Annotated in this window: 54 protein-coding genes and 1 tRNA gene (2 of these 55 cut by a window edge); 51 read left to right on the forward strand and 4 right to left on the reverse strand. The window is 47.6% G+C overall.

Annotation, left to right across the window (positions count from 1 at the left end):
* The 13 genes from G6R27_RS00325 to G6R27_RS00385 all read left to right on the forward strand — a co-directional run.
* Positions 1 to 712, forward strand: the 3' portion of a protein-coding gene (locus G6R27_RS00325; protein ID WP_213819101.1) for an AAA family ATPase. Its footprint begins 404 nt before the window's first position; the window shows 712 of its 1,116 coding nt (coding positions 405-1,116); its start codon lies beyond the left edge, outside the window; it ends in the stop codon at positions 710 to 712.
* A gap of 91 nt (positions 713 to 803) precedes the next feature.
* Positions 804 to 3,242, forward strand: a complete 2,439-nt coding sequence (priA, locus tag G6R27_RS00330) for a primosomal protein N' (protein WP_213819102.1) — start codon at positions 804 to 806, stop codon at positions 3,240 to 3,242.
* Positions 3,243 to 3,350: 108 nt separating this feature from the next.
* Entirely contained in the window at positions 3,351 to 4,331 is a 981-nt protein-coding gene (fmt, locus tag G6R27_RS00335; RefSeq protein ID WP_213819103.1) for a methionyl-tRNA formyltransferase, read from the forward strand.
* Complete coding sequence (gene rsmB, locus G6R27_RS00340) at positions 4,324 to 5,670, forward strand: 16S rRNA (cytosine(967)-C(5))-methyltransferase RsmB (protein ID WP_213819104.1); 1,347 nt, start codon at positions 4,324 to 4,326, stop codon at positions 5,668 to 5,670. The genes fmt and rsmB overlap by 8 nt, the downstream gene beginning before the upstream one ends.
* 5 nt (positions 5,671 to 5,675) lie before the next feature.
* Positions 5,676 to 6,542, forward strand: coding sequence for a PP2C family protein-serine/threonine phosphatase (locus tag G6R27_RS00345; RefSeq protein WP_213819105.1), 867 nt, complete (start codon positions 5,676 to 5,678; stop codon positions 6,540 to 6,542).
* Complete coding sequence (gene pknB / locus G6R27_RS00350; protein ID WP_213819106.1) at positions 6,542 to 8,353, forward strand: Stk1 family PASTA domain-containing Ser/Thr kinase; 1,812 nt, start codon at positions 6,542 to 6,544, stop codon at positions 8,351 to 8,353. The genes G6R27_RS00345 and pknB overlap by 1 nt, the downstream gene beginning before the upstream one ends.
* 91 nt (positions 8,354 to 8,444) lie before the next feature.
* Positions 8,445 to 9,362 carry a ribosome small subunit-dependent GTPase A gene (rsgA, locus tag G6R27_RS00355; RefSeq protein WP_213819107.1) on the forward strand — a complete coding sequence of 306 codons (918 nt, stop codon included), beginning with the start codon at positions 8,445 to 8,447 and terminating at the stop codon, positions 9,360 to 9,362.
* A 32-nt stretch (positions 9,363 to 9,394) separates the two neighbouring features.
* Positions 9,395 to 10,051 carry a ribulose-phosphate 3-epimerase gene (gene rpe, locus G6R27_RS00360; RefSeq protein ID WP_213819108.1) on the forward strand — a complete coding sequence of 219 codons (657 nt, stop codon included), beginning with the start codon at positions 9,395 to 9,397 and terminating at the stop codon, positions 10,049 to 10,051.
* A gap of 62 nt (positions 10,052 to 10,113) precedes the next feature.
* Positions 10,114 to 10,779 (forward strand): thiamine diphosphokinase, encoded by a 666-nt coding sequence (locus tag G6R27_RS00365; RefSeq protein WP_213819109.1) that lies wholly within the window; start codon positions 10,114 to 10,116, stop codon positions 10,777 to 10,779.
* Positions 10,779 to 11,096, forward strand: coding sequence for a thioredoxin (trxA, locus tag G6R27_RS00370; protein WP_213819110.1), 318 nt, complete (start codon positions 10,779 to 10,781; stop codon positions 11,094 to 11,096). Before G6R27_RS00365 ends, trxA begins: the two co-directional genes overlap by 1 nt.
* A gap of 91 nt (positions 11,097 to 11,187) precedes the next feature.
* Positions 11,188 to 11,388, forward strand: coding sequence for a 50S ribosomal protein L28 (rpmB, locus tag G6R27_RS00375; protein ID WP_213808711.1), 201 nt, complete (start codon positions 11,188 to 11,190; stop codon positions 11,386 to 11,388).
* A 150-nt stretch (positions 11,389 to 11,538) separates the two neighbouring features.
* The gene (locus tag G6R27_RS00380; RefSeq protein WP_213819111.1) at positions 11,539 to 11,898 is read left to right on the forward strand and encodes an Asp23/Gls24 family envelope stress response protein; all 360 of its coding nucleotides are present in this window, start codon (positions 11,539 to 11,541) and stop codon (positions 11,896 to 11,898) included.
* A 6-nt stretch (positions 11,899 to 11,904) separates the two neighbouring features.
* Positions 11,905 to 13,611 carry a DAK2 domain-containing protein gene (locus G6R27_RS00385; protein ID WP_213819112.1) on the forward strand — a complete coding sequence of 569 codons (1,707 nt, stop codon included), beginning with the start codon at positions 11,905 to 11,907 and terminating at the stop codon, positions 13,609 to 13,611.
* Positions 13,612 to 13,737: 126 nt separating this feature from the next.
* Here G6R27_RS00385 and G6R27_RS00390 read toward each other — a convergent pair whose 3' ends face one another.
* Entirely contained in the window at positions 13,738 to 13,965 is a 228-nt protein-coding gene (locus G6R27_RS00390; protein WP_213819113.1) for a DUF4044 domain-containing protein, read from the reverse strand.
* 101 nt (positions 13,966 to 14,066) lie between these two features.
* Between G6R27_RS00390 and G6R27_RS00395 the strand changes: the two genes are divergently transcribed.
* From G6R27_RS00395 to cls, 23 genes are all read left to right on the forward strand, one after another.
* On the forward strand, positions 14,067 to 14,417 hold the full coding sequence (locus tag G6R27_RS00395; protein ID WP_213819114.1) for a hypothetical protein: 351 nt from the start codon (positions 14,067 to 14,069) through the stop codon (positions 14,415 to 14,417).
* A 158-nt stretch (positions 14,418 to 14,575) separates the two neighbouring features.
* Positions 14,576 to 15,007 carry a division/cell wall cluster transcriptional repressor MraZ gene (gene mraZ / locus G6R27_RS00400; RefSeq protein WP_213819115.1) on the forward strand — a complete coding sequence of 144 codons (432 nt, stop codon included), beginning with the start codon at positions 14,576 to 14,578 and terminating at the stop codon, positions 15,005 to 15,007.
* A gap of 55 nt (positions 15,008 to 15,062) precedes the next feature.
* Positions 15,063 to 16,007, forward strand: coding sequence for a 16S rRNA (cytosine(1402)-N(4))-methyltransferase RsmH (gene rsmH, locus G6R27_RS00405; protein WP_213819116.1), 945 nt, complete (start codon positions 15,063 to 15,065; stop codon positions 16,005 to 16,007).
* Positions 16,008 to 16,080: 73 nt separating this feature from the next.
* A complete protein-coding gene (locus G6R27_RS00410) occupies positions 16,081 to 16,449 on the forward strand; it encodes a cell division protein FtsL (RefSeq protein WP_213819117.1) in 369 nt (122 codons plus the stop codon).
* 3 nt (positions 16,450 to 16,452) lie between these two features.
* Positions 16,453 to 18,594: a penicillin-binding protein gene (locus G6R27_RS00415; protein ID WP_213819118.1), complete on the forward strand. Its 2,142-nt coding sequence runs from the start codon at positions 16,453 to 16,455 to the stop codon at positions 18,592 to 18,594.
* 3 nt (positions 18,595 to 18,597) lie between these two features.
* A complete protein-coding gene (mraY, locus tag G6R27_RS00420; protein ID WP_213819119.1) occupies positions 18,598 to 19,551 on the forward strand; it encodes a phospho-N-acetylmuramoyl-pentapeptide-transferase in 954 nt (317 codons plus the stop codon).
* Positions 19,552 to 19,614: 63 nt separating this feature from the next.
* Complete coding sequence (murD, locus tag G6R27_RS00425) at positions 19,615 to 20,973, forward strand: UDP-N-acetylmuramoyl-L-alanine--D-glutamate ligase (protein WP_213819120.1); 1,359 nt, start codon at positions 19,615 to 19,617, stop codon at positions 20,971 to 20,973.
* A 2-nt stretch (positions 20,974 to 20,975) separates the two neighbouring features.
* Entirely contained in the window at positions 20,976 to 22,076 is a 1,101-nt protein-coding gene (gene murG / locus G6R27_RS00430) for an undecaprenyldiphospho-muramoylpentapeptide beta-N-acetylglucosaminyltransferase (RefSeq protein ID WP_213819121.1), read from the forward strand.
* Between the two features lie 10 nt (positions 22,077 to 22,086).
* Positions 22,087 to 22,788 carry a cell division protein FtsQ/DivIB gene (locus G6R27_RS00435; RefSeq protein WP_213819122.1) on the forward strand — a complete coding sequence of 234 codons (702 nt, stop codon included), beginning with the start codon at positions 22,087 to 22,089 and terminating at the stop codon, positions 22,786 to 22,788.
* Positions 22,789 to 22,895: 107 nt separating this feature from the next.
* On the forward strand, positions 22,896 to 24,239 hold the full coding sequence (gene ftsA, locus G6R27_RS00440; protein WP_213819123.1) for a cell division protein FtsA: 1,344 nt from the start codon (positions 22,896 to 22,898) through the stop codon (positions 24,237 to 24,239).
* Positions 24,240 to 24,260: 21 nt separating this feature from the next.
* Complete coding sequence (gene ftsZ / locus G6R27_RS00445) at positions 24,261 to 25,538, forward strand: cell division protein FtsZ (RefSeq protein WP_213819124.1); 1,278 nt, start codon at positions 24,261 to 24,263, stop codon at positions 25,536 to 25,538.
* 13 nt (positions 25,539 to 25,551) lie between these two features.
* Entirely contained in the window at positions 25,552 to 25,998 is a 447-nt protein-coding gene (locus tag G6R27_RS00450; RefSeq protein ID WP_213819125.1) for a cell division protein SepF, read from the forward strand.
* A 2-nt stretch (positions 25,999 to 26,000) separates the two neighbouring features.
* Positions 26,001 to 26,270, forward strand: coding sequence for a YggT family protein (locus G6R27_RS00455; protein ID WP_213819126.1), 270 nt, complete (start codon positions 26,001 to 26,003; stop codon positions 26,268 to 26,270).
* Position 26,271: 1 nt separating this feature from the next.
* Complete coding sequence (locus G6R27_RS00460) at positions 26,272 to 27,066, forward strand: YlmH family RNA-binding protein (protein ID WP_213819127.1); 795 nt, start codon at positions 26,272 to 26,274, stop codon at positions 27,064 to 27,066.
* A gap of 27 nt (positions 27,067 to 27,093) precedes the next feature.
* Entirely contained in the window at positions 27,094 to 27,813 is a 720-nt protein-coding gene (locus G6R27_RS00465) for a DivIVA domain-containing protein (protein ID WP_213819128.1), read from the forward strand.
* A 268-nt stretch (positions 27,814 to 28,081) separates the two neighbouring features.
* Positions 28,082 to 30,880, forward strand: a complete 2,799-nt coding sequence (gene ileS, locus G6R27_RS00470) for an isoleucine--tRNA ligase (protein WP_213819129.1) — start codon at positions 28,082 to 28,084, stop codon at positions 30,878 to 30,880.
* A 121-nt stretch (positions 30,881 to 31,001) separates the two neighbouring features.
* Entirely contained in the window at positions 31,002 to 31,448 is a 447-nt protein-coding gene (gene rpsP / locus G6R27_RS00475) for a 30S ribosomal protein S16 (protein WP_213819130.1), read from the forward strand.
* Between the two features lie 116 nt (positions 31,449 to 31,564).
* A complete protein-coding gene (gene rimM, locus G6R27_RS00480) occupies positions 31,565 to 32,083 on the forward strand; it encodes a ribosome maturation factor RimM (RefSeq protein WP_213819131.1) in 519 nt (172 codons plus the stop codon).
* On the forward strand, positions 32,083 to 32,826 hold the full coding sequence (trmD, locus tag G6R27_RS00485) for a tRNA (guanosine(37)-N1)-methyltransferase TrmD (protein WP_213819132.1): 744 nt from the start codon (positions 32,083 to 32,085) through the stop codon (positions 32,824 to 32,826). The genes rimM and trmD overlap by 1 nt, the downstream gene beginning before the upstream one ends.
* Before the next feature lie 25 nt (positions 32,827 to 32,851).
* Entirely contained in the window at positions 32,852 to 33,802 is a 951-nt protein-coding gene (gene rnz / locus G6R27_RS00490) for a ribonuclease Z (protein ID WP_213819133.1), read from the forward strand.
* Positions 33,795 to 35,822, forward strand: coding sequence for a single-stranded-DNA-specific exonuclease RecJ (gene recJ, locus G6R27_RS00495; RefSeq protein WP_213819134.1), 2,028 nt, complete (start codon positions 33,795 to 33,797; stop codon positions 35,820 to 35,822). The genes rnz and recJ overlap by 8 nt, the downstream gene beginning before the upstream one ends.
* A gap of 18 nt (positions 35,823 to 35,840) precedes the next feature.
* Positions 35,841 to 36,374 (forward strand): adenine phosphoribosyltransferase, encoded by a 534-nt coding sequence (locus tag G6R27_RS00500; RefSeq protein WP_213819135.1) that lies wholly within the window; start codon positions 35,841 to 35,843, stop codon positions 36,372 to 36,374.
* Between the two features lie 25 nt (positions 36,375 to 36,399).
* Positions 36,400 to 37,851: a cardiolipin synthase gene (cls, locus tag G6R27_RS00505; RefSeq protein WP_213819136.1), complete on the forward strand. Its 1,452-nt coding sequence runs from the start codon at positions 36,400 to 36,402 to the stop codon at positions 37,849 to 37,851.
* A 55-nt stretch (positions 37,852 to 37,906) separates the two neighbouring features.
* On the opposite strand, the gene G6R27_RS00510 is transcribed toward cls, so the two are convergent.
* Complete coding sequence (locus G6R27_RS00510) at positions 37,907 to 38,659, reverse strand: SAM-dependent methyltransferase (protein WP_213819137.1); 753 nt, start codon at positions 38,657 to 38,659, stop codon at positions 37,907 to 37,909.
* Between the two features lie 75 nt (positions 38,660 to 38,734).
* On the opposite strand from G6R27_RS00510, the gene G6R27_RS00515 reads away from it, so the two are divergent.
* The 7 genes from G6R27_RS00515 (at position 38,735) to asp3 (ending at position 47,179) form a co-directional block, all read left to right on the forward strand.
* A complete protein-coding gene (locus G6R27_RS00515; protein WP_213819701.1) occupies positions 38,735 to 39,394 on the forward strand; it encodes a uracil-DNA glycosylase in 660 nt (219 codons plus the stop codon).
* 62 nt (positions 39,395 to 39,456) lie between these two features.
* Positions 39,457 to 40,446 (forward strand): phosphate acetyltransferase, encoded by a 990-nt coding sequence (gene pta / locus G6R27_RS00520; RefSeq protein WP_213819138.1) that lies wholly within the window; start codon positions 39,457 to 39,459, stop codon positions 40,444 to 40,446.
* 64 nt (positions 40,447 to 40,510) lie between these two features.
* Positions 40,511 to 41,992 carry a glycosyltransferase gene (locus G6R27_RS00525; RefSeq protein ID WP_213819139.1) on the forward strand — a complete coding sequence of 494 codons (1,482 nt, stop codon included), beginning with the start codon at positions 40,511 to 40,513 and terminating at the stop codon, positions 41,990 to 41,992.
* Positions 41,982 to 42,815 carry a hypothetical protein gene (locus G6R27_RS00530; protein WP_213819140.1) on the forward strand — a complete coding sequence of 278 codons (834 nt, stop codon included), beginning with the start codon at positions 41,982 to 41,984 and terminating at the stop codon, positions 42,813 to 42,815. Before G6R27_RS00525 ends, G6R27_RS00530 begins: the two co-directional genes overlap by 11 nt.
* Before the next feature lie 47 nt (positions 42,816 to 42,862).
* Positions 42,863 to 44,311, forward strand: a complete 1,449-nt coding sequence (gene asp1 / locus G6R27_RS00535; protein WP_213819141.1) for an accessory Sec system glycosyltransferase Asp1 — start codon at positions 42,863 to 42,865, stop codon at positions 44,309 to 44,311.
* Between the two features lie 25 nt (positions 44,312 to 44,336).
* Positions 44,337 to 45,875, forward strand: coding sequence for an accessory Sec system protein Asp2 (gene asp2, locus G6R27_RS00540; RefSeq protein ID WP_213819142.1), 1,539 nt, complete (start codon positions 44,337 to 44,339; stop codon positions 45,873 to 45,875).
* Entirely contained in the window at positions 45,875 to 47,179 is a 1,305-nt protein-coding gene (asp3, locus tag G6R27_RS00545; protein WP_213819143.1) for an accessory Sec system protein Asp3, read from the forward strand. The genes asp2 and asp3 overlap by 1 nt, the downstream gene beginning before the upstream one ends.
* A gap of 51 nt (positions 47,180 to 47,230) precedes the next feature.
* Here the strand turns inward: asp3 and G6R27_RS00550 are convergent, their stop codons facing one another.
* Entirely contained in the window at positions 47,231 to 48,025 is a 795-nt protein-coding gene (locus tag G6R27_RS00550; protein ID WP_213819144.1) for a sulfite exporter TauE/SafE family protein, read from the reverse strand.
* 192 nt (positions 48,026 to 48,217) lie between these two features.
* Between G6R27_RS00550 and G6R27_RS00555 the strand changes: the two genes are divergently transcribed.
* The 3 genes from G6R27_RS00555 to G6R27_RS00565 all read left to right on the forward strand — a co-directional run bounded on the left by G6R27_RS00555 (position 48,218) and on the right by G6R27_RS00565 (position 50,250).
* Positions 48,218 to 48,301 (forward strand) — tRNA-Leu (locus G6R27_RS00555).
* Between the two features lie 148 nt (positions 48,302 to 48,449).
* Positions 48,450 to 49,370 carry a phosphatase PAP2 family protein gene (locus tag G6R27_RS00560; RefSeq protein WP_213819145.1) on the forward strand — a complete coding sequence of 307 codons (921 nt, stop codon included), beginning with the start codon at positions 48,450 to 48,452 and terminating at the stop codon, positions 49,368 to 49,370.
* Between the two features lie 157 nt (positions 49,371 to 49,527).
* A complete protein-coding gene (locus G6R27_RS00565; RefSeq protein WP_213819146.1) occupies positions 49,528 to 50,250 on the forward strand; it encodes a YebC/PmpR family DNA-binding transcriptional regulator in 723 nt (240 codons plus the stop codon).
* A gap of 38 nt (positions 50,251 to 50,288) precedes the next feature.
* Here G6R27_RS00565 and G6R27_RS00570 read toward each other — a convergent pair whose 3' ends face one another.
* The gene (locus G6R27_RS00570; protein WP_213819147.1) at positions 50,289 to 50,750 is read right to left on the reverse strand and encodes a flavodoxin domain-containing protein; all 462 of its coding nucleotides are present in this window, start codon (positions 50,748 to 50,750) and stop codon (positions 50,289 to 50,291) included.
* A 638-nt stretch (positions 50,751 to 51,388) separates the two neighbouring features.
* Here G6R27_RS00570 and thrS point away from each other — a divergent pair.
* The 5 genes from thrS to G6R27_RS00595 form a co-directional block, all read left to right on the forward strand.
* Positions 51,389 to 53,350: a threonine--tRNA ligase gene (thrS, locus tag G6R27_RS00575; protein WP_213819148.1), complete on the forward strand. Its 1,962-nt coding sequence runs from the start codon at positions 51,389 to 51,391 to the stop codon at positions 53,348 to 53,350.
* A 68-nt stretch (positions 53,351 to 53,418) separates the two neighbouring features.
* Positions 53,419 to 54,801 (forward strand): amino acid permease, encoded by a 1,383-nt coding sequence (locus tag G6R27_RS00580; RefSeq protein WP_213819149.1) that lies wholly within the window; start codon positions 53,419 to 53,421, stop codon positions 54,799 to 54,801.
* A gap of 76 nt (positions 54,802 to 54,877) precedes the next feature.
* Positions 54,878 to 55,531, forward strand: a complete 654-nt coding sequence (locus G6R27_RS00585; protein ID WP_213819150.1) for a VTT domain-containing protein — start codon at positions 54,878 to 54,880, stop codon at positions 55,529 to 55,531.
* Positions 55,532 to 55,723: 192 nt separating this feature from the next.
* Complete coding sequence (locus G6R27_RS00590) at positions 55,724 to 57,136, forward strand: nicotinate phosphoribosyltransferase (protein WP_213819151.1); 1,413 nt, start codon at positions 55,724 to 55,726, stop codon at positions 57,134 to 57,136.
* Between the two features lie 210 nt (positions 57,137 to 57,346).
* Positions 57,347 to 57,671, forward strand: partial view of a fructosamine kinase family protein gene (locus G6R27_RS00595; RefSeq protein WP_213819152.1) — the start only. 539 nt of this gene lie beyond the right edge of the window; only the first 325 of its 864 coding nucleotides appear in the window; its start codon is at positions 57,347 to 57,349; its stop codon lies beyond the right edge, outside the window.

A 57,671-nucleotide genomic window follows, 5' to 3' on the forward strand; every position in this document is an offset into this window, starting at 1 on the left:
ACTTCCAGACGACGGTCATTGGTCAGTATCGTTGATGGATCGTACGATTTTGAAGGTTTCGGCGACGGCGGTTCGTAAGGATCCGTTAGGTAATTGGGATTATATTAACCGTGTCTTTCGTCGACATTTTGCCAAGAAAATTTTGGTTGTTGGCGCGCCAAAGACAGGTAAATCGACATTGACTCGCCGTTTAGCGCGAACGTCAAACTCGCCATTTTCTGTCGAATTTTCAAGAACCTATCAGGAAAAGTCAAACGTCTTTGATTCTGAGTTGCTCTTAAAAGATTACTCCCGTATTATTCAGGGACAATACGATGCCAATTCAGCCGAAATTAATTCGCCAGCCAATAACGGACTGACTTTTTTTGACACCGATGCCATGGTGACAATGGCTGAAACGCGTTTGTGGTTGGACCAAGAAGAAGCAAACAAGCTGAAGGCCCTTTTTGATACCACAATTGCGGAAGAGGAGCTCGATTTGATCCTCGTCATTCCGCCAATGGTAGCCGTACAAAACGGGGCAGACAAACGGCGCTCGTTGGCCTTTGATCAGAATTTGTGGCAAGTTTTGAAAGAGTATGGCTTTTTGGATAAGACGGTTTTGCTCGACCGAAAAGGTGATAAAGATGATCCCTTCGGCTATTATGCGCGCTATTTACAGGCGCTTGAAATTATTGAAAAACGGGTTGGGGTTAACCTAACCAAAGTCTAAGGAAAGGACTTGCCCTTGGGCAGGTCCTTTTGTCAGAGTAATCAAAAAGAAAAGACAGAAATTGTCGAATAAACCCAGAAAGGAGCAAGCCATGGCACAGTCCTACGCCCAAATCGTGGTTGATGTACCGACCCAACAAACTAATCGACCTTACACGTATGATGTGCCAGACGAACTGGCCGCTCAGGTGCAACCGGGCGTTCGCGTGCTGGTGGCTTTTGGCCACCGTTCTGTTCTGGGTTACGTGGTCGGGTTGACTGAGGCCTTGCCGGAGGATTTGACCGAGGCGCAGGTCAAAGACGTGTTGACGGTCCTAGACGAACGGCCCGTGTTATCATCCGAGTTGCTTGAGCTGGCCCATGATTTGGCCAAGAAGAACTTCTCTTTTTGGGTCGCCTTTTTGGCTTTGATGTTGCCAACGGCGCTGAAGGCTTCTTATCGCAAGGAACTAACGGCCAAGGCTGGCTTGTCCGATTCGGACCGGGTCGCTTATTTGGATGGTCAAAAACAAGTGTTGGTGAAAATGAAAGCTTTTTCCGCTAAGGGCTGGCGAGCCATCCGTAACCTGCAGAAAAACGGGCTGTTGGACGTTCGAACCGTAGTCGAAAACCAAGGAAAAGTCAAAACTGAACTGGCTTATAAAACAAATGCTGATTTGGAAGTCTTACAAAAGATCGACAATGAACTTTCTAAGGGCGCTAAGCAGCAACGGCGCCTTTTGAACTTTGCCATGGCTCACCCTGGGCAAACTTTTTCTAAAAAAGACTGGCAAGCGCAACTCGATTGTTCACTTGCCAGTTTAAATACGGCTGTTAACAAAGGCATCCTGGAAAAGGTGCAAGTCGAAGTCAAACGTCGACCGGCTATCATGGGGGCTAAGGCTCTTTCAGGATCATTGCAGGGTCAAAAAAAGGTTCTAAATGATGAACAGCAAGCTGCTTACGACCGAGTGACCTCGGCCATCGAAAAGGGGCAAAACAAAGTCTTTTTGTTGGAAGGAATCACGGGATCTGGCAAAACCGAAGTTTACCTCCAGGCTGCTCAAAAAGCCATTGACCGGGGGGAACAGGTTCTCTTTTTAGTGCCAGAAATCGCACTAACCCCACAAATGCAGCGACGCGTCGAGGAACGCTTTGGCGATAAGACGGCGTTGCTCCATTCCGGTCTATCTTCTGGCGAGCGCTATGATGAATGGCGGCGGATCCATGACGGTCAGGTGCAGGTGGTTGTCGGTGCTCGTTCGGCGGTCTTTGCACCACTTGATCGGCTCGGCTTGATTATCGTCGACGAGGAGCATGAAAGTTCGTACAGTCAGAGTGAAAATCCTCATTATTCGGCTCGGGATGTTGCCCTTTTTCGGGCCAACTATCATCAGGCACCGGTTGTATTGGGTTCAGCAACGCCCTCTTTAGAAAGTCGAGCGCGGGCGCAAAAAGGCGTTTACGAATTGTTGACACTAACGAAGCGGGCCAATCCGGAAGCTAGCTTGCCCCAGGTCGACATTGTCGACATGCGCCAGGTGCAACTTGATCGGGGCGACACGAACTTCTCACAGGAATTGTTAGATAAGCTAAAGGCCCATTTAAAACGTGGCGAGCAAGCCGTTTTGATGCTCAATCGACGCGGCTTTTCTTCCTTTGTGATGTGCCGTGACTGTGGTTATGTGCCCCGGGATCCGAACTGTAACCTGGCGATGACACTGCACATGGATAGTCGAACATTGAAGTGTCACTATTGTGACTATCAAGAACCGATTCCACGAATTTGTCCGGCTTGTGGTTCAAACCGCATCCGCTATTATGGGACAGGAACGGAAAAGGTGGAAACTGAGTTGCAAGCCTTGTTGCCAGATTATCCTGTGATTCGTCTTGATCAGGACACCACCCGTAGAAAAGGGGCGATGGGGAAAGCCTTATCCGATTTTGGTGAAAAAAAGGCGCAGATTTTATTGGGCACACAAATGGTGGCCAAGGGGCTGGATTTCCCAGACGTTACCCTGGTCGGCGTGTTAAATGCTGACACTGGATTAGGATTGCCGGATTTTCGGGCGTCTGAAAAGACTTTTCAGCTACTGACTCAAGTTGCCGGTCGAGCCGGTCGGGCGAAGGCCCAGGGCGAAGTGGTGATTCAAACTTTTAATCCAGAACACTACGCCTTGAAGTATGCTGAAAAGCATGATTACGAAGGATTTTACCGGCAGGAAATGGCGATTCGTCACGCGGCCGAATTTCCGCCGTATTACTACACCATTCAGATTCAATGTTCTTCACCCGATGAAAACCGCGTCTCTTTGCAGACAGCAAAGATTGCTGCCTGGTTGAAGAAACGCTTACCAAAGGACGTTTTGCTCCTGGGACCGTCCCCCCGATCGATTGCTAAGATGAAGGGGCGTTTCTTTTTCCAGATGATTTTGAAAATGAAGAAGCAAAACGAGGCGGACGAGCTTCTTCGCGACCTGGTTGATCGCTCGCAAAAAGCTGATCAAGACTTCCGATTGGAAGTTCGTCGTGATCCCGTTTCCTTTATGTAAAAGACCCAAAAGATTCCGATAAATAGGGACGTTTTGGGTCTTTTTTGTCTTTTTTGATATACTATAAGTAACATTCCCTTTTTAGAAAGTGCAGTGAGGTAGAAAAACATGGCATTATCAATTGTCTTTATGGGTACCCCGCAATTTGCCGTGCCAACGTTAGAGGCATTAGCTGAAGATGACCGCTTCGACGTGAAAGCTGTGGTCACACAGCCTGACCGTCCTTTTGGACGTAAACGTCAACTGAAGGCAAGCCCAGTAAAAAAAACAGCTGAAAAATTGGGGCTACGCATCATGCAGCCCGAAAAGATCTCTGGTTCTGATGAAATGGCAGCGATTATCAATATGGCCCCCGACTTCATTGTGACGGCGGCTTTTGGTCAATTTTTGCCAACTAAGTTATTGGAAGCAACCAAGTATGGCGCTGTCAATGCGCACGCCTCACTTTTACCAAAGTACCGTGGCGGTGCACCGGTTCACTACGCCATCATGAACGGCGATGACAAGACGGGCGTGTCTTTGATGTATATGGTCAAGAAAATGGATGCCGGGGATGTCTTAGACGTCGTCGAGGTGCCAATCGAAGCGACCGACAATGTCGGGACGATGTTTGAGAAATTGGGCCAAGCAGCGGTGCGATTGGTGACCGAAAATCTGGAAAAGATCGTCTCGGGTGAACGTCAAGGAACCCCACAAGATCCAGAACAAGTCACTTTTTCACCAAATATCACCCGTGAACAACAGCGCGTGCATTTTGATCAAGAAACCGCCCAGCAATTGGATTGGCACATTCGTGGCCTCTACCCAACGCATCCCGCTCACGCGACAACAGCCGGGGACAAGGGCCAGTCAATCAAGTTCGTTCAGGTCACGCCTTTGGACGAAAAGACTGACGCCAAGCCGGGTGTGATTACCTTTAAAAGCAAGAAGGCCCTGCACGTGGCAGCGGCCGATGGCAGCCAGCTTTCAGTCGACAAGCTGCAACCAGCCGGCAAGGGCGTCATGGACATCACGGCCTTCTTGAACGGGGCTGGCCAACATTTGGCGGTCGGGGATGCCTGGATCGCAGTAGGAGAGGCGAATGCCTAAAAAGATTACTCATTCGGATAACCCACGTCTACTCGCGGTTCTGACCTTATCAAAGGTCAAAAACGGGGCCTATTCGAACCTGCAACTAAATCAAATTATTAAACAAAATCCATTAAAAGATACTGATAAAGGCCTCTTGACTACCTTGGTTTACGGAACAATCCAGTACCGAATGTTACTGGAATTCTGGCTGGCCCCCTTTGTGAAGGGCAAGAAACTGGAAAATTGGGTGAGGGAACTGCTCTTGACCGCTCTTTTCCAATGGCAGGAACTGGATCGAATTCCAAAGCACGCCCTCTTCAATGAAACAATTGAGATCGCTAAAACGATGGGCAACGTTGGGACGGCCGAGTTCGTGACCGCCGTTTTGCACAGTATGGATCGAAAGGGCTTGCCGGATCCGAAAAAGATTGAAGATTTGACAAAACGCCTGTCGGTGACCTACTCAGTGCCAGAGTGGTTGGTCAAGGAATTGACCGCACAGCTCGGAGCGGATAAGACCGATCGGATTTTGCAGTCCTTGAACCATGCCCCTGAACAATCCGCCCGGGTGAACACGGCCAAGGCTGATAAGCAAACGGTTCGTGCATCGCTGGAAGAAGAAGGCTACACCGTCAAAGACGGCCAACTGGCAGCCGATGCCTTGCTCATCTCCGGTGGCCACGTGGCTTCGTCAACAGCTTACAAGAAAGGCTTGTTGACGGTCCAAGACGAGTCCGCTATGCTGCCGGTCGAAGCCATGCAGATCGATGATTCGGTCCAGCGCGTTTTGGACGCGGCGGCGGCACCGGGTGGTAAGACCACCCAAATCGCCCAGTACCTGCAGGGCGACGCCCGCGTGACGGCTTTGGACATTCACGACCACAAGGTCAAGCTGATTGCCCAAAATGCCGCTCGCCTTGGACTGGCCGACCGGGTCGACGCCATGGCGCTCGATGCCCGCAAGATTCCGGACAGCTTCGAGGAAGGTTTCGACCGCATTCTGGTCGACGCCCCTTGTTCCGGTCTCGGCCTGTTGCGTCGTAAGCCAGAAATTCGCTACGACAAGACGATGGCTGACGTGGCGCATTTGGCAGCCCTGCAACTGGCCATTTTGGAAGCGGCCGCTTCCAAGCTGAAGAAGGGCGGCCAGCTGGTTTATTCGACTTGTACGATTCTAGACCAGGAAAACGACCAAGTGGTGCAACAGTTTTTAAAAAAGCGACCAGACTTTGTTCAGAAAAAGACCGTAACAAAAAAGTTGATTCAGGCTGACCGTACTGACTTAGCGTTGAAAATTTATCCGGATGATTATCAAACTGATGGCTTTTACATTGCCACCTTTCAAAGAAAGGATTAACAGTTATGGCTATTGCCTACCAAAGTGACAAAGGACCGGCTCGGTCCGATAACCAAGATGCCGTTGGCGCTTTTTACAATCGTGCCGGCAACCCTTTAGTATTGGTTGCAGACGGGGTGGCTTCTCAAGAAGGTTCAAAGAAAGCGGCTCAAATGGTTGTATCGACTTTGGGGCATGCCTGGGAGCAGGTCGCCTATGACGAAGAGGAAAAAGTCAAAGCTTGGTTGATTCATCAGGCTGACTTGGCGAACCAGGCCATCCTTTTAGTCGGTGAACATGACCAAGAAATTAGTCAGATGGCCACAACGTTGGTTCTAGCGGTCTCCTTATCACAAAAAGTTCTTGTCGCTAACGCCGGCGATTCCAGGGCTTACCGGTTTCGTAACCGAAAAGCGCAGCTGTTGACTTTTGATCATACGGTCAAAAATGAGCTGGCCCGTCAGTCCGGGGAGCAGGTGGACGCTGCACTGCCAGAAGCTAATTCTTTAACCCGTTATCTTGGCGTGAATAAAGAACTGAATCTCGAGTGGACGACTTTTGTGCCAGAAAAAGACGATTGGCTGTATTTGACATCGGATGGCATGGCTAAAGTGCTTTCCATAGAGGCACAGCTGAGTATCATCCAGCCAGGTATCAGACGGCCGGCCAATAATCCGATTATGGGGTCGGTTTTGGATATTTCAGAACGCCTGTCTGCTTTGGTCAAAGCAGCCATTGCTAAAAACGTGTCGGATAATGTCACGGTCCTGATTATGACCGACATGACTGGGCAACGTGACAGCACGGGGCAGCAACTGACGATTCAAACCGATCGGCCGGTCAAAGCAGAAGAAGTGATTGATGAAAACGGATTGAAAGGAAGATTAGACTAATGGAACAAGGAACGATGATTGATAACCGTTACCAAATCGTGCGTCCCTTGGGTGACGGGGGGATGGCCAACGTTTTCCAAGCTTATGATACGTATCTGAAGCGAGACGTTACCTTAAAGATGATCCGTTTTGACATTAAGGATCAGCCGGAGGCCTTGGCCCGCTTCCAAAAGGAAGCTAAGGCGGCCACGACGTTGGTCAACGACCACATTGTTCAGCTCTATGACGCTGGCGAAGCAGAGGGTAACCCTTATCTGGTGATGGAATACGTGGCGGGGATGGACCTGAAGAGCTACATCAAGGCCCACTTCCCCATTCCTTATCAAGAAGTAGTCGACATTATGGAGCAGGTGCTTGAGGCGGTTTCTGCTGCGCACAAAGCTGGTATCATTCACCGCGATTTGAAGCCGCAAAACATTTTGATCAACGAACAGGGTCAGGTCAAAATTACCGATTTTGGCATCGCTTTGGCCCAAAACAAGTTCGGCTTGCCGGCAACAAAGGAACCAATCATTGGCTCCATTCACTATCTGGCGCCGGAAGTGACCCGCGGGCAACAGGCTTCTGAAAAGTCTGATATTTATGCCTTGGGTGTCATTTTGTATGAAATGTTGACCAACCAGGTGCCCTATCAGGGGGATACGGCCGACCGGATTGCCTATCAGCATGCCGAAGTGCCAATGCCTTATGTGAAGGATTTTGATCCAGAAATTCCGCAACCGCTTGAAAACGTCATTTTACGTGCAACGGCAAAAGACGGAAAGGATCGCTATTTTACAACGGAAGACATGGCAGAAGACTTGCAGACTTCTTTGTCTAAACGTCGTTCTGGCGAAGGGCGTTTTGTTCCAGAAGCTTCCGATGAAACGAAGTTAGTGACCCCCGACTGGAACAGCCACCCCTTTGTCGAAGACGATCCAGAAGAAAGCGCCACAGAAGAAAAAAACGATGTGGAAAGTCGGATCATTGACTACGGCCAAAAGGGTTATGCCGTCAAAGAAATCGCCGAACAGGTTGACCGTACACCAAAATTTGTTCGTGAGGTACTGGATAAGAATGGCATTAAGTACCGGTCAAAGAAGAAGTGGTTTGTCTTGGCCTTCTTCCTCTTGGTGATTGCCGGAGCCACTGCCAGCTTCACCATCGCTAAAAATTCTTACACGGCCGTTCCGGACGTAACGAACCTGTCCGAGTCGGCTGCTAAGAGTAAATTGTCGGACGCCGGCTTGTCAGTTGGCACAACGGCGATGGCCAGTTCCAAGTCAGTCAGCAAGGGGGATGTCATCAAGGTGGTTCCTGGTGTTGGCCGCTCCGTTAAGAAGAGTTCATCCGTCAAATTAGTCATCTCTTCAGGAACCGATACGGTTTCGATCTCGGATTACTCCGGTTGGGACTACTCGAAGGCCGCTAATCAATTGACTAACAAGGGGATCACAGTCAAAAAGAAGACCGAAAACTCAACGAGTGTGCCTTCTGGTCAAGTCATGAGCCAATCGATTGCGGCTGGTTCTGACGTCGATCCATCGGATACGACGATCACATTGACGGTTTCGGATGGGGCTAAGTCGTTGACCTTGCCTGATCTAACTGGGAAGTCTCAGTCGGATGCCGTTAACTGGGCGAACCAGAACCAGGTTTCCTTGGCCTTTACCATCACAGACTCCAACAAGCCAAGTGGGACAGTGATTGCCCAAGATCCTGCGGCTGGTTCCAAGTTTACCTTGGACAAGACGCTGACCCTGCAAGTTTCGTCTGGGGCCAGCGCTGCGTCAAGTAGCAGCCAGAGCGACAATGGAAATAAGAACAATTGATGATTGAAACAAAAGAACACCGTGTTGGTGTTCTTTTGTTTCTTTTTACTTTTCAAGGCGGCTCCGTGCGCACTCATGCTATAATATTCCTATGAAAACAGGACGGATTATCCGGTCATTGGCCGGCTATTATGATTTAATGCTTGAAGACGGGACGGTTGAACGGACCCGTGCTCGTGGCCAATTCCGCAAGCGTGGCCAAAAGCCTTTGGTGGGCGACTGGGCCGACTTTGAGTCGGAGAATGGCGAAGGCTTGATCTGGGCTTTGCACGAGCGTGAGAACAGTCTGGTGCGCCCGCCAATGGCCAATGTGGATTTGGCGATTGTGGTGACCTCGGTTGTTGAGCCAGCCTTCTCGCAAAACCTACTGGACCGACAATTGGTCGCACTGGAAGCCGAGAAGGTCCATCCAGTGCTCTACTTTTCCAAGTTGGATTTGCTCGATGAGGCTGAACAGCAAGCCTTTCGTAAAAAGGTGGCGCTCTACCAGAAGATTGGCTATCCAGTCATCTTTTCGACGGATGACGTGAAGCAAAGCTTTGCCCCTTTGTTAAAGGACCAAGTCGTGGTCGCCATGGGGCAGACGGGAGCCGGGAAGTCGACTTTGCTAAACGAATTGGCGCCTGAGCTGCAGTTAACGGTGGGCGAAGTATCGCAGGCCCTCTCCCGTGGTAAACACACGACCCGGCAGGTTTCGTTGATTCCAGTGCCGGCCTACGAGACGCTAATTGCGGACACGCCGGGCTTTTCGTCTTATGAAGTCTTTGACTTCCCAGTCGAAGAGTTGGGAAATTATTTCCCAGAAATCCGTGAAGTGGCGGTCGGCTGTCGTTTCCGGACCTGCTCACATCTAAATGAGCCGGGCTGTGCGGTCAAAGAGGCGGTCGAACTTGGCAGCATTAGTGCTGAGCGGTATAATAGCTATGAATTGTTCTACCAAATTATTAAGGGAAAACGGCCGGTTTATCAAAAAAACTCGACCAAGTGGAAGCAAGATCGCTTGAACTAATCCCTTTGAATGAATATAGAAAGAGGAAAGACATGGCAGGAATTATTGCCCCATCCATTTTGAGCGCTGACGTTACAAAGTTAGGCGAAGACGTGAAGTTGGTTGAAAAGGCCGGTGCCAAGTATTTGCACATTGATTTGATGGACGGTTCATTCGTCCCATCAATGGCCTACGGACCCGCTTGGGTTAAGCAATTGCGTCCAATGACGGACCTCTTCTTGGACGTCCACTTGATGGCCGTTCACCCAGAAAAGCACGTCGACGAATTGGCAAAAGCCGGTGCGGATCTGATCGGTGTTCACGTTGAAGCAACGCCACACATTCACCGCGTCTTGCAAATGATCAAGAAGGCCGGCGTGAAGGCGGAAGTCGTCATCAACCCAGGTACGCCAGTGTCTGCCATCGTTCCTGTTTTGGGCATGGTCGACCAGGTCTTGGTTATGACGGTTAACCCTGGTTTTGGTGGCCAGGCCTTCTTGCCTGAGATGACCGAAAAGATTAAGGAATTGGTTGTCTACAAGCAAGAACTTGGCTTGGATTTTGACATCGAAGTCGACGGTGGTATCAACAACGAAACGGCCAAGTTGACGGCGGCTGCCGGGGCCAACGTTTTCGTTGCCGGTTCATACGTTTATGACAAAAAGGATCCAGCAGCCAAGGTACAGACCTTGTTGGATGTGACGAAGTAAAACTGGCCGAAAGGCTTTGGCGGGCTGATCGATTCAGCCCGCTTTTCTTTTAGGAGTGCGTGATGAGAATCAATATTTTAGCCGGTGGCCCAAAGGAAAACTGGCCAGCTGATCTCTTTAAAAAACCTGGTGACTGGGTTGGTGCAGACCGAGGGGCGCTTTTTTTGATGGAAGCGGGGATTGAGCCGCTCTTTGCCGTTGGTGATTTTGATTCGGTGTCTGATGACGAGCGCCAGCGCTTGATCGCCTACCAAAAGGAACGTGAGATGACGATCTATCCGGCCCACAAGGATTACACGGATACGGCCTTAGCCGTCCGTTACGCCATGGCGGCCGGGGCGGATGACATTGTTTTGTACGGGGCAACCGGTGGTCGCTTGGATCATGAGTTGTCGAATTTGACGATTCCACTCTTGGATAGTTTTCTTCCTCAGGACGGTTTTTCCTCTTTGGTTGGCCGCTTTAGCATTGTGGATTGCCGAAACACCATCAGTTATTTGGATGCCGAACACAACGTTGTGGAGAAACTTCCTGGCCACCATTATTTGGGCTTTATGCCATTAGGTATAGTCGATAATTTCTCGATTCTGGATGCCGAGTATCCATTGACAATTAAGGAAAATAGCGGTATCATGTATTCATCAAATGAATTTATTGGGGAATTGGTACATGTTTCTATTGATCGTGGCATTGTACTGGTCACTCAGTCGACGGATAGGAGGAGCTAATGGCAGTTGAAGCATTAACAGACGCAAATTTCGAGGAAAAGACCAAGACAGGTGTTTCCATTACCGACTTTTGGGCAGCTTGGTGTGGCCCATGTAAGATGCAATCGCCCGTCCTCGATGCCTTAGCAGAAGATCCAAATTTTGCTAACATTAACTTTTTCAAGGTGGATGTGGATGAAAATAAGCAGGTACCGGGTGATTTTGGTATCCGAGCAATCCCAACTTTGGTTGTTGTGAAAGATGGTCAGGCGGTTGAGCGCTTGACTGGATTCCATAATAAAGAACAATTGAGCGAAATTTTGCATAAATATGCCTAATATCTTGCCAAAGTCTAAACCCTCTGGTAAAATATTGTATTGTTGATAAGAAGAGCAGGCACGTCGTGCGGCTCGGATAGGAGGGTCAGACATGGCAAAAGATGCAATTAACGGTGCACGCACCCGCTTTGGTAACCAACGTTCCCACGCCTTGAATTCAAGTCGTCGTAGCTGGAAGCCAAACTTGCAAAAGGTAACGGTTAAGATTAACGGTTCCGCACCTAAGAAAGTTTACTTGACTGCGCGTAGTTTGAAGGCCGGATTGAAGAACGGCTCAATCGAACGTGTATAAAAACCACTCCACTGGGTGGTTTTTTTATTTTATGACGACCTTGAAAAGAATTTCTCTAAGTTGGGGCTTTTCGTCAGGTCATGGTAAAATAGAGAGTAAGTAATTTGAAAGGATAAGTGGAGCGTGCTTCATGCTTCATGGGCTTATGTGATGGCAATTAAAATTCGAACAAAAAACGGTGATGTCACGGTTGAAAATGATGTGATTGCATCCGTTGTCGGTGGCGCAACCATTGCCAACCCCGGAGTGGTTGGCATGGCATCGCGCTCTGCTTTAAAAGATGGGGTAAACCAGATCCTAAACCGTGAAAACTACGGTCGTGGGGTTGTGGTTTCACAGCAAGAAAAAGGCTTGACCATCGATGTGTATGTTGTGATTCAGCACGGCATGAAGTTGGCGGATATCACCACTTCTGTGCAAGCACGCGTGAAGTATTACCTAAACGCCTACTTAGGCTTACAAGTACCCGAAGTGAACGTCATTGTTCAAGGGATCGAAACTGAGGATTAAGAGAGAATGACTGCAGAAAAAATCACCACCATTGATCCACTTGTCTACGGAAAAATGGTGAACGCGGCCGCAGCCAAGTTGTCTGCCAACGCGGAAAACATTAATAAGTTAAACGTTTTTCCTGTTCCAGATGGTGACACGGGAACCAACATGGCCTTGTCCATGGCTTCCGGTGCCGAATACGAACGGGAATCACAAGAAAAGACGGTTGGTCTGTTGTCGAAGGCAACGGCCAAGGGCCTGTTGATGGGGGCTCGCGGGAACTCGGGGGTTATTTTATCTCAGATCTTCCGCGGCATGGCGAATTCGATGGCTGATAAGGACAACCTGTCAGCCCGTGACATGGCCGATGCCTTGATGGAAGCGGCTAAAGTCGCTTATAAGTCAGTGATGAAGCCGACTGAAGGAACGATTTTAACGGTCATTCGTGAAGCAGCTGCTGAAGCGGATCGTTCTGCTTTGGCTTCAGACGATTTGCCAACTTTGATGGAGAAGGTTAAGGCCGCTGCCCAAGAGGCCTTGGATAAGACGCCTGAACTCTTGCCTGTTTTGAAGGAAGTTGGCGTTGTCGATTCCGGTGGACAAGGATTAGTCATGGTGTTGTCCGCCTTTGCTGAAGTGGTTTTGGGAACCTTCGACGAAGATAATTTGAAGGCCCCAGATAACGCGGAATTGGATCAGATGGTCTCTAAGCTGCACGCCGGTGCGCAAGCTGACGAATCGTTGAACCCAGAAGACATTAAATTTGGGTACTGTACCGAAATTATGGTCGATTTGGCAACGGGGACGACTTGGGACCAGCCGTTTGACTATGACAAGTTCTATGACTATATCGCTGACAAGGGGGATTCTCTCTTGGTGATCAACGATGACGATGTGGTCAAAGTTCACGTTCACACGGAAGACCCCGGCTCGATCATTCACTGGGGAACGGAGTTTGGTTCTTTGCGGAAGGTCAAGGTTGACAACATGCGTGACCAACAACAAGCCGTGATTGATAAGCAAGAAGAAGAGAATTCAACCGATCAAAAGCAGCAAAAAGCACCGGCTGAAGCACCTGAAATGGCGGTTTTTGCCGTTGCTTCTGGAGACGGTGTGGCTAAACTTTTCGATTCACTTGGTGTGTTTAAAGTGATCACGGGTGGTCAAACGATGAATCCATCAACCAAAGATTTCGTCGACGCTATAAAACAATCGGGTGCTAAGCAAGCTATCATCTTGCCAAACAACTCAAACATTTTCTTGGCCGCTGATCAAGCTAAGGAAATGGCTGAAGTACCGGTTTCTGTCGTGAAGTCCCGTTCAATCCAACAAGGGTTGACGGCAATGTTGGGTTACAACCCGGAGGCTTCTTTGGAGGAAAATGAATCCGCCATGACAGAAGAACTGGCGACGGTCGTTTCCGGTTCGGTGACTCAGGCTGTGCGCGAAACGACTTTGAATGGTCAAGAAATCAAGAAGGGCGATTGGCTTGGCATGAAGGACGGTAAGATTGTTACCGTTGGCAAGCAGTTGGTCCAAACAGCAAAGGCGTTGCTAGAAGAAATGTGTGATGATGATTCTGAAATCGTGACGATCATTTCTGGTAAGGGCGCTAAGTCAAAGGATGAAAAAGCTTTGGAAGAAGCGATTGCTGAAATTGACGAGGATTTGGAAGTCGAAGTGCACGATGGTGGACAAGACCTCTACCCATTCTTGTTGTCAGTTGAATAAGCTTAAAATAAAAGAACGCACTCTTAAGAGTGCGTTCTTTTTGTGTGTGGATAAAAGACGGTTGAAAACAATTGTATAAAAAGAAAAAGCCCAAAGCAGCGAGGCTGTCCTTTCGGCTTCCGTTGTTTAGTGAATGGCTGAGATGGCAGCGTAAATCACGGACCCTGCCATGACGATCACCATGAAAAGAGACATGAAGAGGGTCCACTTTTGATAGCGGGTCTTCTTTTTCTTTTCAAAAGTAGGCATCGGTTTTTTAGCGAGTTGGCGGTTAACTTCATCTTCCAACGCCTTATCGACTGTTGGGGCGACCGGGCGTGATTCTTCGGCTTTTACTTGCTTTTTTTTAAACATCTTTCATGTTCTCCTGAATGTACTAGGCATATCTTACCATAGGCCGCATTAAAATTGAAATTTTACCCCCATCTTGATACAGTTAGGAAGAGGTGAATGCGATGGTTTGGTATTTTTGGGCTGGCCTGTGGCTAGTTGTTCTACTTTTGATCATGATTTGGCGCTTTTTGTATCGAATGCTGCCGGGACTTTCTTTTATTGATTTGACGACGCTGCCTAACTGGCTTTTCTTTTATCTAATTGAAGGGACAGCGTTTTATCGTTCGGACTTGCTCTTTTTTGTGGCGCTATCGTTTTTGATCGGGGCGATCGTTGCTTTTTTGATTCTCGGGCGGAAAAATCTTGGAATTGCTCGATTTAGTCACTATTTTTGGCGGGCTATGGGATTATTAGGTGCTTTTTTGTCACTTATCACCATTTTGCTTGCGCTAGTTAGCCAATTTTTGTCATAAAATGGGATTTTTCCCCACAGAGCCAAACTCTTGATATATCAAGGGTTTGGCTCTTTTTTATTGGTCTTTTTAACATTTTTTTAAAGAAAAGTGGTGAAAAGTGGGGGAATGTGGTAAATTGTATTTAAGTAATCCACAGAAGGGAGGAGTGGGCCATCATGTTCATGGGCGAATCATCACACAATCTCGACCCCAAAGGCCGGCTCACAATTCCCGCTAAGTTTCGTAACCAATTAGGTGAAACTTTTGTCATTGCCAAGTGGATGGAACATTCCTTACGGGCCATGCCCATGGACGTTTGGAATCAGCTCGAAGAGCATTTAAATAACTTACCAATCGGGAAAAAAGACGCCCGGGCTTTTAAGCGTTTCGTCATGGCCGGTTCCATGCAAGCGGAGTTTGATAAGCAGGGACGAGTGATTATCGCTTCGAACCTGAAAGATCACGCCGAATTGGAAAAAGAAGTCGTGGTTACTGGCGTTGGCGATTCTTTTGAAATCTGGTCAGCAGATAACTGGCAGGCATACACGGAGCAGACTGCTGAAAACTTTGACGAGATTGCAGAAGGCTTAGTGGACTTTGATTTCTAAATGGCCTCGTCATTCCTTGGTTGCTTGACGTTTTGAAGAAAGAAAGGAGTTCGACATGACATTTGAACACGTAACGGTGCTTTCGAAAGAAGCGGTTGATCTCTTAAACGTTAAGCCAGACGGCATCTACGTCGATGCGACTTTGGGTGGTGGTGGCCACACCGGGGGGGTTTTGTCTAAGCTGACGACCGGTCGACTTTATTCATTTGATCAAGACGAAACGGCGATTGCCTATAACCAGGAGCAATACAAAGCGGAAATTGCGGCTGAAAAATTAGTCTTGGTTTTTGATAATTTCCGGACGCTGAAGGCTTCTTTGGCAGCGGCTGGAATCGACCATGTCGATGGTGTGCTATATGACCTTGGGGTCTCTTCTGTTCAATTTGACCAAGGCGACCGTGGTTTTTCTTATAACCACGATGCCCCTTTGGACATGCGGATGGATCAGCGCCAAGAATTGACGGCGAAGACGATCGTTAATGACTGGCCATTTAATGATTTAGTTCGCGTTTTGACCCGTTACGGAGAAGATCGTTTTGGAAAAGCAATTGCTCGAAAGATCGAACAAGCCCGTGAAGTGAAGCCAATTGAGACAACCTTTGATTTGGTGGAAATTATCAAAGAAGCCATTCCGGCACCGGCTCGCCGGCATGGTGGCCACCCGGCCAAACGTTCGTTTCAAGCTTTGCGCGTGGCCGTTAACGATGAGCTTGGTGCCTTGGAAGATTCTTTGGAACAGGCTTTGGACATGCTTTCCGTTGGGGGGCGTATCTCAGCGATTTCCTTCCAGTCCCAAGAGGATCGCTTGATTAAGCAAATGTTTAAAGAAAAGTCGAAAGCTCCTGAGTTACCACGCGGTTTGCCTGTCATGCCAGAAGAAATGGCGCCCGACTACCGGCTCTTGACTCGCAAGGCGATTAAGCCAAGTCAAGAAGAGCAAGAAAAAAACCACCGGTCGGCTTCCGCGCAATTACGCGGTATCGAACGGGTGAAAGCCTAAAGCAGAGCGTGTCAAAGCGGGCATCTGTCAAAGCAAAAAGATTGCATGAATAAGAAGTAAAGGAGAGAATCGGATGGCACAAAACGCGTACCAATATGAAAACGCAGCCAGGGCACTGCCTGGGCAACCGGCTAAGAAGAAAGTTAAAGTAAAAAAACGCTATCAACCAGCTGTTTGGACAAAGCAGGAACGTTCGCTTGTCATCGTAATGGCTGTCACGGTTCTCTTCATGATGTTAGCGACCGTGATGACCACGGTTTCCATGCAACGTGTTGATGCTAAAAACCAAGCAGTTAGCGAAAAGATCGACAAGGTTAAGGAAGAAAACGACTCCTACCGGGGTGATATTCAGACGAAAACCAACAAGGATAACTTGGAGAAAGTTGCGAAATCGGCTAACATGGAACAAAGTGTTAATAACGTTCGCAATGTCAATCAATAAATTATGAAACAAAACAAAAGACGACAACTCGGGAAGAAAATCACTGGTAACGCAAAGATGTTTGGTCTGCTTTTAGGCCTCTTTGCTCTTATTATCATTGTGATTATGGGTGGTCGTCTTTTTCAGATCGCCGGAATCAAACATGTCAACAATCACGATTTGTCCGCCGCGACGCGTTTGACTTTTATGCAAAAGTCAACGGTGCCAGCAACCCGCGGGCAAATTTTGTCGTCTAATGGGTCGATCCTGGCGGACAACTCGACGGTTTATGACATGTATGCGGTGCTGGATAAAAAACAAAAGGTGAATGGTAAACCGGATTACGTGACGGATGCCAAAAAAACGGCCGAAACAATAGCGCCGATTTTAAATGCTGATGAAAATGATCTTTATCAACAACTATCGTCTAAAAAGTTACAAGTCGAACTCGGTACAAAGGCCAAGAACTTGTCGGTTGATCAGTACAATCAAATCAAGAAACTGAACTTGCCAGGGATTAAATTTACCGCTCAGCCAGCCCGGTACTATCCAAATAACCGAATGGCTTCCCATATCATTGGCCTGACGAATTCGATCGCCAATAAGGTGGGACAAAAGACATTAAACGGTGTCCTTGGCATTGAGGCCTTTAAGAACAAGGCCTTACGTGGTCAAGATGGTCTGACAACAACGCTTGGGTCGGAAGTCCAAGATTCGAAAAAAAACCAGGTAAAAAATGGCGATAACGTGACTTTAACCATCGATGAAAAGTTGCAGGCTACTTTGGAAAACCGCATGGACGTGCTTTATGCCGGGACGAAGGCAAAATCGGCAGCGGCTTTTGTCATGGAAGCCAAAACTGGAAAGATTGTGGCGGCTACGCAGCGGCCAAATTTTGATCCAAACACACAAGATGGGCTATCGGATGCTTGGGAAAACATGCTGAACCAGGCTGCTTTCGAACCAGGGTCGACGATGAAGACCATGACGCTGGCTGCTGCCATTCAAGAAAAGAAGTGGCAGCCAAACAGTACCTACCAATCCGGAACTTTGGACATCAACGGTCAAAAAGTGACTGACTCCTTCGGTAATAACGAGGGAATCTTGACTTACAAGCAGGCTTTTGAACGTTCTTCTAACGTTGGGTTTGCCAAGATCGAGCAGTCGCTTGGAGCCAAAACCTGGAAAAAATACTTGAACCGGTTCCATTTCTTGAAAAAAACGGGAATGGAATTACCAAATGAACAGGCGGGTTCGATGTCTTTTGATCAACCAATTGACCAGGCCAATACGTCCTATGGCCAGGCCATTCGGACAACGCCGGCTCAAATGTTACAGGCATACTCCGCCTTTGCGAATAAAGGAACGATGGTCAAACCTTATTTGGTGGAAAAGACCACTGATCCACTGACGGGTAAAACAACTTCTTCAGCTAAGACCCAAAAGGTTGGCACACCGGTTTCCTCATCGACAGCAAAGGAAGTCTTGTCCAATATGGAAGGGGTTGTCAACGCCGACGATGGAACGGCTAAGCAGTATTCACTTTCGGATGCCGGTTATCAGGTTGCTGCCAAGACGGGTACTGCCCAGGTAGCAGAAAACGGAAAATATCTGGACGGATTGACCAACGCCATTCACTCTGTGATGGCCTTGGTACCAAGTGATAATCCACGCTACATCATGTATGTTGTGGTTCGCCAACCTAAAAATTTCCCGGATGCTAATATTCAAATTACCTTGAATAATGTTTTCCGCCCAGTCATGCTGCAAGCCCTAAACGATAAGGACGCTACGGTAAAGTCAGCCACGAAGGCAGAACCCTTACCGGATGTTCGTGGTCAAAACATTGAAAACGCCAAAAAGACGTTAACCGACATGGGAATGCGGGTAGCCGTTGTTGGCACCAAAGGAAAAGTTCATGCCCAGTCCATCAAGGGCGGACAATCGGCCATTAAGGGCCAATTAGTGATTTTATCGGCCGATGGAAAAAGCCAAGCACAGGACTTTACCGGTTGGACAAAAAACGAAATTTTGTCTTGGGGTTACCTGGCTGGTGTTAAAATAAAATTATCCGGTTCCGGTTATGCGACGAAGCAATCCGTCAAAGCGGGGCAAGGACTTTCAAATCACCAAACGATCGAGTTGACATTTAAAGAGAAGGAATAACAGATGCTTGTATTGGAATTTCTATTAGGATTGGTCCTAACGGTTGTGGCCATGCCGACCGTCATTAAAAAGTTGAAGCAAAGTAAGGAACAAGCGGTCATCCGTGTGCTCGGACCCGATCATCAAGCAAAGGCGGGAACGCCCTCTCTTGGTGGTGCGGTCTTTGGCATTGTGACATTAGCCATTGTCTTTTTCTTACCAAGCACTTATGAAAATAGCCACTCCTTGACGACGGTTTTGGCTTTGGCTGTTGGTTTTGGATCCTATGGTGTGATTGGGGCCGTTGACGACATCTTGAAGCTAGTTCGCCATGCGGATGATGGCTTTGCCTTTAAGCCTAAGCTTTTCGCTCAAACGGTTTCCGCCTTGGTCGTTATGCTGTTGCTCTGGGCCATGCATGTTCCGGCTGCCATTAATTTGCCGGTTGTTGGGGTCGTTGAACTCGGCTTTTTCTACATTATTTTCCTTTGGTTTTGGTTAGTTGGTTGGTCGAACGCGACCAACTTGACCGATGGTCTAGATGGCTTGTTAACGGGCCTTTCCTTGATCGCCTATGGCACCTATACGCTGATGGCGATTCGTGTGGAGAACTGGGCCATGGTTTCTTTTAACGTTGTTTTGATCGGCGCCTTGGTCGGCTTTTTGCTCTTTAATAAGCCAAAGGCTAAGATTTTCATGGGGGACACTGGCTCCCTTGCATTGGGCGCTGGTTTGGCTGTTGAGTCCATTCAATTACACGCCGTGATTTCGCTTCTAATCATCGGCTTGGTTTTTGTTATCGAAACCTTGTCCGTGATTATCCAAACGATTTCTTATCACTTCTTTAAGGTCCGCGTCTTTCCAATGGCGCCTATCCACCATTCTTTTGAAAAATTTGGTTGGAGTGAATGGCAGATCGATATTGTTTTTTGGCTCTTTGGGTTGCTTTGTGCAGCCATTAGCCTGTGGATTTTTTAAAGCGATAAGCGAAGCCGGTGTTCTTTTGATACCGGCGTACATAAAACAAAAAGAGGGGTAGTCATGACAGCCTTGGAATTTAATGGCAAAAAAGTATTGGTGCTTGGCTGGGCCAAGTCTGGTCGCGCTGCGGCTAAACGCTTAGTCGAATTGGGAGCAGATGTCACGGTGGCTAACCGCGACACCATCAAAGAAGATGTAGACGTTTCTGAATTGAAGCAGGCGGGTGTGACCTTCATCGAAAACGACGGAGCCGCTGCCTTGGCGGCCGATTCCGATTACTTGGTTAAAAACCCAGGTATTTTCTACAATCATCCAATCGTCGAGAAGGCGGAATCATTGGGCATTCCCGTTTTGACAGAAGTGGCCGTGGCTTTGTCGACCTTTACGGGCCGCTTGATTGTCGTAACCGGTTCGAACGGAAAGACGACGACCACTTCTTTGCTTGGTGCCATGCTCCAACACGATCCTAGTCAGGGCAAGGTTGTTATTGCCGGAAACATTGGCACGCCAGTCTGCCAAGTGGTCGGTGACTTGACCGAAAAGGATACGCTGGTTTTGGAGCTCTCGACCTTCCAATTAGTCGGCATTCCAGAATTGCAAGCGGATATCGCAGTGATCACCAACGTCTTTGCCAACCATCTGGACTTCCACTTGAACCGAGACAATTATTTGGCAGCTAAGGAACGCGTGGCTATCCACCAACGTCCCGATCAGACGCTGATCTTAAACGGAACCGGAAAGGACACGCCGGCCATCAGCGCTTTGGCCAAGTCCAAGGTCTTGGAATTCAACCCGGACGACCAGCAAGCCTTCGCCCACGAAAGCAAGGGTGATTTGGTCTTGAATGGCAAGGTTCTGATGCCTTTTCTAGACGTCAAATTAGTCGGTCGGCCGAACTTAGAAAACGCGCTGGCCGCTACGGCAGCCGCCACGGTTGCTGGCTGCAGCATGGCTGCCATGCGGGCTGTTTTGACAACCTTTGCTGGGGTGAAGCACCGACTCGAATTCCTTTTCAAGGAAAACGATGTGCTTTACTACAATGATTCAAAGGCGACCGACATCGAAGCGACCCAGGCCGCTCTATCTGCCTTTGAGAAGCCAACGATTTTGCTGGCTGGTGGATTGGACCGTGGCGATGATTTGTCACGCTTGGTACCGGATTTGAAGAACGTTATTCAAGTAATCGCCTTTGGTCAAACAAAGGACAAGGTTGTTCAACTGGCCAAGGAAGCCAAGGTGCCGGTTGAGCTTGTCGAAAACGTCGAAGAAGCCGCACCGCTGGCCGTCCAAATAGCCCAACCTGGTCAGGTTGTTTTGCTCTCACCAGCAGCGGCTTCTTGGGACCAGTACCCAAATTTTGAAATTCGCGGTGACAAGTACGTCGCTGCTTTGAAAAAAGCTCTCGGAAAGAAGGATTAAAAATGAAAGTCATGCTCTCAGGTGGCGGCACGGGCGGCCACATTTACCCAGCTTTGGCCCTGGCCGACATTATCAAGGAAAAGGAAGCAGATGCGGAATTTCTCTACGTCGGTTCTTTTCGTGGGGTTGAAAAAAACATCGTGCCAAAGACGGGCATGCCTTTTAAGCAATTACATGTTCAGGGATTCTCCCGTTCGCTTTCGCTGACCAATTTTAAGACGGTCTACCTCTTCTTAAAGGCCGTCTCAGAAGCCAAGAAGATGATTCAAGCCTTCGAACCAGACGTCGTTGTCGGAACGGGTGGCTACGTCTCCGGTGCTGTTCTCTATGCGGCCGAACAGTTGCACATCCCAACGGTCATCCACGAGCAGAACTCGGTGGCTGGTGTCACCAACAAGTTCTTGGCTAAAAAGGCAACCAAGATCGGGATCGCCTTCCCGGATGCCAAGAGTTTCTTCCCGGCTGATAAGACCGAGTTGATCGGGAATCCGCGGGCCCAAGAAGTGGCTAAGATGTCTTCTGATTTTTCATGGGAAAGCTACGGCTTGTCCGATGACAAGAAGACCTTGTTGATCTTTGGTGGTTCCCAAGGAGCACCAGCGATTAACTTTGCTGCCTTAGAAGCAGTCCCTGCCTTTAATGACCGCGACTATCAAGTTGTTTTGGTCGCAGGGCCAAAGCGGATCGATAATTTCATGCGCCTTTTGCAAGAACAGGGCAAGACGTTGTCAGACCACGTGAAGGTATTGCCCTACATCGATAACATGCCAGCTGTCATGCAAAAGGCTTCCGTCTTGGTTTCACGTGCCGGGGCCACGTCGATCGCCGAATTGACGGCGCTTGGCTTGCCAAGTATCCTGGTGCCATCACCATTTGTGACTGGTGATCACCAGACGAAGAACGCAAAATCCTTGGTGGACGCTGGTGCGGCTTTAGCCATCACGGAACCCGAATTGAACGGGGAAAGCTTGGTCAAGGCGGCCGACGCCTTGCTTTTAAACGACGACCAAGCCAAAGCCATGGAAGGGCAATCCAAAAAGGTTGGCATTACCGATGCCGGGGATCGCTTCTACGACTTGATCAAGAGCGTCGTCCAAAATTAGGAGTCGATTCGTGCAAGAAAAATGGCACACAATCTCAAAGGACGAAGTCAAAACCAGTGCCTGGTGGGCCCTGGCTTTTTTGGCCTGCTTTCTCCTCTTAATGGCCCTGTGGCGGCCCTGGCAAAAAATCACAACGGTTACGGTTGATTCTGGTAACATTCCGACCGAAACGATTGAAAAACAGATGGGCCTAAAAGAAGGGGCTTATCGCTATCAGGTCGTCTTACAAGAAGGCTTCTTGGCTCAAAAAATCATTCATCAAAACAACAAGGTGTCGGAAGCTAAGTTGCAACTTTCGCAGACGACGTTGAAAGTGACGGTAGCAGAAAAGATTAATGCGGGCTTTATTCAAGAAAAAGGGCGCTGGTATCAGCTCGACTCGAATGGCAATCGGCGGTTGGTTAAAGAGCCCGATGGTCGGGGACCGGTCTATTCGGATTTTCAATCAAATGATCGGGTGAAAAAAGTGGCCAAGCAGGTCGCTTCTTTGGATAAGGTCATCCGCCAAGATATCGGTGAAATTCGGTTTGCGCCGGATAGTAAAAACGACAGCAAGTTGATCTTGATCATGGATGATGGCAACACGGTTTATGCCACGCAGAAGACACTTTCTGAAAAAATGCGTTATTATGCTGGAATTGCCCAATCGATGAGTGAGCCAGGCATTATCGATTTGCAGATTGGCTCCTATTCATACAACTATGGATCTTAGACAAAATTCGCTAAGAAATTCCTTTGAAAGCCTACCGACCAGGCCTCCAATATGTTAAGATTATCTTTAGGTTTAGTTTAAAAATTTTTAATTAAAGGGGATACAGCATGACCCAAGATGGCGTGATAGTTGGATTAGATATCGGCACAACCATGGTAAAAGTGGTTGTCGCTCAAAATAACGGTGGCCGATTCAACGTCATTGCTACGGGTTCGGCCGCTGGGGCTGGTTTGAAGCGCGGTGTGATTGTTGATATTAACAAGACGGCCGAAGCCATTAAGCAAGCCATTTCCCAAGCTTCGAAGAAGGCCAATGTGTCCATTGAAGAAGTGGTGGTCGGCTTACCGGCCAACCAGATTAGCATTCAAAAAGTGTCTGGTTTGGTCTCGATCGAAAATCAAAATAAACAAATTACCGGTCAGGATGTCGTTAACGTGACGACCCAAGCTTTGAACACCTTGTCTTTGGCTGAACAGACGCCGGTTGAATTTTTGCCATCACAATTTATTGTTGATGGCTTTGATGGCATTAAGGATCCAACCGATATGATTGGCGTTCGCCTTGAAGTTCAAGGGCTTGTCTACCTGGCGCCAAACAAGGTGGTTGACGGCATTAAAACAGCGGTTAAAAAAGCTGGCTTGTCGATTGCCGCCATGGACTTGGCACCGATGGCTTTGGCACCAGCCTTCCTGTCGGATGCTGAACAGAACTTTGGCGCTATCTTAATTGATTTGGCTGGTGGCCAATCAACGGCGTCGGTGATTCACGACCACAAAGTGAAATACATGACGGTCGATTATGAAGGTGGCCTGTCCGTTTCAAAGGACATCTCGACGGTTTTGAGCATTTCAAAAGACGAAGCTGAAGCCGTCAAAGTTAAGTATGGCTCAGCCGATTCGAAGCAAGCTTCAGCCGAACAAATCTTTTATGTCGATGCTGTTGGTCGCACTGAAAAGAAGCCGGTTGACGAAAAGTACTTGGCCTCCATTATGGAAGCACGTTTTGATCAAATTTTTGATCGCTTAGACCAGCAGTTAGACAACGTGGGGGCTGATGATTTACCCGGCGGATACATCATTACGGGTGGTTCAGCCGCCACGCCAGGCCTGCTATCAAAAGCACAGGAACACTTTGGTCAAAATGTTCAGGTAGCTCGACCGAACCAGATTGGCTTACGTCATCCTTCCTTTGCTCGCGCTTTGGCCTTTGCTTCCTTTGAAGCTTTCCAATCGGATCTTCAAAAGATGATCAAGGCGGTTTTGATGGGCAAGCAAATCGAACAGGCTCCTGAAGCTGAAAATTACTATCAGGCGGATAAGGATGACGCTGTCATTCAAACAACTGAAGAAGACGACTTTTATATTGACGAAAAGGAGCCAAAAGAAGGCTTCTTCAAGAGGATGAAGACTTCTTTGACCTCATTATTTGCAGAAACAAACGACGAAGACTAACCATTCCAAAGGAGTATTTTCATGGACTTTACAATCGACGAAACGCAGGCATCAACCGGCGCGGTAATTAAGGTCATCGGTGTTGGTGGTGGTGGATCGAACGCCATTAATCACATGATTGAAGATGACATCCAAGGAGTGGATTTCATCGTGGCCAACACGGACGTTCAAGCGTTGGATAAGTCTGCAGCACACCAAAAGATTCAGATCGGTCCGAAGTTGACGGGTGGACTTGGTGCAGGTTCGAACCCCGAACGTGGTGCTAAGGCGGCAGAAGAATCAACTGAAGAAATCGAAGGTGCTTTGAAGGGCGCTGACATGGTGATTATCACGGCCGGAATGGGTGGTGGAACTGGAAACGGTGCCGCACCAGTTGTGGCTAAAATCGCAAAGGATATGGGGGCCTTAACGGTAGCCGTTGTGACTCGTCCCTTTGCATGGGAAGGACCAAAGCGTTCGAAGTATGCGACGGAAGGGTTGCAAGCTTTGTCAGAGCAGGTCGACTCGTTGGTGGTGATCACTAACGAGCGTTTGAAAGACCAAATCGATTTGAAGTTGCCAATCATCGAAGCCTTTAAAGTGGTTGATGATGTCGTGGCACAAGGTGTCCGTGGCATTTCAGAATTGATTACTAATCCTGGATTCATTAACTTGGACTTTGCCGATGTGAAAACGGTGATGGAAGATGCCGGTCCTGCCTTAATGGGTGTTGGAACGGCCACGGGAGAATCACGGGCGGTTGACGCCACGCGTTCTGCGATCTCGTCACCTTTGCTTGAAGTCGATATGACAGGGGCTTCCGAAGTTCTTTTGAACGTCACTGGAGGCGCTGATCTTTCAGTTTATGAAGCACAGTCTGCAGCCGACGTGATCAACCAAGAAGCGGGTCGTGATGTGAACGTGGTCTTTGGAACTTCCGTTGACATGGACATGAATGATGCCATTCGTGTCACGGTGATTGCCACTGGCTTGCAAGATGGTAAGAAGCGTCCGGCTGCTAAGTCAGCACAACCAACGGTTGAAAAAGCGGCACCACAGGCTGCTGCCAATGAAACTGCCAATGGGCAGGCCGGTCTCTTCTCCCGTTCGGCATCTGATGGTGCTGAAGGTGTCGATGCCAAGAATGATCCCTTTGCTGATTGGGATATCACGACAAAAGAAGAGCCTTCGCGTGATGAAAAACAGTTCGATGGTGTGCAAAAGCAAGCTTTCGACCCAGTTGAGCCACTGAACCAAAACATTGACCTCGACTTGTCATCTGAAGATGATGACCAACCACCTTTCTTTAAGAAGCGTTAAGAAGGAGTAATTCATGGCTTTTGATAAAATTAAAACCTTGTTTTCTGGTGACGACGATTACTACGAAGACGAGTATGAAGAAGTGCAAGAAGAAGTGCCAACAACTCAGGCAGAAAAGCCTAAGAAATCGATGGCTGCTGTGAAGAAGCAGCCAAAGAACCAGAGCAACCAGACGGTTTCGACTCCTGCAGAAGCACGGATTGCTTTGTTTGAACCAAAGGTCTACGCTGATTCACGCGCCATTGCTTCACAAGTCATCGAAGGCGACGCTGTCATCGTTAATTTTTCCCAACTGGAAGAAGATCCGGCTCGTCGCATCTTGGATTACATTGGTGGTGCGGTTTATGCTGTTGACGGTTCGATGGAGCGCATTGGCGAGAAAATCTTCTTGCTGACGCCTGCGACTTATGAAGTGGCCGGCTCCATGAGCGAAAACTTAGATAATCAATCGCGGTACTAAATATGATTGCGTCTGCGCTTATTGTCATTTTGGCTTACGCCATTCAAATCTATTCATACGCACTTGTGATCTACATTCTCATGTCTTGGATTCCTCGTCTTTACCACACTTGGTTCGGACGGGAACTTGGGAAGATTATTCTGCCTTATCTCAAGCTCTTTTCATTCATTAAGCCGCTTGGTTTCTTGGATTTGCGACCCCTCGTTGCATTGCTTGTTTTGGAAGGAATCGTGTCCTATGTACTACCAGCTTTATTAGCCGTGGTGGCTTAGGATGGCAAGTAATCAATCAGTGGCCCAGCACTTCGATCCAGAAGAGCGGGCCTTTGTTGCACAAGCCATCGATTGGCTTGAGATGGTTGAAAATGACTACCGTATCATCTTGACCCACTTCTTAAATCCACGGGAACGCCACATTGTGATGACGGTATTAGGCGATCAAATGCCTATTCAGGTTCAAGAAGAAGGACTTTTCGACCGGGCTGAAAAAGCGCGCCTCGTTTTGGCACCGGACTTTATGACGATTCAAGAAGATGATTTTGATCTTTGTTTGCTTCAGCTAACCTTTGCTAAGAAGTTTGTGACACTGCGTCATAAGGACTTACTTGGTGCCTTTCTTTCTGCTGGTATCGATCGGGCTACTTTCGGCGATATAGTGGTTGATGCTAACCGAGGCCTGGCACAGGTCGCTGTTGAAAAACGTTATGTGCCATTCATCGAGCAAGAAATTCAACAAGTTGGAAAGGTTTCGGCCAACTGGCAAGAAGTGGAGCGAAACGAGGCTTTGGTTCCTGAAGTGCAAGGAGAAGAACGGCTTGTTCTACTTCCTTCCCTCCGATTGGACGCTGTTATTGCAGCTTGTTTTGGGCTTTCGAGAACCGAAGCCAAGAGCCTGATTGATGGGGGCTTTGTGGCTGTTAACTGGTCAAAAGCGATGGCTTGTGATCGATCGGTTCGCCTAAAAGATGTGATTTCAGTTCGAAAGCAGGGGCGGATTTGCCTCCAAAGCTTGGCAGGACACAGTAAAAGGGATAAAATAAAGGCAGTTTTTCAAATCATTCGCCGTTGAGTAGAATGAGGGAGAAAGGAAGACAACATGGCATTAACACCCGATGAAATTTTGAATCACGAATTTACGCGCAAAGGCTCACGTGCTTACGTGGCTCGCGAAGTGGATTCTTTCTTAGATGAAGTGAACAACGATTACCGTTCGTTGATTGCAGACTTTGAACAATTAAAAAAGCAAAGTGAGCAGCAACAAGAACGTATTGATGAGTTGGAAGCACAAAAGGATCAAGTGAACGAATCCATTATGTTTGCCCAATCCGCTGCTTCGCGTTTGCGTTCTGAAACGGAAGAAGAAGTAAAGTCACAGCTGGAAAAGGCCCAAACAGAAGCACAGGATATTGTGTCAGAAGCTCGGACGAAGGCTGAGAACGAATCCAAGCGCTTGGCCCAAGAAAACACGGACTTGATCGACGAACAGAACCGTTTGCGAGAACGCGTTGCTTCCTTCAAGGATTCATTCATTGACATGTTGGACAAGCAAAAAAGTCTCTTGCAAGATGATGAATTGGCAGAAGCTGTGCAACTATTGCCCGAGTCCATGATGTCTGAGCAGGTGCTTTCAGAGGCTTCAAAAGAAGAAGCGGATGAACCCATTGATTTGCCAAACGACTTGGATAACATCCCAGACTTTGCCAAAGGACCAATCGACAAGTCAAAGGCAGAAGGGCAGGCTAGTAAGACCAATGAGAACGCTGAAAAGCCAGCGGACCCAACGGTTGTTGTCTTCCCTGAATCAGAAGAAGATTAAATTTTAAACGTGAGACGCGTTTTATCCTTGATATTGCAAGCGAGCCATGTCTGGTGGAAGATGGCCAATCCCTGAAGGTAAAAATATCACTGACGTTTCCTGGAACTGAATGCAGTAAGTTCTAGCGAAGGGCAGCCCGTTAAAGCTGCGTTAAAGCACTGATTGAATCAGTGGAAGAATAGGTGGTACCACGTTCATTCGTCCTGTTTACTCGTTAGAGTAAATAGGATTTTTTTGTTGGTAGTGTTTAATAAATAGGAGAAAATCCATGAAGTACAAAGATACCTTGAATCTCGGAAAAACTGATTTCCCCATGCGTGGCTCTTTGCCAAAGACGGAACCACTTCGCGAAAAGCAGTGGTTCGATGATGATCTTTACGGGAAGCGTCTTTTGCAAAACGAACAAAAGCCACACTTTAACCTGCATGATGGCCCACCATACGCGAATGGCAACATCCACTTGGGCCACGCGCTAAACAAGATTACAAAAGATATCATTGTTCGCTACAAGAACATGTCTGGTTTTTATGCGCCTTATGTCCCAGGTTGGGATACCCACGGCCTGCCGATCGAACAACAATTGACTAAGGCAGGGCACGATCGCAAGGCCATGCCAAAATCAGAATGGCGAAACTTGGCCAAGGACTTTGCCCTGGAACAAGTGGCCAAGCAGAAGAAGGACTTTAAGCGTCTCGGTGTTTTGGCCGACTGGGATCATCCCTACATCACCTTGCAGCCTGAATTTGAAGCTGCTCAATTGCGCGTCTTTGGTGACATGGCCAAGAAAGGCTACATCTTCAAGGGTGCCAAGCCGGTTTATTGGTCATGGTCATCTGAATCTGCCTTGGCCGAAGCCGAAATCGAATATCACGATTTGAAGTCAACGTCACTCTTCTACGCTAATCAAGTCAAGGATGGCAAGGGTGTCTTGGATAACGATACCTATCTTGTTGTTTGGACGACGACGCCATTTACGGTGACCGCTTCTCGTGGTGTGACAGTCGGACCTGATTTTGATTACGTGCTGGTAAAGCCCGCTGGTCAAGATAAGAAGTACGTGGTCGCAAAGGAATTGCTTTCAACCGTTGCGCCAAAGTTTGGTTGGGACGATTACGAAGTGCTCGAAGAGCACAAGGGTTCTGAACTCGAAAACATCACCGCCTACCATCCATGGGACAAGGACGTGGCCGAAGTCGTGATGGTCGGGGATCACGTTACCCTTGATTCTGGAACTGGTTTGGTTCACACGGCCCCTGGCTTTGGTGAAGACGATTACAACGTGTCTAAGGCATACGGTTTGGAAATCGCGGTGACGGTTGACGAAAAGGGAAACATGACTAAGTCAGCTGGACCTGACTTTGAAGGTCGCTTCTACGACGATGTGACCGGCACGGTGATTACGAAGTTGATGGATGCTGGTCTGTTCTTGGCAAAAGAAAGCATCACCCACTCCTATCCATTTGACTGGCGGACAAAAAAGCCAATCATCTGGCGTGCCGTGCCGCAGTGGTTTGCTTCCATTGATGGCTTCCGTCAAGACATCTTGGATCAGTTAGACCAGGTTAACTTCTATCCAGGTTGGGGTCAAAAGCGTTTGCACAACATGATTGCCGGTCGGGGTGACTGGGTCATTTCCCGTCAGCGTGTTTGGGGTGTGCCATTGCCAATCTTCTATGCTGAAGATGGTGAAGCCATTTTGGACGAAGCAGTGATTGAACACGTCGCTCAACTGGTTGAAAAGCATGGCTCCAACATCTGGTTTGAACGGGAAGCCAAGGACCTCTTGCCTGAAGGTTACACGAACGTCCACTCACCAAATGGCCACTTCAAGAAGGAAGAAGACATCATGGATGTTTGGTTTGACTCCGGATCATCATGGAACGGTGTCTTACGTCAACGCCCAAACCTCGACTTCCCAGCCGATTTGTACCTGGAAGGATCGGATCAGTACCGTGGTTGGTTTAACTCATCATTGATTACCTCAGTGGCGGTGACCGGCCAGGCACCATACAAGAACTTGCTTTCCCAAGGCTTTACCTTGGATGGGAAGGGCAACAAGATGTCCAAGTCCCTTGGTAACACGATTTCTCCTGCCGAAGTCGGTGACCAACTCGGGGTTGAAATCCTGCGTCTCTGGACAATCTCCGTTGATACGTCACAGGACATGCCGGTTTCACAAGAAATTTTGAAGCAGGTAGCCGATGCCTATCGGAAGGTGCGAAACACGATGCGCTTCTTGTTGGCCAACACGTCGGACTTTGATTATCAAAAGGATGCGGTGCCATTTGAAAAACGGGCTGCCCACGACCAGTATGCGACTGTTTTGTTGAATGACCTTGTCAAAGGCGTGGAAGAGGCCTATGACAACTACCGCTTCAACGACGTTTATTCGAAGTTGATCAACTTCATCAACGTTGACCTGTCCGCCTTCTACTTGGATATCGCTAAGGACGTGGTTTATGTCGAAGCGCCGAATGCGCCAGAACGTCGTTCGATGCAAACGGTCTTTTATGAGATTGTGACCGCTTTGACCAAGCTGATCTTGCCGGTCTTGCCACACACGGCCGAAGAAATCTGGTCATACTTGCCAGACGATTCAACGGACTTTGCTTATTTGCAAGACATGCCGGAAGTGCAAAACTTGCCAAATGCCAATGCCATCAAGGAAAAGTGGCAAACGGTCATGGCGGTGCGCTCGGCAGCCAACAAGGCGATCGAAAGCGCCCGTTCAAAAGAACTGATCGGAAAGAACGCCGAAGCAGCCATGACCTTGTACCTGTCTGATGCGCCACTGGCAGCAATCAAAGACTTAGGCTTGGACATGCGCCTCATCATGATGGTTTCCCAGTTGGACTTGAAGAAAGAAGAAGAAGCAGCTGCTTCTGTGCCAAGCTTTGATGGCATCCAAATTCAAATCGACAAGGCCCGTGGTGGCTTGTCACCACGTGACCGTCGTTACCACGAAGACTTGGGTATTGATGCCGCTTTCCCTGATTTGGCCGGATATGAAGCCAAATTGGTGCGGGAATTCTACCCTGCAGCAGTCGAAGAAGGCTTTGAAAAATAAGTAATCACATTCTTTTACTAAGATAAAATCAAAATTAAAAGCATGTCAAGTAAAAACACTTGACATGCTTTTTGATCTCTGGCATACTATTGTCAGTAAAGAAATTCGGAGGAAATTACTTATGGCAGTTAAAATTCGTTTGAAGCGCATGGGTGCTAAGAAGCGTCCTTTCTACCGTGTGGTCATCGCTGACTCACGTTCACCTCGTGACGGCCGTTTTATTGAAACGGTTGGAACTTACAACGCAGTGGCTAACCCAGCTGAAGTGACTCTTGATGAAGAAAAGATCATGGGTTGGCTTGAAAACGGTGCACAACCTTCTGACACGGTTCGTAACTTGTTGTCAAAGGCCGGCATCATGACAAAGTTTGCCGCAACGAAGTCAGGTAAGAAGCCTGCTTCTGCAAAGGCAGCAAAGCCAGCAAAGAAGGCTGCTGCTTCAACTGAAGCCGCAGCAGCAAAGCCAACGACAAAGAACACGGTTGCTGAAATCAAGTCATACTTGGATGCACAAGGTACAAAGTACCCATCATCAGCAAAGAAGGCTGACTTGTTGGACTTGGTTTAATCCGGTCTTTAAAAACTACCCTCGGGTAGTTTTTTTATTTGCTAGGTCTTTTGTCCTGATCGCGATAAGCGGGATTTGCCAGGAGCGCTTTTTGATAATTTGCTATAATAGACGGTATGGAAACTGTAAACTTTTTTAAAATTGGAACCATTGTCAACACGCACGGCATCAAGGGAGAATTGAAGGTCAAGGCGATCACGGACTTTGCTGACGAACGCTTTGCCAAAGGGGCAACGGTCTACCGCTTGGTGGATGGTGACTACCTTAAAGAAACGGTGGAAAAGGCTCGGCTGCATAAAGGGATGTGGTTAGTGACCTTTGCTGGCGTCACCAACATCAATGAGGTCGAGGCTTACAAAGGCCAGGAACTCTATGTGGCCGAAGAAGATCGTAATGATTTAGACGATGGGGAGTATTACTACTCAGACATCATCGGCTGCACGGTTCAGGATGTGGATGGAAAGATCATTGGAACCGTTAAGGAAATTATGGAAACAGGCGCCAATGACGTTTGGATTGTTAAGCGCCAACAGGGGGCAGATGCCCTTATTCCTGTGATTTTAGATGTTGTTAAAGAAGTCAACGTGGCGGATCAGATGATCACCATCGATGTTTTGGAAGGATTGCTCGATTAATGAAAATTGATGTTTTATCGCTGTTTCCAAAGATGTTTGCGCCCATGCAAGAATCGATCATTGGAAAGGCCATCGACCGGGGTTCTTTGTCCTTTAATGTGACAGATTTTCGCGATTATACGACAAACAAGCACAATAACGTTGATGATTACCCCTTTGGTGGTGGGGCGGGGATGTTGTTGACCGCTCAACCGATCTTCGATGCCATTGCAAGCATTCAGGAAAAAGACGATCAGCAGTCGGCTGGACATGTTGTCTTGCTTGATCCGGCCGGCAAGACGTTCGATCACAAAGACGCCGAACGTTTGGCCCAATATGACCATTTGACCTTTGTTTGTGGCCACTATGAAGGCTATGACGAACGGATTAAGACCTTGGTCGACGAGGAAATCTCCTTGGGTGATTATGTGTTAACGGGTGGGGAACTCGGTGCCATGGTCATGATCGATGCCACGGTTCGTTTTTTGCCAGATGTTTTGGGCAACTCGGAGTCTGCTTCGGGTGATTCTTTTGAAGATGGTTTGCTGGAATATCCGCAATATACTCGCCCAGCTGATTTTCGTGGCATGAAGGTCCCGGATGTCTTGATTTCTGGTAACCATGCCAAGATTGCGACCTGGCGGTTGAAAGAATCGTTGAAAAAGACCTATCTGAGACGCCCAGATTTACTAGAAGGCCGAAAACTTTCCAATGAAGAACGAGACCTTTTGGATGATATTAAAACGGAGTTGAACGAGGATTAGTTCGACTTCCCTAGAGGTAAAAACGATGGAATTAGAATTTTTAGGGACCGGTTCCGGTCAGCCATCTAAATTTCGCAATGTGGCTAGCATTGCCCTCCGGTTGCTAGATGAGCGGAATGCTGTCTGGCTTTTTGACGTGGGGGAAGCGACCCAACACCAGATTTTAAAGACGACGATTCGTCCTCGAAAAATCGAAAAGATCTTCATTTCACATTTGCATGGCGATCACATTTTTGGACTGCCCGGCCTTTTGTCTTCCCGTTCCTTTCAAGGAGCAGACAAGAACGAGCCGTTGACCATATATGGACCAAAGGGTGTTAAAAGCTTTGTGTCAGCCGCTCTTCGTGTCTCTGAAACACATTTGTCTTACCCGATTCACTACGTGGAATTAGAAGAGGGGACGATCTTTGAAGACGAGACGTTTAAGGTTGTCGCTGAACCGTTAAGGCACCGCATGGAAGCTTGGGGCTTTCGTGTGGAAGAAAAGCCGCATGCAGGCGAATTGCTGATCGACAAAGTGCGGGCTGATCAGATCCCATCTGGCCCCGTCTATGGTCGGCTGAAAGCTGGCGAGACGGTGACCTTAGAAGACGGCCGGGTGATTAACGGCAACGATTATCTGGGCCCTGCACAGCCTGGTCGGGTGATCACGATTATCTTTGATACGATGCCAGCAGAAAGCGAATTGGCCTTGGCCAAAGACGCGGATGTCTTGGTTCACGAGGCAACCTATGGCATGACAAAAGACGAAGGAAAAATGGCGCGTTCGCATGGGCATTCAACGTCTCGTGACGCTGCAAATTTGGCAAAGAAGGCCGGAGTGAAAAAGCTCGTGTTAACACACGTTTCTGCTCGCTACATCGGCCCACTGTTGCAGAAATTCATCACAGACGTCCATAATGTCTTTTCCAATACCTATGTTGCTCGCGATCTAGACGTCGTTGACGTGCCGTTTACAAAGGAGCAACATGACTAGAAAATGGCATCGATTAGCACAGCCGGATGCAAAAAAACGGCAATTATTACAGGATAATTTAGGTATCGGGCCAGTGACGGCCGGTTTTTTGGTACAAAAGGGGATCGAAACGATCAGCCAAGCAAAAGCTTTTTTGGAACCGTCCTTTGACCAGCTCCACGACCCTTTTGATTTTTATCAAATGGATGTGGCGGTTGAACGCATTCAAGAGGCTGTTTTTTCTGGTGAGACCATCTTGGTCTACGGTGATTATGATGTCGATGGGTTGACATCGACAACGATCATGACTGAAGGATTAGTTTCACTTGGCGCAGAAGTTTACCCGTATATTCCCAACCGTTTTGAAGACGGTTATGGTCCCAATCAGGCTACTTACGAGCGCTTGGTCAGGGAGACGGGGGCCAGCCTGATCATTACCGTTGATAACGGGGTCACCGGTAAGAAGCCCATCGCCTGGGCCAAGGATCAGGGGGTGGATGTTGTGGTGACGGATCACCACTCTTTGCCAGAGGAGCTGCCCGATGCTGTCGCAGTCATTCATCCGCGACATCCAAAAGGCGAGTACCCATTTGGCGACTTGTCCGGTGCAGGCGTCGCCTTCAAAGTTGTCCAAGCCGTTTTGCAAGACGGCATGCCAGCTGAGAGTTTGGCTGACCTGCCAACGGAATTCTTTGATTTGGTGGCGATGGGCGCGATTGCCGATGTCGTGTCATTAAAAGACGAGAACCGGGCCTTTGTGACTTGGGGATTGAAAGAAATCGAAACCAATCCGCGACCTGGGATTGCGGCATTGTTGAAGACGGCGAAACAGCCAAAGGATGCGCCGGTCTTGTCGGAAACGGTCGGCTTTAAGATTGCGCCACGATTAAATGCGATCGGGCGGCTAGGCGACGCTAGCCTGGGGCTTGACTTACTCAAAGTAAAAGATGAGACGGAAGCAAAGGACTTGGCCAAAAAGGTTGAAGAGCTCAATAATGAACGGCGTGAATTGGTCGATCAGGTCTTTGAAGAGGCCAAAGCACAGGCCATGTCTGCTGAGCAGGCGAACCAACCCGTCCTCTTAATTGCCGGAAAAGACTGGCACCAAGGGGTCTTGGGAATTGTGGCGGCACGCTTGACTGACGTTGTGGCCAAGCCCGTTGTTGTGATGACAAAGGTAGACGGGGTCTACAAGGGTTCTGGCCGCTCGTATGGTGATTTTGATTTGCATGCTTTTTTGGCAGATTTTCAAGACGACTACACCGCCTTTGGTGGGCATGCGGGTGCATTGGGAATGGCCATGGCCCCTGATAAGTTGGAAAAAGTGCGCGCCCGGATTTTACAAGCGGGCGCGGAGCTTTCCTTTGACGAAGAACCCATAGCCATCAACTTGGTCATGGCACCTCGGATGCTAACAAAAGACTTCTACGAACAGGTGGTCGCCTTAGAGCCTTTTGGCGAAGGTAATCCGCAACCGGTAATCGGATTAGAAAAGGTTGCTTTGACTGCTGTTCAGCCGCTGGGTGCCGAAAAAAAGCACCTCAAGTTATCCTTTAATGGAGGTCGTGGACCGGTAGAGGCGTTGGCCTTTAACGATCCAGCTTTGGTGACTTTGGCGTCTGGCCAAAAACAAGCAACGCTGGCCGGAACGGTTGGTGTCAATACCTTTGCTGGCCGGACACGGTTGCAGCTGATGATAGAAGACGTGATGTTTCCTGAAAAAAAGGAAATCACTCCGGCAACACCGACAGCCAAAAAAAGCGCTCAAGTGGGCAAAAAGAGAGGGTTTGTTCGCTCGAAAGCAGATTTTGCCAAGGCCTACAAATACCTATACGGGCATCAAGAAGAAGCGCTCGTTTTGGATTTGACAAAAGCCTTAGCTGTCTTGTCTTTAGAAGAAAAAGAATTCAAATTAATGATTCAGGTCTTTTTGGACCTGGGCTTTGTTAAAATGGAAGAGGGTCACATCCGTTGCCTTGATCGAACAGAGAAGCGGGCCTTGGATGAGTCGACCACTTACCAACGTTATTTTGCCGGCTAAACCGGTTAGAGGAATACTATGACTAAACTTGATTTACACGATTACGTGGCCTCCGTGAAAGATTATCCTGAAGCGGGGGTAACTTTCCGCGATATTTCACCTTTGATGGGCAATGGTGCGGCATACCGCCAATCGATTAACCAAATTCAGGAATTCGCTAATGATTTGAACGTTGACTTGATTGCTGGACCCGAGTCACGTGGGTTCATCGTCGGTTCGCCCTTGGCCTATGCCTTGGGTGTTGGCTTTGTGCCCGCTCGTAAGGTTGGAAAGTTGCCACGCAAGGCAGTTTCAGCGTCTTATACCTTGGAGTACGGAGGCGTTAACGAATTGGAAATTCACGAAGACGCGATCCAACCTGGCCAACGGGTTTTGATCGTCGATGATTTATTGGCAACGGGTGGCACGATTAACGCCACTCGTAAGATCATCGAAGAACTTGGTGGCGTTGTGGCCGGTGTTGCTTTCATCATTGAATTGGAAGCGCTCCATGGCCGTGAAAAGATTATGGAAGCTGGCGAAGTGCCATTCCTGGCTTTGATGGAATACTAAGAAAACAACAAAGAAGGGCTATTTTATGGCCGATGCACTGTCGATTATTATTACACTAAACACGATTCTGGCCGTTCTCACGGTTTTCCGTGAACCCCGCGATATTGCCGCGACTTGGGCCTGGATTTTAGTGTTGATTTTTATGCCAGTGGTTGGTTTTGTGATTTATTCTTTTGCGGGTCGTAAATTACCTGCCAAACGACTGTTCGCCTTTCAGGGACAAGATGCCTCGTTGATGGAAAAAAAGATTCAGGAGCGGGTGGCCGCTGGCCCTGATCCTGATGTCGACCTCCGGGTAGCTCGTTTACCCCGTTCTGCGCGTTCACTCGTCACACTTTTTCAACGGATCAACCAGACGCCTTTAGCTAGCAACAATGATGTCGAGGTATTGACGTCCGGTCAAGCCTTCTTTGATTGGTTAAAAGAAAGCTTGCGCCAGGCGAAAGAAACGATCAACCTGGAATTTTACACCTTTTATTCAGATGAACTGGGGCATGAGATAAGAGATATCTTAGTTGAGCGTGCTCAGGCTGGAGTGGAAGTCCACGTTTTATATGATTCATTGGGATCGGCCGGGACAACCGCTCGCTTCTTTGCACCATTGACCGCTGCTGGTGGTCATGCAGCGCCATTTTTAAAGCGCCGTTTCAACTTAGTGAACTTTCAATTGAACTTTCGTGATCACCGCAAAATCGTGGTGGTGGACGGTCGGATTGGTTTTGTCGGTGGCTTTAACATCGGCGATCAGTATCTAGGCCGCAAAAAGAAATTTGGTCACTGGCGGGACACCCATCTGAAGATCGAGGGAAGTGCGGTTTATTACCTACAAGCCCACTTCCTCTTGGATTGGAACGCCTCGGCCTTGAAAAAACCGATGGTCGTCACAGCCGACCACTACTTCCCGGCACTTCCTAAAAAAGCAGCGGGCGAAACGGATCTACAGATTGTTACCTCCGGTCCTGATTCAGATGATGAACAGATTAAAATGGGCTATATTCGGTTGATCCAACTGGCTAAAAAGCGTTGTTGGATCCAAACGCCCTATCTTATTCCAGACGATTCGACGATTGATGCTTTGCGGATTGCGGCCAATTCTGGCGTCGATGTTCGGATTATGCTTCCTTGCATGCCAGATCATATGTTTGTCTATCGGGCGACACAGTATTTTGCTTCGGAGCTGGTTAAGGATGGTGTGAAGATTTACTTCTACCAAAACGGCTTCTTACACGCCAAGACGATGGTGGTGGATGATGACCTGGCGTCGGTTGGTTCAGCCAATTTTGATTTTCGTTCCTTTAAATTAAATTTTGAAATCAACGCTTTCTTATATGACGAGGAGGTGGCATCAACCCTGGCCTCGACCTATAAAAAGGATATGGAACAATCGAGTCAACAAAGTATCGAATCTTTTGCTAAGCAAAGTCGCTGGTTACGATTCAAACAGGTAGCCTCACGTCTTTTGGCACCCATTCTATAAAAAAAGAGCCGAAAGGCTCTTTTTTAGGTTTCATGAAAAGCAGCGTTAGCCACACTTAGTGGGCTTGATAAACGGCGTCTTGAAAAGCATCAAACGCCTGATAATGAGCATTTAGTTCAATGGGTTTGGTTAGTTCAGCCTGCTGCCAGAAACGCTTTGAGTTTGTCGCTTGATTTTTTTCACCAATAACTACAAAATCGAAGGAAAGGCCAGAGGCGCGGAGGACTTTCAAGATTTTCCAATCGAGTTCGTTTTCATTTGGCGACCAGGCCATGAGGAAGAGGGGCAGATCTCCGGTTGGAAATTGCTTTTTGAATGCAATGGCTTTTGTAACCGTTGAAAATGCGTCAGCCTGAGTAACGGCTGTCCAAGGTTTGGGCCTTTCATTGTCTTGACCTTGCCAATCTAGATTATCAACAGGCTGGGCGTCCACGCCAAGTTCTTGCAAAGCGGCTGACAGTACGGCATTGCCTGCGCAAAGTTCGATGACGGCACGACCATTTAGATAAGCCTTCAAGTCGGCGACAAAGGCTTGATTTGGCAAAAACCAGATGCCATAGGTTTGGATTAACGTTTCTCGCAATTCAGACATCGCTTCATCAAGGGGTAGCAAAGCGGGATCTCGTTCCAGCTGCCGTTTTGAAAAGAGCAGTTGTGGAAGCGGTTTTTGGGGGAGTTGCTTTTGCTTTAAAGCAGTTAACGTCAATTTGACGGCCTGTAGTCGTTTCAGTGCCTTTGGCTGTTTTTGGTAGTGCTTTTCAAGCGATTGTAAGCGGTCAATCGTCAGCAATTTTTTCTCCCTTGTCATGGTTTCGAAACGCCTCTTTGGTACAGTAGAGACAGCAAATCTTCTAGGAGTAAGTATACCATGGTGGAATTTCATCTGACCAATTCGAGCTGGGACCAAAAACTCGCTTTGTCCTTACCTCAATCATATGAACCAGCCGCACGAGCCTTTATGGACCGCGTCTATGCAGCAGATAGTCCGACTTATCCAGAACGAGAAAACGTCTTTGCAGCCTACCAAATGACGCCTTTAGAAGAGGTCAAAGTTGTTATTTTGGGTCAAGATCCCTACCATCAGAAGGGGCAAGCCCAAGGACTTTCGTTTTCGGTGCCAGACGGTATGAAAACACCGCCGTCATTGCGCAACATTTTAAAAGAACTCCAGAACGACTTAGGCCAAGCCCGCAGCCATCAGGATCTAAGTCCTTGGGCAAAGCAGGGGGTACTGCTGTTAAACGCCGTCTTGACCGTCAAGGATTCTCAAGCCAACGCACACCAGGGGAAAATCTGGGAGCAGTTGACGGATCAAACCATTGCCCTGGCCTCGGCCGATTCGAAGCCGAAAGTCTTTATTCTCTGGGGAGCTTTCGCCCAAAAGAAAGCAAAGCTCATTGACGAAAGACGCCATTTGATTATTCAAACGGTCCATCCAAGTCCACTTTCTGCTTACCGTGGTTTTTTTGGCTCACGGCCGTTTTCAAGGAGCAATGATTTCTTAAAAAAGGCTTCACTTTCGCCAATTAACTGGCTAGAATGAGTCGAACTGTCGGCTTTTTTGCTATAATTTAGGGTAAGTAAAAACGTTAAAGGAGAGCAGGTATGGCCTTATTTGATGAGTTGAAAGAAAAGGTACAAGGAAAAGGGATTCGGCTCGTATTTCCTGAAGGAGAAGATGCGCGGATTCAGGGGGCCGTTGTCCGTTTGGCAGCAGAAGGATTGATTACCCCGGTTTTGTTGGGTGATCGAAAGGCGATCGACAAAACGGCTCTTGAAAATGGGATTGACTTGAATCAAGTCACTCTTTTGGATCCAAAAGAGCAGTTAGAAGCGGATCAAAAAGCGATGGTTGCTGCCTTGGTCGAGCGCCGTAACAAAAAGACCGACGAAGCGACAGCAAAGCTTTGGCTTGAAGATGTCAACTACTTTGGGACGATGATGGTCCAAATGGGGCAGGTTGACGGTATGGTGTCTGGTGCTTCTCACCCAACTGGTGATACGGTTCGACCTGCTTTGCAGTTAATCAAGACCGCTCCTTTTTCCAAGCGGATTTCAGGGGCCTTCTTCTTGCAAAAAGATGGGCAACGTTATGTCTTTGCAGACTGTGCCATTAACATTGAATTGGACGCGGAAACAATGGCTCAAGTGGCGTTGCAATCCGCAGAAACGGCAAAGGCCTTTGGCCTTGATCCAAAAATTGCGATGCTTTCCTTCTCAACGAAAGGGTCGGCCAAGGGTGAAATGGTTGATAAGGTTAAAGAAGCGACGCAATTGGCCAAGGAGATGGCTCCAGAAATGGCCGACCGGATTGATGGCGAGTTACAGTTTGATGCTGCTTTGATTCCCTCTGTTGGTCAATCTAAAGCACCGAATTCGGCGGTTGCCGGACAGGCCAATGTCTTTGTCTTTCCAAGTTTGGAAGCTGGCAATATCGGCTATAAGATTGCGCAACGCTTAGGTGGATTTGAAGCCATGGGACCAATCTTGCAGGGCTTGGCCAAGCCGGTTTCAGACCTGTCACGCGGCTGTTCTGAAGAAGATGTTTACAAGGTGGCGATTATCACGGCTATTCAGGTACAAAACGCGCGTTAAAAACGGTTTTAAAAGGAAAAGCGGTAGTGAGCGACGATGACAAGTTGCGTTCAGGAGGGCTTTGATGAATTTTTTCTTAAATAAAGGAATGGGTCACAGTAACTCCGGGGTCGAGAATGCACAATTTTACCGCCTTGAAGCCTTTGATTCGATTGGTCAACCAGCTAAATTGATCTTGTCTGATCTGCTGCCTAAATTGCATGAGCACATGCAAGAATGGCAGCTTGAAGAGACGAATGTCTTGAATTTGTACGATTATTTAATGGCGGCAGAGCCAGCTCGTTATTTGGATCGGGGAATGTTAAGAAAAGAGCTGGTGCGCTATGATCAGACCACGCTCTCGGATTTTACTAAGACGAACCGTTTAGTGATTGAACAAGCGACTTCTGGCTACCTCATCAAACGGATGAAGGAAAAAGTCTGGAGCGAGCGGAAACAACTATTCCTTGTTTCGGATGCCCAAGTTGAATTATCAAGAGGCGACCGGACCTTGTCTTGGTCCTTTCGACATGTTGATGGTCGGCGTGAGATGACGGCGATCATGTTGACGAATTTTTTGGGTCAGAACTATTATTTCGAGAACTTTTATGATCTTTTGTCTTTTTTCTTGGCTGATTTGAAGAAGCATTTTGGAAAGAGTAATTACTTCCTTGACCGCGGCTTGGACTATGACGAGTATTTGGTAGCCAATCGCGATCGTTTTGCGATGGATCAGTTGATTGCAGTGGTGCATGCCGACCACCGTTTTTCGGTTTACCATGGCAAAAAAACGCGCCTTGTCTTTAATCAGTTTTATCAATATTTGGCCAACCACCTGAGCTTTTACGATCAAGTGGTGGTGTCAACCACACAACAGCAAAAAACGCTACAACGTAATCTGAAGGACTTGGGTTATGACAAAAAAGAACGAGACAAAGTACGGGCAATCCCCGTTGGCTTTGTTCGCTCACGGGCAAGTAAAACGGTGATCTCAACGAAGGATGACTCCCGGCCATTGAAGTTAGTGACCGCCTCTCGTTTGCACCCAGAAAAACATATTGATCAGTTAATTCTGGCGGCGGGGGCTTTGAAAAGAAAGGGTGTCGCCTTTGATTTTTCAATCTATGGAACAGGGCAAGAAGAAGAGCGGTTAAAGCAGTTGATTGAAGAGCAGGGCTTAAGCGGAACGGTTACTTTGGCCGGTTTCTGCCAAGATTTGCCGGATGTTCTAAAAAAAGCCGATCTCTATCTTTCAGCTTCCTATTCGGAAGGATTCGGCTTGACCTATCTCGAAGCCCTTGCCCAAGGTGTCCCAGTTGTGTCTTACAAAAATATTTATGGGGCAGCTGAACTTGTTCAAGATGGCAAAAGCGGTTTCTTGGTTGATTTTCGTCCTGATAAAGCAGCTATTGCAGATAATGTTGAAGCGATGGTCGGTGCGATCTTGCAGGCCAAAAAGCAGCTGGCTTCTTTGTCAACTGGTGCTTTAAAGCGGGCAGCAGACTTTTCGAAAGCTTCGGTTTCAACAGACTGGCAAAGACTATTGGAGGAAGCTCATGAAGTTTGAACTGATTACGTCTTTAGATGAACGTGCCAAACCGGCCATTAATTGGCAGATTGAGCAAGTCAAAAAAGGGTTGGCCGACCGCTTATTATTGTTTCAGCCACACGAAGATGCTAAAAACATTTGTCAGGTTTTGGGTCTACCACTGGATCGTGTTTTTGACATGGCCAGCCAACAATTGTTGTCCGACTGGCCAGATGGCGATGGACAGTTCCTCTTTGATCTTTTCGTGCCCAACCAGGGACGAATTCATCTAGGTGATGATGGGACGGTCAATCTGTCTTCTGCTGGCAAGCGGATTGCAGATGTCATGCTCTTTGCGGATAGCTACTACTTGGTTCAAGCGATTGCTTGGCTCGATCAAGATGGGCAAATCAGCCGAAAAGAGATTTTTCTAAGAAGTGGTCAGCTCTTTGCTAAACAGTACTTTAATCGTGCTTCGCTTCTTCAATCTGACTTTTATTTTGGCCAAAAGCGTGCGCTTCGGTCGGATTTTTACTTTTCAGGCCGGCGCAATTTTGCCTTGGTCAACGGTGACGAGTACCCAAGCTATGAGGCGGCTGAGCAGGATTTACTTGCTGTTTATGCTAAAGACCAGACAGTTGAAATCACCTCAGCGGGGATCCTTTCGACCATCGCAAAGGCATCGACTTTAGCTTTGCCTGAAGGCTTGTTTACGCAAGATGAAAAGATTCCAAAAGACGTGTTGACGATTTTACAAAATCCAAGCCACCCCGTAAAAACCGTTAAAGTTAATCCATTGGACTATCAAAGAGCTAAAGAGCTTGGTGTGCCAACCGATAAGTTACGAGTGGAAAGCTTTTAAGCATTTTCTGATCAGCTGATCGTCACTAAAAAAACGAGGAAATAATTGTGTCATTTGTTATAATTCCATCCTGGCCTGATAATTTCATGGTCAGCCAGCAAGAAAATCAAGTCAAAACCATTATTCAGCAGCTAAAGGCCGTTGCTGATCCTTTTTTGGTTTTGCCTAGTTATCTGCCAAAGTGGCGGACGGTTGCCCGTTCTTTGGATTTAGAAGCGTTGCCCTACTGGTCTGCTTTTGATGCTTTGCAACGGGTACAAAAAAAGACTCAGCACCCCATGCAGTTAGCTGATTTGACTTGGCCAAAGGATGCGCAATTTGTTCGCATGTTTGACCGTGTGGTTGTGTTATCTAACATGCGTCAGTATGCCAATGTTTTTTTCGCCTATCCAAATGCTGATCAGATTGACCGGATTGATTTACTGGAAAAAGGAAAGTTGGTCCAACAGCTGACCATTGATGATCGCGGCTTTGTTTCCCGTGTCTTGGACTATGAGGATGGCCGGTTGAAAAAGCAGTCGTACCTGTCAGAAGCAGGAGCTGTGGTCGCTGAACAAGACTATCTGACGGGGCGGGTCAAAGCGTTGCTACCAGATGGTCAAGAAAAGAATTATCCACAAATCGACGACTTGATTTTGGATGTGACGGTGGCTTATTTGAAGGCAAAAGCCCCGCAAAAGGCCTTTATTGCCGATTCTTACTTGAACCGTCAGTTGGCTGAGCGAGTTGACCTGGCAAAGCTTTTTCTTTGGACCGGGCAGGCACCGGTTCAGGGACTTTATGCCGACTGGACGAGCTTGGCTAAAGAGGTGACTTTGTTGCAGAGTCAGCGACCAGCAACCCGAATAAAAAAGCAAGAAAAAGAGAAAACAGCGGGAATACCAACTGCCTTTTTTGAGGAACTCATTGCCCCTTACCCGGTTTTTTTCAGGGCCCCTCTAAAGCGGAAAAGAGAAACAATTCTCTATTATCAGTTGGGTGACCTTGGCCAAGACGATCAAGAAACCATCTTAAAACAGTCCTTAGACTTTGTCTTAGAAGACGATAATCGAACGGTCATTTTTGAAGGAACGTCGGTTCCAATGACCTTGCCAGCTGTTTTGGATCGGTTAATTGACGGGCAAAAAGGTGATGTTACAGACGAACAATTACTGCAATTGAAGGCGCACTTTGTTTTTTTGCCTGGGCAAAATTTGGATTACCGCCTGCAGTATTTACAAACGGCTTCGCTTTTCATCGATTGCTCGTTGCAGCCTGACCTGGCGGCTTTGGCTGAAACAGTGGCGCTTGGTCTGCCGTCTATTACCGCTGTGCAGACGGCTTATTCCGTGCAAGAACCTACTGGTCAAAAGACCGTAGCGCAGCTACCCGAGCAGATCGCAGATTTGCTTTTGGCAGACAATTGGCAAAAGCAGCACGAGATGGTCTTGGAAAAGGCCAAAAACCTGCAAGAAGCCAATTTGCTGGCGGTCTATCAGCGATTATTGCAGGACTAATGTTTACTATCTTTAAGGAGTACCCATGGTTTCTTCCATGTCCATTTTACAAATCGGTCAAGAAGATTGGACCGCTTTTAGCCAATCGGAACAATTGACCTTTAAACACTGTCAAACGGTCGATCTGCCCGTTTTTTTGGCTCGGCAAGAAAGGCCGAATGCCTTACTTTATGATTACGTCTTGTTGACGGATTCGGTCTTGGATTCAAGTATTTTGGCCCGGCAAATTGAAGAATGGCCTGCTCACCGCGTACTTTATACGGCAAACGTCATCGATTGCACACCCGCTATCCAAAACGCCTTGGCCACCCGTTTGGCGATTCATTTGGAAGAGCAGACGCCAAAGGCAGTTGCCGATCGCATTTTGACTGACCTTTATCTGGGTCAAGCGGGCTTTGCTAGTCGAATGTCTGAAAGCCAGTTCCAGTTAGAAGACAATTACGCCTGGCACTGGAAACGGTCAGGTCGCTTTATGACGACGGTCTCGGGTGATTTTGGCGATCGCTTTGAACAGATCGGAACGATCAAAACTTTTCCAGGTGATTTTCAGCCCGGTCAAGAAAATCTGCTCTTTATGGATTATGAAGCCAAAGGAACAGTTGAACTGGCGCTTTCCTTTGTTTTTTTTGAAAACGGTGGCTTGCAGGCAATGAAGGTTTTTGAAAATCCAGATGCCAGGCAGTTACCAACGGTTCGCGCACCGAAGGATTACCAGGATTACCAAATCTTATTGTTGGCTAAAGGGAAGGGAACGCTCTCCTTGAAGAATTTACATCAGCGGCGTTCCCGTCATGGTTTGGGGTATTTCTTGCCCGGGGGCGAACGTTTGCTGACAAAGGATCAACAAGAGATCCACACTTACTTTAATCCAGGCCAGAAGAAGGGGCCTTTAGTGGTCTGCTTTGCGGGCACTCGGCTTCATGTGGAAGGGTTTGAAATGATGGGACCTCTCGACGAGTTGGGTTATCCATATTTACTTTTCACTGATACGAGAGCGCAGGGCGGCGCCTTTATGGTGGGCAACGAGGCTTTTGAATCGCTGGTCGAATCTCGAATCCGCGAAGCTCAGATAAGCTTGCAAAAGAGCGTGGATGAAACCATCTTTACCGGTTACTCGATGGGCTCTTATCCAGCCATGTACTATGCAGGGAAAATGCAGGGTAGTCACCTGGTTTTGGCAAAACCGATTATTCATCTTGGCTCTTTTACGGGCAAGGGTGCTTTTGCACATCAGGGGATCAATCACGATTGGATTTTAGATATCCGCCAACTGCTGACTGGGCGGTTGGATCCGGCTGATACAACAAAGCTCGATCAAAAGATTTGGCAAGCGCTTGACAAAATTGATTGGCCACATGCGCGGGTAGCACTTTTTACCATGAAGCAAGATGAGTACGATCAGACAGCCGGGCAAGAGTTGCTGGCCTACTTGATGGAAAATCAGGCTAAGGTTCGCCACCAAGAAGAAAATGGGCGGCATGAAGAAAAAATACAGGCAATGACGGCCTTTATTCAAAAGGCCATCCAAAAAGAAGCCGATAAGCTGCGAGGGGGGCGTCATTAATGCAAAGTCAAATTTATTGGACGCCAAAAACAAAACTTCATGAATTGCAAGGGGCAGTGGTCGACTTTATCAAGGAAGACGAAGTGTTTTACCAAAACTACTTCTTACCGTCTGGTCAAACCATCGTTTCGTGGACGGATTCGGCCAACTACTTTCAAGAAAAACGGATTGGCCAACTGCCGCGCTTAGAAAAGCAGCGGCGTTACCGCTCGAAAATGTTGATTCACAATTCGGCTCGAATGCGTGCCTACTTGGCTTGGAATTTCTTTGACAAAAAAGGAGAATTGATTAGTCAACACTTTCAAAATAGTCCGGAAGATACTTTTCTTGTTCCAGAAGGCTATGAAAGTTACCAAATTGAACTACGTTCTGCGGGTACTGGTTCGTTTACGTTTAAAGAAATTCAGTTGGCACCGGTTGTTGATGGTGTTTTACTTGATGGGGACCAAGCCGTTAGCGATCACTTGGCTGCCTATTTAGAATTACCAGAGGTTTTGACTGAAAAGACCTTGCGAGTGGTACTTAAAGAACCGGTCTTTGATACGATGGATTATCCCAAAAAACGGATGCAGCCATCGCCACAAGCGGTTTTGTACTTGGCAACCGATCTGATGCATTGTCAGTCCTATTATGACGAACGCGTCCTTGAGGTGATTAACCAGGCTAAAAAGGCGGCGAAGGCAAAGGATGTCGAATTTGTCGGCTATGGACCAATCTCTGCTTTAACGGCGCTATTGTATCGTCAGGCGGTTAAGGGGGCGACAGCAGTTATCCCAAAGCAAGCGGATCTAAAGTTGCCTTCGGGGTATCGTCGTCATTCCAAAGGCTTGGCGGACTTTATCGCTTCATTGCCAGAAAAGATCAAGGACCTTCGTTTGGAAGAAGAAGCTGTCCTTAAAACGGCTAGCCTATCAAAAGCACCTAGTCAATTACAGGCGCCGACGGTCGCAGACGAAATGCTTAGCTCCCTTTCTTATCCTGCCTGGCCCGTTGATAAAAAAGCGGAAAAAAAGAAAAAAGCTCAGGAAAAAGCCGCTGCTGAAGAAGAAAAGAAGGCGGCTCGCGCAGAAGAAAAGAAGGCAAAGCGTTTACAAGAAAAGCAAGAAAAACAAGAAAAGCAGGCACCAAAGAAAAAGAAAGGAGACCCTGGTGATGAAAAAAACATCACGGTGTCTTCAAGTACTTTGAAACGCTCTTCTCATCGGCATGGGTTGCGTCAGCACCAGTTGGACAAGACGAAAAAGGAAGAAAAACCGTCGTCTTCACAACTTTTACAAGACTTTTTTACCAAAAATCGTTCCTAAGGATATTAAAAAAACGACCATCAAATCTGGTCGTTTTTTTTAACTTTTACTTTAGAAGTAAGCCTTAACGAATAGATCAACGGCTAAGCCGACAGCTGCAAGTGAAATGACGATCTTCAAGATTTTTTCGGGGATGATTCGCACGATGTGTGGCCCAATCCAACCACCGATGAAAAGGCCGATCCCAAGGGGGATGACCAAGGGCCAATAAATGTGCGACGAGAAGAGGTAAATCACAGTGGCGATCAAGTTGGCCGCCCCAAGTGACAGGTTCTTTAACGCATTATAGGAAGCAAAGGGCATGGTCGTTGTCGCTGATAAAATCGCAAGCAAGAGCACACCACCGGCAGCGCCGAAATAACCGCAATACATCCCGACCAACAAAATACCAATCGAGACAATCACACGGTAAAGGGGATGCTTGCCGTCGTTTTCAATTGAATCCTCACGAGTTAAATTTGTTTCGGCTGTCTTAGATTTATTGACCTGTGAAAGCAAGAGTAAACCAGCTAATAAAACAAAAAACGGAACGGCTTTTTCAAAAGTTGAAGCCGGTGCTGCAAGCAGCAACCAGGCACCGATGATGGCACCGCCGATCGTAAAGGGTAAAATCTTAATCAATTCTTTTCTGTGTTCCCCAAGTTCTTTGTGGGAAGAAACGGTTGCGCCAATTCCGGTCATGACTAAGGCGGCGGTATTGGTGACATTTGCAAAAAGCGGCGGGATACCAACCGCCAAAAGTGCTGGATATGAAACGAGAGAGGCTAGCCCGGCAGTCGTTGACACGATGCCGGCCAAGATGCCCATTGGTAGAAGAAAGAGGAACTGTTGAACGTAATCGGTCATGTTTTTTTTATACCCCTAATCGTAATGAAATCGCTGTCTGTCAGCTTGTAAATGTTCTAAATATCAGATTCTAGTATAGGCTTCTTAAGCTGATCCTGCAAGCGACCCACAGAGAGCCAACAAGGTTAAAATCCATTGAAGTTTGGCTTGTCAGATGACCCAATAGACGATATAATGATTATTGTTTTAAATGCCGCTGTGGCGGAACTGGCAGACGCGTACCGTTCAGGTCGGTATGGAGATTTCTCCGTGCAGGTTCGATTCCTGTCAGCGGCATCATTGAGTAAAAAGGCAGTCCGATTGGGCTGCCTTTTTTGTTTTGCTTTAAAATTATAGCGGTATGAGACAAATTGCCCCTTTGCGTCCCTGTGCAGCTTGTTTTTCTCATTATATAATGAGCTTATCAAGAATAAGGGGCACACTCATGAAGACAAGGATTCAACAACAGGACAGCCAAAGTCGGAATTTTGAGGCCACACATGGTGAAAAAATCGGGTTCGCTGTTTTTTATCTGCTCGCGTTTTTAGTTTTACTTTTGGCTAGCTTTTATGATCGAAGCGTTAGTCAGGGGGTGATGGACCGTTCATCTGCAGTCGGCCAATTCTTCCAAGAATATGGTATTCGAGGCCCTAACATCATTCTTTTTTCTTCTTTTCAGCTGATCGCTTGGGCAACTTTTTTTTCAAATGGTAGTCGGGTACAACGCTTGTTAATCACGGCTGTCTTTTTGATTCTTTCGATGAATCAGATTCTCTTTTCTTTAAAAGGGTACTTTGCCTATACATTGGCTCAGTTGATTAATGGCGATATCATAGGTGTTGAGGACCCTAAACTCATTCAATGGTGCAGTGCCTTTGTCATGACAGTGCTTTTGTCTTTTCTTTTCTTTTTCTACCTAAAAAAAAGAAGTGAAGAAGAACGCCGATACCTGTTGAAAGCGGCTGTTTTTGGCATCGTCTTAGTCTTCTTGGTATCCTTAACCATTGGTGATCTTAAGCTTCATTGGGGTCGCTACCGTCCATTTCAGATGGATCAACAAATGAGTCAGTTTACGCCTTGGTGGCAGCCAAATGGGTCAAATGGTCATTTCTCATTTCCATCTGGACACACGACTTCCGGCTGGTTACTGGTTTATTTGATCTTCTTTTTACCTCGTTCTTGGCGGAAAGCGCAATCCTTGCTCCTGATTGTCACGGTTACTTTAGCAATAACCATTGCTTTAAGTCGAGTCCGTTATGGGGCTCACTGGCTTTCGGATGTGACAGCAGCGAGTCTGATCGTGTTCTCGTATGTGATGTTGATATCCAGGCTGTTACGCGCCCATTTCGTTGAATCAGAGACTTAAGCCCTTTCTTTTTTAATTCATGACAGAAAAGTCGCCGGCAGAGCTGGCGACTTTTTATGCGCTTTCTTCAAACAGGGGTCATGCCTTTATTTTCACTAGTAATCGATCAAGAACTTTGCTACAATAATTAGGATTTTAAATTTAAGGAGAAGACACAATGTCAGGACACAGTAAATGGCATAACATTCAAGGTCGTAAAAACGCCCAAGATGCTAAGCGTGGAAAGATTTTCCAAAAGCTTGCGCACGACTTATATGTTGCAGCAAAGGCTGGCGGTGCTGATCCAGAAATGAACGCCTCCCTCCGTTTGGTAGTGGATAAGGCGAAGGCAGCCAACATGCCAAAGGACAACATCCAACGTGCGTTGGATAAGGCTTCTGGTGCTGGTGGCGCTAAGTTCGAAGAAGTGACTTATGAAGGTTACGGAACGGCTGGTGTAGCTGTTTTGGTGGAAGCCTCAACGGATAACATCAACCGTACGGTTTCATCCGTTCGTAACTCATTCAAGCATTTTGGTGGCTCACTTGGAACGTCTGGTTCTGTGGCCTTCCAATTTGATCGCAAGGGTTACTTTGCCATCGATCGCGAAGAAAACCCAGATTTGGATGAAGACACGGTGATGGAAGCTGCTTTGGAAGCTGGTGCAGACGATATTCAGACTTCTGACGAAGCCTTTGAAATCTTCACGGCTCCCGGCGACTTCCAAACGGTCGAAGCAGCTTTGACTGAAGCAGGCTTTGACTTGGCAGAATCCGAAGTAACGATGATCGCCCAAAACCCAATGAGCATCTCAGATGAAGATCGCGAAAAGTTGGACAAGTTGGTCGATGAATTAGAAGACAACGAAGACGTTTTGGCTGTTTACACGACGGCTGAATAAGTTTAATAAAAAAAGAAGGACCAACGGTCCTTCTTTTTTTATGCCGTTACTTTTAAAACAGCTTGGTCGACTAAATGAGCAAGTCGCTCCTTGTCTTTAGGGGATGGATAAAGGTTGATGCGAACCAGATCGGCTGCTTTGGTTGCGCCCGTTTTCTCCATTTGTTGTTCGAATTTGTCTAATGCCAAGCAATAAAAGTCTTCGTAAAAAGTATCGCCAGAACCGGCAACACCGTATACGAGATGGTCTAAACGTACATCAGCTAGGTCATCAAAGTAGTCCAAGCCTTCGTCTGGTAAAGAACCTTCGTCGTAGGTGTAGGGGACAAGAAAGGCTAGATCATAATTGGCCAAGTCTTCGGGTTCGCTTTGTGAGATCTCACTTTTTTCAACCAGGACACCCCGTTCTTCTAAGTGCGCGACCAGATCATCTGCGACGGCCTCGTTATTTCCGGTGATGGTCGCAAAGACGACCTGGGCGCGCAATTTGCTATCTGCCATTCTGTGTCTCCTTCTATCGTTTTCTTACCTATCATTATACAAGAAAAGAGGAAAACGTGATCTTCTACTAAAAATTAAGTGGGCGGTTTTATACAGAAAACAGGCGGATCTTTTTAATTTGAATCGGTTAAAATACCTAGCATTTTCGGCTTTGCTGTCATATAATAGTCAAAAATACTTGGAGGCGAGCACATGGCTTTATCAAAAGAACAAATCGCGGCATTACAAAACGTTTATGATCATGGTATTTTGGATCATGATGACATGGCGCGTCAAGCATTGGCTCAGGTTTTGGAAGACAACAAGTAAAACTTGTAACTTCTTTTAAAATGTGCCATAATTAGATCAATAAATTGCTGATGAGGACAACTTCCTTTGCAAGGTCAGAATAAGAGAGCCGACGGTTGGTGTGAGTCGGTCTGGCTGCAAATCTAGACTACCTCGGAATGGTGAAGAAGTAAGTGATGAAACTTTGCCCGGGTAACACCGTTACGTGTTTTTCGAGTCTGGGCCTTGGCCTGGAAAATTGGGTGGTACCACGGTCTAACGTCCCTCTGTGCAAGTTTTGCACGAGGGGCGTTTTTTCGTTCAAACCCATTGTTTCAATCAGCAATAGAGAAAAGAAAGAAGGTAGGATAATGGCAGAAATTACCTTAACATTCCCCGATGGGGCGAAGAAGTCCTTTGAAGAAGGGGTAAAGCCAATTGAAGTGGCAGAATCAATTGCTAAATCATTGGCCAAAAAGTCCGTTTCAGCGAAGCTAAACGGTTCATACGTCGGGATGCAAGACGCCATGACAGAGTCAGGCGATTTCTCCTTGATCACAAAGGGGGAAGACGAAGCCTTGCAAATTCTTCGCCATTCAGCGGCCCACTTGTTGGCGCAAGCGATGCGTCGTTTGCCAAAGTTTGCAAACGTTCACTTCGGTGTCGGTCCTGCCATTGAAAACGGCTTCTACTACGATACAGATAACGGGGCTGGAAACCAGGTGTCAGTGGAAGACTTTGCTGAAATCGAAGCGATGATGAAAAAGATTGTCAAAGAAGATTTGCCAATCCTGTCACACGAAATCAGTCGAGACGAGGCGCTTGAGACCTTCAAGGACGATCCTTATAAGATCGAACTGATCAATGATTTACCAGAAGGTGAAAAAATCACGGTCGCTGTTCAAGGTGAGCACGTCGAATTGGACCGCGGTGGCTTGGTACCATCCACTGGTTGGATCAAGCACTTCAAGTTGGTTTCGGTTGCCGGATCATACTGGCGCGGCGATTCATCAAAGAATGTCATGCAACGTGTTTACGGAACGGCCTTCTGGGACGCCAAGGATTTGGAAGAAGACTTGCAGCGTCGGGCCGAAGCCAAGGAACGCGATCACCGTAACATTGGTCGTGATCTGGACCTCTTCTTTACCAGCCAAAAGGTCGGCTCTGGCTTGCCCGTTTGGTTACCAAACGGAGCGACGATCCGTCGCCAAGTGGAACGCTATATTGTCGACAAGGAATTGGCCAACGATTACTTGCACGTCTATACACCAGTGCTTTCAAACTTGAATCTTTATAAGACTTCTGGTCACTGGGACCACTATCGTGAAGATATGTTCCCTCCAATGGACATGGGGGATGGCGAATTCCTTGAATTGCGGCCAATGAACTGTCCATCACACATTTCGGTATACCAGCACAAGCCACGTTCTTACCGTGATTTGCCGTTGCGAATTGCTGAACTTGGCATGATGCACCGTTATGAAAAGTCTGGTGCCTTGACTGGTCTTTCACGTGTTCGTGAAATGACGCTAAACGATGGCCACACTTTCGTTGCACCTGACCAATTAGAAGAAGAATTTAAGTCCATCTTGAAGATGACGATGGACGTCTACAAGGACTTTGATATTACGGATTATCGTTTCCGTCTCTCTTACCGCGATCCTGAAAATACGGAAAAGTACTTCGACGACGATGAGATGTGGGAAAAGTCCCAAGCTCAGTTGAAGCGGGCCATGGACGACATGGGCTTGGATTACTTCGAAGCACCTGGCGAAGCTGCTTTCTATGGGCCAAAGTTGGACATTCAAACGAAGACGGCTTTGGGTGGTGAAGAAACGTTGTCTACCATCCAGTTGGACTTCTTGTTGCCTGAACGCTTCGACTTGACTTATGTTGGCGAAGACGGCCAAGATAACCACCGCCCAGTGATGCTACACCGTGGGATCGTTGGTACGATGGAACGCTTCACGGCTTATTTGATCGAAATCTACAAGGGCGCTTTCCCAACTTGGTTAGCACCTTTGCAAGTGCAGATCATTCCGGTTAATGCCGAAGCACACGGTTCATATGCTAAGAAGATCCAAAAGGATTTGGCAGATGCTGGCTTGCGTGCCCACATTGATAATCGTTCGGCTAAGATGGGTTACTTAATAAGAGACGCACAGACGAAGAAGGTACCATACACCTTGGTTCTCGGTGATTCCGAGCAAGCAGACGGTACGGTAACGGTTCGTCGCTACGGTCAACAAGAAACGGAAGCAATGCCTGCAGCGGACTTCAAGCAGTTAGTCTTGGCGGACGTTGCTCGTTACTCACGACCTGAAGAGAAGTAAAAAAGAGATGATTGAAGACACTTAGGGGGCGCTAAGTGTCTTCTTCCTATCCGTAAAAGGGGAAGAATATGTCACAAGAAATGAATACGAATACAATGCCCAAAGAAGACAAGGGGTTGAAAAACCGCCACGTCCAGTTGATCGCCATTGGTGGAACGATTGGAACTGGTCTTTTCATGGGTGCTGGAAACTCCATCCATTTTGCAGGACCTGGTATTTTGCTGGTCTATGCGATTATTGGGGCCATGATGTTTGTCATGATGCGCGCCATGGGTGAGATGCTCTATCAAGATCCATCACAACCAACCTTTATTGCCTACATGACGAAGTATTTAGGAAACCGGGTCGGTTTCTTTGCTCGCTGGTCCTACTGGCTGACGACCATTTTCTTTGGTATGGCTGAATTGACCGCCATTGGAAAATACGTTCAGTTTTGGTTCCCAAGCATGCCGGAATGGCTGATTCAGCTGATCTTCTTGGCTGCTTTGACAGGTGTTAACCTGATTGCCGTGTCACTCTTTGGTGAGATGGAATTCTGGTTCTCGATGATCAAGATTATTGCCATTTTGGCCTTGATCGCGACTGGTTTGATAATGGCCTTTGGCCACTTTCAAACACCGGTCGGTACGGTTTCCTTTGGAAATATTTTCCACGATTTTAGCCTGATTCCAAATGGCTGGGGGAACTTCATTAATTCCTTCCAGATGGTGATGTTTGCCTTTGTGGGGATGGAATTTATCGGAATGACGGTTGCTGAAACGAAGAATCCGCGTCAAATTTTGCCAAAGGCGGTTAACCAAATTCCGTTCCGTGTGCTTTTCTTCTACCTTGGCGCCTTGTTTGTTATCATGACCATTTACCCATGGAAGCAGATTCCAGCACATCAATCGCCATTTGTTATGGTCTTTGAGTTAGTTGGATTGAAGGGCGCTGCTGCGATCATTAACTTTGTTGTCTTGACGGCGGCCGCTTCTTCTTTCAATTCGATTCTCTTTTCAACGGGTCGTAACTTCTACTCACTGGCTAAAGAGTCTCGGGCAAAGTTCTTGCAACCCTTTGCCAAACTGTCAAAGCGTGGCTTGCCAGCCAAAGCCTTGCTTTTCTCCTCTCTGATTTCTGTTGGTTCAGCGGTGATTTCATCGATTCCAGCTATTTCAGATGCTTTCGTCTTTGTCACTTCTGCTGCAACGGATCTGTTCTTGATGATCTATATTATGATCCTTTGGGCATACTGGCACTACCGCAAGTCATCTGATTACATGCCAGATGGCTTCTTGGTGAAAGCACCAAAGCTTTTGGTACCGTTGGCTGCATTGTTCTTTGTCTTTGTCTATGTGACGCTCTTCTTTAACGATTCGTCACGAATTCCGGCAATCGGCGCTACGATTTGGTTGGTCGTCTTTGGATTCATTTCCTCCTTCCAACCAAAGGAAGCTGTCGTAAAAGACTAGGTCTTCTTTTTGATGACTGAAATGGTTCGCCACTGGCGGCCAAACACTGACTGTATTAATGGAATGGAGACTCTGGATGTCTTTTCTGATCAACTTTATTTTGCACATCGATGACCATATCGCGAGCCTTGTTCAGCATTTTGGCCCATGGACTTACCTAATCTTGTTTGCCATTATTTTGGTGGAAACGGGCGCGATTGTTCTGCCTTTCTTACCAGGTGATTCCCTTCTTTTTGCTGCGGGGGCCATTTCGATGACACCAGCCGGGCAACAGGCCGGTTTGAACCATTGGGTTTTCATGATTGTTTTCTTTATCGCAGCGGTGGTTGGCGACATCACGAACTACCTGATCGCCCGAAAAGGTGGGCGTCCGTTGCTTGAAAAGAAGCCTTTCTCGGTTTTGATCAAGCCAAAAAACATTGAAGAAGCGGAACAATTCTTTCAAAAGCATGGCGGTGTCGCGGTGATTATGGGGCGCTACGTTCCCATTATCCGTACTTTTGTTCCCTTTGTCGCCGGCTTGTCAGCCTTTTCTTCAAGGCGCTTTATCGAATACGTGCTCATTGCCGCCTTCTCCTGGTCCTTCTTGATGACTGGTGCGGGTGCACTCTTTGGAAACATCCCATTCGTGGCTGAGCATTTCTCAGCAATCATCTTGGGCATCGTCTTCGTGACGCTTTTGCCTTCGATCATTGCACTTTCGAAGTCACTTTTGGCCAAGAAAAAATAAGCAAATGAATAAAAACGGCTTTTCTCTAAAGAGAGAAGCCGTTTTTATTGTGCGCTAAGTTTCATTCTTGTCGAAAAAACGCGGGCAGTCAGTTATAATGGGTGCAAGCCCTTTTTCTAAACAACGAAAAGGACAGCAAACAGAGCGTTTATCCATCTGCGGCTCTGCATAAAAACAAAGAGGAGAAAAAGGATGAACTTAATTCTAGCAACGGATGCTTACAAGTTAACGCACCACTTGCAGTATCCACAAAACATTAACAAGCTTTACTCGTACGGAGAAGCCCGTGTCGGTGGTCTTTATCCAACCGTTTCCTGGTTTGGGATGTCGATGATTCTACACGACTATTTCCAAACCAAGGTCACGACTGAGATGATTGACGAGGCCGAAAAAGTTTCCGAAGAGACTTTTGGCACCAAGGCTTACTTCAACCGTTCGGTTTGGGAAAAAGTCCGCGATTTGGGTTATTTCCCAGTTCGCATTAAGGCTTTGCCAGAAGGCTTGGAAGTGCCAACCGGAACGGCCTTGTTCACGATCGAATCGACCGAGGATTGGTTCGCCACGTCCCTAAACGCCTTGGAAGTCATGCTGATGCATGTTTGGTACCCAACGACGATTGCCACCAACTCGCTGTATATCAAAAAGCGCTTGCTGCCACTGGTCGAAAAGACTGGATCGGTCGACGCGCTGCCTTTGATGGTCAACGATTTTGGCCTGCGCGGCGCCACTTCTTTGGAATCGGGTCAGCGCGGTGGGGCCGCGCACTTGCTGCACTTCCGTGGATCAGATAACTTGGCCGCTTCCCATTATTTTAAAGAAGTATACGGTCTATCTGGTCGCGCCCTGTCGATTTGGGCAACGGAACACTCCGTGGCGACGGCCTACGGTTCCGGTCAGGGTGAGTTCGACTATTTGAACGCCCAGTTGGACCGGACGCCTGACGACGCACCAGTATCGATCGTGATTGATTCCTACGACACTTTCCACTTCGTGCGTGAAGTGGTCGGCTCTGAGGCGATGGTCACTCGAATTAAGGAACGACCTGGTCGCGTTGTCTTACGTCCTGATTCTGGTGATCCGATTACCATGGATCTGGCCGTCTTGGATATTTTGGCCGACATCTTTGGTACCGAGGTCAACGAGAAGGGCTACAAGGTCTTGAAGCACAACGTTGGTCTGATTCAGGGTGATGGCATGAAGGCCGACACGATCATCAAGCTATACGAAGCGTTGATCCATCATGGTTGGTCGACAGACAACCTGGTCGTTGGATCTGGTGGTGGTTTGCTGCAAGAAGGCTTCACCCGTGATACAGAGCGCTTTGCGATCAAAGCGGCGTATGCGCACACGGTGGAAGGCGAAGATTTGCAGATTAAAAAGCAACCGAAGACTGATTTGACCAAGTCGTCGAAGGCTGGTTTGCTGAAAGTGATCGTGGATGATGCTGGTCAGCTGCAAACTGTGCCACAAAAGACTCCTGGTCGTGACTTGTTGCAAACGGTTTATGAAAACGGGGCGATTACGCCGGTGGATGTCCATGATGTCTTGGAACGTGCCGCCCGCCCTTTGAAAGAAAAGAATAGTTTAGGTCACGTAAATGGCTAATGGTCAGGTTTTCTTTGAAAGCTTTTTTGGTTGAAAAGTTTCCGTTACTTTTGAATCTGTGGTAAAGTGAAAGTAAAGAAACGAGGCCTTATGTATTTATCCTTTGACCAATTTATTCTTGATGAACGTTTAAATCCTAAGGCCCTTATTTGCTCAAAACAGCTTCCGTATAACGACGGGGGCTGTTTTTTATTTTGCTAGGAGGTATTTATGCTGTCAAAAGCCAACACGTCATTACTCGGACCAGACTTTTTGAGTCGGTTGAATCTACAAGACCCACATGATCTAAGGCCTGTAAGCGGTGGGGACGTCAATCTTGCCTATTCGCTCTATTCTGGCAATGATCGCTATTTTTTGAAAGTTCAACCGTATCAAGACCGGCACTTTTTCGATTCCGAAGTGGCGTCCTTGAAGGCTCTTCAAAAGCATGTGACGGTGCCAAAAGTAATGAAGCAAGGAGAGATTCAGGGCTTTGCTTACTTACTTTTGTCATGGGTCAAATCCGGGCCAAGTAATCAGGGCGATCTAGGGCGAG

It is taken from the genome of Fructobacillus papyriferae, assembly GCF_018437225.1.
GTDB lineage: Bacteria > Bacillota > Bacilli > Lactobacillales > Lactobacillaceae > Fructobacillus > Fructobacillus papyriferae.

Coding starts and splice junctions, on each gene's coding strand:
- priA (WP_213819102.1), top strand. CDS start 804: ATGGCACAGTCCTACGCCCAAATCGTGGTTGATGTACCGACCCAACAA.
- fmt (WP_213819103.1), top strand. CDS start 3,351: ATGGCATTATCAATTGTCTTTATGGGTACCCCGCAATTTGCCGTGCCA.
- rsmB (WP_213819104.1), top strand. CDS start 4,324: ATGCCTAAAAAGATTACTCATTCGGATAACCCACGTCTACTCGCGGTT.
- G6R27_RS00345 (WP_213819105.1), top strand. CDS start 5,676: ATGGCTATTGCCTACCAAAGTGACAAAGGACCGGCTCGGTCCGATAAC.
- pknB (WP_213819106.1), top strand. CDS start 6,542: ATGGAACAAGGAACGATGATTGATAACCGTTACCAAATCGTGCGTCCC.
- rsgA (WP_213819107.1), top strand. CDS start 8,445: ATGAAAACAGGACGGATTATCCGGTCATTGGCCGGCTATTATGATTTA.
- rpe (WP_213819108.1), top strand. CDS start 9,395: ATGGCAGGAATTATTGCCCCATCCATTTTGAGCGCTGACGTTACAAAG.
- G6R27_RS00365 (WP_213819109.1), top strand. CDS start 10,114: ATGAGAATCAATATTTTAGCCGGTGGCCCAAAGGAAAACTGGCCAGCT.
- trxA (WP_213819110.1), top strand. CDS start 10,779: ATGGCAGTTGAAGCATTAACAGACGCAAATTTCGAGGAAAAGACCAAG.
- rpmB (WP_213808711.1), top strand. CDS start 11,188: ATGGCAAAAGATGCAATTAACGGTGCACGCACCCGCTTTGGTAACCAA.
- G6R27_RS00380 (WP_213819111.1), top strand. CDS start 11,539: ATGGCAATTAAAATTCGAACAAAAAACGGTGATGTCACGGTTGAAAAT.
- G6R27_RS00385 (WP_213819112.1), top strand. CDS start 11,905: ATGACTGCAGAAAAAATCACCACCATTGATCCACTTGTCTACGGAAAA.
- G6R27_RS00390 (WP_213819113.1), bottom strand. CDS start 13,965: ATGTTTAAAAAAAAGCAAGTAAAAGCCGAAGAATCACGCCCGGTCGCC.
- G6R27_RS00395 (WP_213819114.1), top strand. CDS start 14,067: ATGGTTTGGTATTTTTGGGCTGGCCTGTGGCTAGTTGTTCTACTTTTG.
- mraZ (WP_213819115.1), top strand. CDS start 14,576: ATGTTCATGGGCGAATCATCACACAATCTCGACCCCAAAGGCCGGCTC.
- rsmH (WP_213819116.1), top strand. CDS start 15,063: ATGACATTTGAACACGTAACGGTGCTTTCGAAAGAAGCGGTTGATCTC.
- G6R27_RS00410 (WP_213819117.1), top strand. CDS start 16,081: ATGGCACAAAACGCGTACCAATATGAAAACGCAGCCAGGGCACTGCCT.
- G6R27_RS00415 (WP_213819118.1), top strand. CDS start 16,453: ATGAAACAAAACAAAAGACGACAACTCGGGAAGAAAATCACTGGTAAC.
- mraY (WP_213819119.1), top strand. CDS start 18,598: ATGCTTGTATTGGAATTTCTATTAGGATTGGTCCTAACGGTTGTGGCC.
- murD (WP_213819120.1), top strand. CDS start 19,615: ATGACAGCCTTGGAATTTAATGGCAAAAAAGTATTGGTGCTTGGCTGG.
- murG (WP_213819121.1), top strand. CDS start 20,976: ATGAAAGTCATGCTCTCAGGTGGCGGCACGGGCGGCCACATTTACCCA.
- ftsA (WP_213819123.1), top strand. CDS start 22,896: ATGACCCAAGATGGCGTGATAGTTGGATTAGATATCGGCACAACCATG.
- ftsZ (WP_213819124.1), top strand. CDS start 24,261: ATGGACTTTACAATCGACGAAACGCAGGCATCAACCGGCGCGGTAATT.
- G6R27_RS00450 (WP_213819125.1), top strand. CDS start 25,552: ATGGCTTTTGATAAAATTAAAACCTTGTTTTCTGGTGACGACGATTAC.
- G6R27_RS00455 (WP_213819126.1), top strand. CDS start 26,001: ATGATTGCGTCTGCGCTTATTGTCATTTTGGCTTACGCCATTCAAATC.
- G6R27_RS00460 (WP_213819127.1), top strand. CDS start 26,272: ATGGCAAGTAATCAATCAGTGGCCCAGCACTTCGATCCAGAAGAGCGG.
- G6R27_RS00465 (WP_213819128.1), top strand. CDS start 27,094: ATGGCATTAACACCCGATGAAATTTTGAATCACGAATTTACGCGCAAA.
- ileS (WP_213819129.1), top strand. CDS start 28,082: ATGAAGTACAAAGATACCTTGAATCTCGGAAAAACTGATTTCCCCATG.
- rpsP (WP_213819130.1), top strand. CDS start 31,002: ATGGCAGTTAAAATTCGTTTGAAGCGCATGGGTGCTAAGAAGCGTCCT.
- rimM (WP_213819131.1), top strand. CDS start 31,565: ATGGAAACTGTAAACTTTTTTAAAATTGGAACCATTGTCAACACGCAC.
- trmD (WP_213819132.1), top strand. CDS start 32,083: ATGAAAATTGATGTTTTATCGCTGTTTCCAAAGATGTTTGCGCCCATG.
- rnz (WP_213819133.1), top strand. CDS start 32,852: ATGGAATTAGAATTTTTAGGGACCGGTTCCGGTCAGCCATCTAAATTT.
- recJ (WP_213819134.1), top strand. CDS start 33,795: ATGACTAGAAAATGGCATCGATTAGCACAGCCGGATGCAAAAAAACGG.
- G6R27_RS00500 (WP_213819135.1), top strand. CDS start 35,841: ATGACTAAACTTGATTTACACGATTACGTGGCCTCCGTGAAAGATTAT.
- cls (WP_213819136.1), top strand. CDS start 36,400: ATGGCCGATGCACTGTCGATTATTATTACACTAAACACGATTCTGGCC.
- G6R27_RS00510 (WP_213819137.1), bottom strand. CDS start 38,659: ATGACAAGGGAGAAAAAATTGCTGACGATTGACCGCTTACAATCGCTT.
- pta (WP_213819138.1), top strand. CDS start 39,457: ATGGCCTTATTTGATGAGTTGAAAGAAAAGGTACAAGGAAAAGGGATT.
- G6R27_RS00525 (WP_213819139.1), top strand. CDS start 40,511: ATGAATTTTTTCTTAAATAAAGGAATGGGTCACAGTAACTCCGGGGTC.
- G6R27_RS00530 (WP_213819140.1), top strand. CDS start 41,982: ATGAAGTTTGAACTGATTACGTCTTTAGATGAACGTGCCAAACCGGCC.
- asp2 (WP_213819142.1), top strand. CDS start 44,337: ATGGTTTCTTCCATGTCCATTTTACAAATCGGTCAAGAAGATTGGACC.
- asp3 (WP_213819143.1), top strand. CDS start 45,875: ATGCAAAGTCAAATTTATTGGACGCCAAAAACAAAACTTCATGAATTG.
- G6R27_RS00550 (WP_213819144.1), bottom strand. CDS start 48,025: ATGACCGATTACGTTCAACAGTTCCTCTTTCTTCTACCAATGGGCATC.
- G6R27_RS00560 (WP_213819145.1), top strand. CDS start 48,450: ATGAAGACAAGGATTCAACAACAGGACAGCCAAAGTCGGAATTTTGAG.
- G6R27_RS00565 (WP_213819146.1), top strand. CDS start 49,528: ATGTCAGGACACAGTAAATGGCATAACATTCAAGGTCGTAAAAACGCC.
- G6R27_RS00570 (WP_213819147.1), bottom strand. CDS start 50,750: ATGGCAGATAGCAAATTGCGCGCCCAGGTCGTCTTTGCGACCATCACC.
- thrS (WP_213819148.1), top strand. CDS start 51,389: ATGGCAGAAATTACCTTAACATTCCCCGATGGGGCGAAGAAGTCCTTT.
- G6R27_RS00580 (WP_213819149.1), top strand. CDS start 53,419: ATGTCACAAGAAATGAATACGAATACAATGCCCAAAGAAGACAAGGGG.
- G6R27_RS00585 (WP_213819150.1), top strand. CDS start 54,878: ATGTCTTTTCTGATCAACTTTATTTTGCACATCGATGACCATATCGCG.
- G6R27_RS00590 (WP_213819151.1), top strand. CDS start 55,724: ATGAACTTAATTCTAGCAACGGATGCTTACAAGTTAACGCACCACTTG.